At 58.4% G+C, this 41,040-nt stretch carries 27 protein-coding genes and 1 pseudogene (1 of these 28 cut by a window edge); 10 read left to right on the forward strand and 18 right to left on the reverse strand.

Going from position 1 to position 41,040, the window contains the following annotated elements:
- From ACM6IQ_RS29175 to ACM6IQ_RS29190, 4 genes are all read right to left on the reverse strand, one after another.
- Window positions 1–1,323, reverse strand: partial view of an HlyD family type I secretion periplasmic adaptor subunit gene (locus ACM6IQ_RS29175; RefSeq protein WP_414880490.1) — the 5' portion only. 12 nt of this gene lie to the left of the window's left edge; the window shows 1,323 of its 1,335 coding nt (coding positions 1–1,323); its start codon is at window positions 1,321–1,323; its stop codon lies off the left edge, out of view.
- A complete protein-coding gene (locus tag ACM6IQ_RS29180; protein ID WP_414880491.1) occupies window positions 1,320–3,086 on the reverse strand; it encodes a type I secretion system permease/ATPase in 1,767 nt (588 codons plus the stop codon). Before ACM6IQ_RS29180 ends, ACM6IQ_RS29175 begins: the two co-directional genes overlap by 4 nt.
- Window positions 3,087–3,166: 80 nt before the next feature.
- Window positions 3,167–3,553, reverse strand: coding sequence for an AprI/Inh family metalloprotease inhibitor (locus ACM6IQ_RS29185; protein ID WP_017338767.1), 387 nt, complete (start codon window positions 3,551–3,553; stop codon window positions 3,167–3,169).
- Window positions 3,554–3,628: 75 nt separating this feature from the next.
- The gene (locus ACM6IQ_RS29190; RefSeq protein WP_017338766.1) at window positions 3,629–5,086 is read right to left on the reverse strand and encodes a serralysin family metalloprotease; all 1,458 of its coding nucleotides are present in this window, start codon (window positions 5,084–5,086) and stop codon (window positions 3,629–3,631) included.
- Window positions 5,087–5,499: 413 nt separating this feature from the next.
- On the opposite strand from ACM6IQ_RS29190, the gene ACM6IQ_RS29195 reads away from it, so the two are divergent.
- Complete coding sequence (locus ACM6IQ_RS29195; protein WP_017338765.1) at window positions 5,500–6,156, forward strand: MliC family protein; 657 nt, start codon at window positions 5,500–5,502, stop codon at window positions 6,154–6,156.
- A 44-nt stretch (window positions 6,157–6,200) separates the two neighbouring features.
- On the opposite strand, the gene ACM6IQ_RS29200 is transcribed toward ACM6IQ_RS29195, so the two are convergent.
- Genes ACM6IQ_RS29200 through ACM6IQ_RS29215 form a run of 4 tightly spaced genes read right to left on the reverse strand, consistent with a single transcriptional unit; the run spans window position 6,201 to window position 9,976 of the window.
- Window positions 6,201–7,286, reverse strand: a complete 1,086-nt coding sequence (locus tag ACM6IQ_RS29200; protein WP_414880492.1) for a polyamine ABC transporter substrate-binding protein — start codon at window positions 7,284–7,286, stop codon at window positions 6,201–6,203.
- Window positions 7,287–7,333: 47 nt separating this feature from the next.
- Entirely contained in the window at window positions 7,334–7,675 is a 342-nt protein-coding gene (locus ACM6IQ_RS29205) for a cupin domain-containing protein (RefSeq protein WP_017338763.1), read from the reverse strand.
- A 28-nt stretch (window positions 7,676–7,703) separates the two neighbouring features.
- Window positions 7,704–9,110 (reverse strand): NAD(P)/FAD-dependent oxidoreductase, encoded by a 1,407-nt coding sequence (locus tag ACM6IQ_RS29210; RefSeq protein ID WP_414880493.1) that lies wholly within the window; start codon window positions 9,108–9,110, stop codon window positions 7,704–7,706.
- Window positions 9,111–9,160: 50 nt separating this feature from the next.
- Window positions 9,161–9,976: an AraC family transcriptional regulator gene (locus tag ACM6IQ_RS29215; RefSeq protein WP_017338761.1), complete on the reverse strand. Its 816-nt coding sequence runs from the start codon at window positions 9,974–9,976 to the stop codon at window positions 9,161–9,163.
- 262 nt (window positions 9,977–10,238) lie between these two features.
- On the opposite strand from ACM6IQ_RS29215, the gene ACM6IQ_RS29220 reads away from it, so the two are divergent.
- Entirely contained in the window at window positions 10,239–10,511 is a 273-nt protein-coding gene (locus ACM6IQ_RS29220) for a DUF1652 domain-containing protein (protein WP_031318908.1), read from the forward strand.
- A 56-nt stretch (window positions 10,512–10,567) separates the two neighbouring features.
- Here the strand turns inward: ACM6IQ_RS29220 and ACM6IQ_RS29225 are convergent, their stop codons facing one another.
- On the reverse strand, window positions 10,568–13,039 hold the full coding sequence (locus tag ACM6IQ_RS29225; RefSeq protein WP_414880494.1) for a UvrD-helicase domain-containing protein: 2,472 nt from the start codon (window positions 13,037–13,039) through the stop codon (window positions 10,568–10,570).
- A gap of 238 nt (window positions 13,040–13,277) precedes the next feature.
- On the opposite strand from ACM6IQ_RS29225, the gene ACM6IQ_RS29230 reads away from it, so the two are divergent.
- On the forward strand, window positions 13,278–13,973 hold the full coding sequence (locus tag ACM6IQ_RS29230) for a pirin family protein (RefSeq protein WP_031318906.1): 696 nt from the start codon (window positions 13,278–13,280) through the stop codon (window positions 13,971–13,973).
- Window positions 13,974–14,076: 103 nt separating this feature from the next.
- Here ACM6IQ_RS29230 and pgm read toward each other — a convergent pair whose 3' ends face one another.
- From pgm to ACM6IQ_RS29250, 4 genes are all read right to left on the reverse strand, one after another.
- The gene (gene pgm / locus ACM6IQ_RS29235; protein ID WP_017338757.1) at window positions 14,077–15,723 is read right to left on the reverse strand and encodes a phosphoglucomutase (alpha-D-glucose-1,6-bisphosphate-dependent); all 1,647 of its coding nucleotides are present in this window, start codon (window positions 15,721–15,723) and stop codon (window positions 14,077–14,079) included.
- Between the two features lie 110 nt (window positions 15,724–15,833).
- Window positions 15,834–17,234, reverse strand: coding sequence for a PLP-dependent aminotransferase family protein (locus ACM6IQ_RS29240; RefSeq protein ID WP_414880511.1), 1,401 nt, complete (start codon window positions 17,232–17,234; stop codon window positions 15,834–15,836).
- A complete protein-coding gene (locus ACM6IQ_RS29245; RefSeq protein ID WP_414880495.1) occupies window positions 17,231–18,721 on the reverse strand; it encodes a hypothetical protein in 1,491 nt (496 codons plus the stop codon). Before ACM6IQ_RS29245 ends, ACM6IQ_RS29240 begins: the two co-directional genes overlap by 4 nt.
- Before the next feature lie 555 nt (window positions 18,722–19,276).
- The gene (locus ACM6IQ_RS29250) at window positions 19,277–20,299 is read right to left on the reverse strand and encodes a zinc-dependent alcohol dehydrogenase family protein (RefSeq protein ID WP_017338754.1); all 1,023 of its coding nucleotides are present in this window, start codon (window positions 20,297–20,299) and stop codon (window positions 19,277–19,279) included.
- Window positions 20,300–20,568: 269 nt separating this feature from the next.
- On the opposite strand from ACM6IQ_RS29250, the gene ACM6IQ_RS29255 reads away from it, so the two are divergent.
- From ACM6IQ_RS29255 to ACM6IQ_RS29270, 4 genes are all read left to right on the forward strand, one after another.
- The gene (locus ACM6IQ_RS29255; RefSeq protein ID WP_017338753.1) at window positions 20,569–21,486 is read left to right on the forward strand and encodes a LysR family transcriptional regulator; all 918 of its coding nucleotides are present in this window, start codon (window positions 20,569–20,571) and stop codon (window positions 21,484–21,486) included.
- A gap of 311 nt (window positions 21,487–21,797) precedes the next feature.
- A complete protein-coding gene (mexE, locus tag ACM6IQ_RS29260) occupies window positions 21,798–23,051 on the forward strand; it encodes a multidrug efflux RND transporter periplasmic adaptor subunit MexE (RefSeq protein WP_414880496.1) in 1,254 nt (417 codons plus the stop codon).
- A gap of 15 nt (window positions 23,052–23,066) precedes the next feature.
- Window positions 23,067–26,249 carry an efflux RND transporter permease subunit gene (locus ACM6IQ_RS29265; protein ID WP_017338750.1) on the forward strand — a complete coding sequence of 1,061 codons (3,183 nt, stop codon included), beginning with the start codon at window positions 23,067–23,069 and terminating at the stop codon, window positions 26,247–26,249.
- On the forward strand, window positions 26,246–27,667 hold the full coding sequence (locus ACM6IQ_RS29270; RefSeq protein WP_017338749.1) for an efflux transporter outer membrane subunit: 1,422 nt from the start codon (window positions 26,246–26,248) through the stop codon (window positions 27,665–27,667). The genes ACM6IQ_RS29265 and ACM6IQ_RS29270 overlap by 4 nt, the downstream gene beginning before the upstream one ends.
- A 140-nt stretch (window positions 27,668–27,807) precedes the next feature.
- On the opposite strand, the gene ACM6IQ_RS29275 is transcribed toward ACM6IQ_RS29270, so the two are convergent.
- From ACM6IQ_RS29275 to ACM6IQ_RS29290, 4 genes are all read right to left on the reverse strand, one after another.
- Complete coding sequence (locus ACM6IQ_RS29275; protein ID WP_414880497.1) at window positions 27,808–28,773, reverse strand: biotin/lipoyl-binding protein; 966 nt, start codon at window positions 28,771–28,773, stop codon at window positions 27,808–27,810.
- A 4-nt stretch (window positions 28,774–28,777) separates the two neighbouring features.
- On the reverse strand, window positions 28,778–28,978 hold the full coding sequence (locus ACM6IQ_RS29280; RefSeq protein WP_031318903.1) for a DUF1656 domain-containing protein: 201 nt from the start codon (window positions 28,976–28,978) through the stop codon (window positions 28,778–28,780).
- Window positions 28,968–31,118 (reverse strand): FUSC family protein, encoded by a 2,151-nt coding sequence (locus ACM6IQ_RS29285; protein ID WP_414880498.1) that lies wholly within the window; start codon window positions 31,116–31,118, stop codon window positions 28,968–28,970. Before ACM6IQ_RS29285 ends, ACM6IQ_RS29280 begins: the two co-directional genes overlap by 11 nt.
- Before the next feature lie 96 nt (window positions 31,119–31,214).
- Window positions 31,215–35,555, reverse strand: coding sequence for a hypothetical protein (locus ACM6IQ_RS29290; RefSeq protein ID WP_414880499.1), 4,341 nt, complete (start codon window positions 35,553–35,555; stop codon window positions 31,215–31,217).
- A 191-nt stretch (window positions 35,556–35,746) separates the two neighbouring features.
- Here ACM6IQ_RS29290 and ACM6IQ_RS29295 point away from each other — a divergent pair, with 191 nt between their 5' ends.
- The 3 genes from ACM6IQ_RS29295 (at window position 35,747) to ACM6IQ_RS29305 (ending at window position 40,158) form a co-directional block, all read left to right on the forward strand.
- On the forward strand, window positions 35,747–36,802 hold the full coding sequence (locus ACM6IQ_RS29295) for a tetratricopeptide repeat protein (RefSeq protein WP_414880500.1): 1,056 nt from the start codon (window positions 35,747–35,749) through the stop codon (window positions 36,800–36,802).
- A gap of 177 nt (window positions 36,803–36,979) precedes the next feature.
- Window positions 36,980–38,482, forward strand: a complete 1,503-nt coding sequence (locus ACM6IQ_RS29300) for an ATPase domain-containing protein (RefSeq protein WP_414880501.1) — start codon at window positions 36,980–36,982, stop codon at window positions 38,480–38,482.
- On the forward strand, window positions 38,482–40,158 hold the full coding sequence (locus ACM6IQ_RS29305) for a response regulator (RefSeq protein WP_414880512.1): 1,677 nt from the start codon (window positions 38,482–38,484) through the stop codon (window positions 40,156–40,158). The genes ACM6IQ_RS29300 and ACM6IQ_RS29305 overlap by 1 nt, the downstream gene beginning before the upstream one ends.
- Window positions 40,159–40,201: 43 nt before the next feature.
- Here the strand turns inward: ACM6IQ_RS29305 and ACM6IQ_RS29310 are convergent.
- Window positions 40,202–41,040 (reverse strand): annotated as a pseudogene (locus ACM6IQ_RS29310) (RHS repeat-associated core domain-containing protein); the annotation flags it as partial.

The following is a 41,040-nucleotide window of genomic DNA, read 5'->3' on the forward strand; positions in this document are numbered from 1 at the left end:
TAACGCGGAACCTGCGCGGTCGAGCAGCGGTTTGAACAGATAGTTGAGGAGTGAACGCTCGCCGGTGCGCACGAACATTTCCGCAGGCATGCCGGGTTTGATCACCATCCCGTTGAGTTTTTCCATGGCCTGATCGCTGACACTGCTGCGCAGCACGTAATACGGCACACCGGTTTTCTCATCGACCATCTGGTCGGCGGAAATCAGGCTGACTTCGCCGGGTACACGCGGTGTGCGGCTCTGGTTGAACGCGGTGAACAGAATGTCCACCGGCAGGTGCGTGCCGACCTTGTCGATCAGGTTGATCGGCAGGTGCCCTTCGACTTCCAGGTGGGTGCCTTGCGGGACGATCTCCAGCAGGGTTTCGCCCTGACGCACTACGGCGCCTTCGGTGTGCACCCCGAGGTTGACCGCAATGCCGTCCGCTGTGGCAATGATCTCGCTGTGTTGCAGGTCGAATCCGGCAGAGGTCAGTTGCTCTTCAAGGGTCACGCTTTTGAGCTGCGCATCGGCCAGTTGAGTGCGGACTTCTTTTTGGTATTCCTCGATATGTTGTTGCAGCTTCAGGCGCGATTCGAGGATTCCCTGCTCTACCCGACCGCTTTCACCGGTGTTTTCTGCCAATTGTTGTTGAACTTGCGATAACTGGCGCTGGTACTCCATCAGCCGGTTGCGCGGGATGTAGCCGTTGTCCGCCAGCGGCTGCAGATTGCCCAGTTGTTGTTGCAGCGAGCTGGCCTGGGCCGACAGGTCCGAACGGGCGCGGCGCATGCCGGCCAGTTGCGCCCCGGCGCCCTCGATGCTGGCGCGCAAGGCGGCCTGTTCGCGGGAAAACGCTTCGCGGCGACTGCTGAACAGCTGCCGTTGGCCTTCCAGCACCAATGCCAGGCGCGGGTCAGGATCGCTGCTCAGCGCTACGGGAAAACTCACATGCTTGAGGTTGTCCCGCTCACTTTGCCAGCGAGCCAGGCTGGCCCAGGCCATGCGGTATTGTGCGCGCAGGGATTGCACGTCGGCGACGACTTGCGTGCGGTCGAGCTGGAACAACGGCTGGCCCTGCTTCACCGCCTCGCCTTCGCGGACCAGAATCTGGCTGACCACGCCGCTGCTCATCGATTGCACGGCTTTGCGTTTACCGGAGACCACGACCGTGCCTTGCACGGGAATGCCTTGGTCGAGCGGCGCGAGGCTGGCCCACGTAAAGAAACTGCCTGCACCGACAATCGCCAGTATCCAGCCCACGCGGGCGAAATAGCGCGCATCGCGTTCAGGGCGCTCGGCGATGTAATCGTGTTCCAGGGTGGCTTCGCTGTTGTTGCTCATACGCCCGAATTCCTTGTCGAGGACGGATACTGCCGGCTCATGCTCAGCCCGGCCGGTGCCTGCGCGGGCTTTTGTTCCTGAGCGCCGGCTAGCGCCTTGAGCACGTCCTGGCTCGGGCCGAACGCCTGCAAACGTCCATCATTGAGGACCAGCAATTTGTCCGCCTGGGCCAGCGCCGAAGAACGGTGAGTCACCAGAATCACGCTGGTGCCCTGGGCTTTCATTTGCGCAATCGCGCCGGCCAATGCGGCTTCGCCGACGGTGTCGAGGTTGGAGTTCGGTTCATCCAGCACCACCAGGCTCGGTTTTCCGTACAGCGCTCGCGCGAGCGCCACGCGCTGTTTTTGACCGCCGGACAACCCGCAGCCATCCTCGCCAAGCGCCGTGTCGTAGCCTTGAGGCAGGCGCAGGATCAAGTCATGGACGCCCGCCTGATGGGCCGCTTCTACGACTTTTTGCGGATCGGCCTCACGGAACCGGGCGATGTTTTGCGCGATGCTGCCGCTGAACAATTCGATGTCCTGCGGCAAGTAACCGATGTAGGGGCCGAGTTCGTCGCGATTCCAGCGATGGATGTCGGCGCCGTCGAGCCGCACGGTGCCACCGAGGGTCGGCCACACGCCGACCAGCACTCGGGCCAGCGTCGACTTGCCGGAACCGGAGGCACCCAGCACGCCCAGCACTTCACCGCTGCCGAGCTGGAAACTGACCAGGTGCAACGTCGCGCCCCGTTGTCCGGGAGGACCGGCACTGACCTGTTCGAAGGTGATCTGCCCTTTCGGCGCCGGCAACGCCATGGCGTCGTCGCTTGGTGGAAAGGCTTGAAGCAGCGCGTCGAGACGCCGATAGGCGAGTTTCGCGCCGCTCCATTGTTTCCATACGGCGATCAACTGGTCGATGGGGCTCAGCACCCGTCCCATCAGGATCGAGCCGGCGATCATCATCCCGGCCGTCATGTCGCCCTTGATCACCAGCAATGCGCCAAGTCCCAGCACGAGGGATTGCAGGCACAGGCGCAAGGTTTTGCTCAGGGAGCTGATGACCGCGCCGGTATCACTGGCCTGATTCTGCAGGCCGAGGAACCGCGAGTGCACCTGGAACCAGCGATGGCGCAAGGCGCCGAGCATGCCCATCGCTTGAATGGTTTCCGCGTTGTGCAAGTGACTGGTGGCCATCTGGCTGGACTTCTGGGAAAAAACCGCCGCCTCACCGAGCGGCTTTTTGGTCATCGCCTCGTTGAGACACGCCAGCCCGATCAGCAACACCGCGCCCGCCGTGGCAAACACGCCGAGCCAGACGTTGAACAGGTAAATCACGAACAGGTACACCGGAAACCAAGGCGCATCGAAGAAGGCAAACAGCGCCGGGCCGGTAACGAACTGACGAATATGCGTCAGATCCCCCAGCGACTGCCCGGCGTTGCCCTCGCCCCGGAACAGGTTGCGCTCGAAAGCCGCCTGATACACCCGCAGGTTGAAGCGTCGCTCCAGTTGGCTGCCGATACGAATCACGATGAAACTGCGGATAATCTCCAGCAAACCGATAAACACAAAGAACCCGACGACCATGAGCGACAACATGGCCAGCGTGGTTTCATTGTGTGAAGACAATACCCGGTCATAAACCTGAAGCATGTAGATAGAGGGCACTAACATCAGAATGTTGATCAGCGCCGTAAAACAGCCGACGCTGATCAGAATGCTCTTGTAGTCGCCCAGCGCCATAATTAACGGTGCGGTGACCGGATTCTTAGCCATCTTCATGCGCTCTTCCTGAGGTGTTATCCCTCGCCTGCCTGGCGAGGTTGTTACTTACACTTTAATAACAACTTGGAGGGTTTCGATTAATGCAGCGGGTGCTCAAGTTCAATGACCAGTCCGGTCTTCGAAGTGCCTCGATACAGTCCGTCACGCTGACGACTGAAAAACACAAGCTTCGACCCTTCCTTACCGGTGAGCGCGATGCCGTCGGGCTCGGGAAACCAACCGATCGGCTGCTCTCCCAGCCATCCAGCGAGGCACTCGGTGCCGTCGCCCAAGGTCTGGTTAGCTTTGAATTCCAGGGGGCAAACGTTCGATGGGTTGCCCTGCTGCGTCACCCGCCATTTACCCGCCAGTTCCGACGGGTCTGCCAACTTCAGGCTGCTTGCCATGGCTACATCTCCAAAAAACATCATGAGCGTCGCGAAAAGCCACGCGGTTGCTTTGCAGGTCAAAGCGTCTGGGATCATAAGGCGTTTTACTCAGGGTTGCGGCTCAAGGGACAAAGAGCGGCGCTTTCGGCGCCGCCCTCCTTTTGCCTTGAATCAGGCCACGATGTCCGAGAATGCTGCCTGGCCAACGGTACTGACCAGGAAGTCAGCCACGCCATGCCCGGAGAAGTCCACCGACAACAGGCTGTTGCCACCGGAGGTGGTCAGCACTGCATCGCCCGCCGCCCCCGTGAAGGCGCTCACAAAATGCAGGCCTGCGCCGTTGGTGATACCGCTCAGGTCGATCTTGTCGAGACCGCTGACAAAATCGAGGATCTGATCGACCGCACCCGGCTTGGAGTCGCTGCTGGCCGCGAACACGAAGGTGTCCGAACCGGCGCCGCCCCACAACGTGTCTGCACCGCCCGCGCCGTAAAGGATGTCGTTGCCGGCACCGCCCTTCAGCTCGTTGGATACACCGTTACCGATCAGCAAATCATTGCCCGAACCGCCGATGGCGTTTTCGACGGTAACGCCCTTGGCAATGGACACATTGCCCACCAGGCCGCCAACGTCGGAGAACGAGGCTTCATTGAGGTTGATCTTCTGGTTTTGGGTAAACCCGGAAAAATCCAGGGTGTCCTTGCCGCCCGCATCCCACACCGAAAACACGACCTTGTCCGACGACGAAGACGCGCTCAGGAAATCGCGACCGGCGTTGGAGTTGAAACCGTAGGTGGTATCGCCGGTCCGGGTGGTCGTATTGGCGCCGTAGAGCTTCTGGATGGCTGCGATATCGTCCATCAGCGGGCCCGACGAATAGGCTTCGACACCGCCCTTGCTGAAGTTCTGGCTGGTGTTGCTTTCACTCCAGTAGCTCATGACGCTGTAGCCGCGGGTGTCTTGCCCGTAGGACGCGTCGTTGTAGGTCGGTGCGCCTTCACCGGCGTTGTAGTCGCCGGGATGGGCCAGGCCCAGGGTATGACCGATTTCGTGGGTCAGGGTTTGCCGGCCGTAGTTGTTCAGCTCCGGGGTCTTGTTGGGCGTGTAGCTGCTGTTGGTCAGGTACCAGGAGGTCCCGTCGTAACCTGCGCCCGTACCGGGCAAGTAGGCGAATGCCGCCGCGCCGTCCTGACCGCCGCTGTAGTTGCCAAAGGTCATGTGACCGTCGCCGCCGGTGGCCTTGTCCGTGAACGTCACCTTGGCCACGTCGGCCCAGGATTGCATGGCGAGCACGGCCTGGGCTTTCTGTTGAGCGCTGAATTGGCTGAACCCGGTAATCCCGTGTTTGTTCATGGTGCTCGACGAGGCCGAGGTCAGGAACGTGTAGGTCAGTTCGATTTTGCCGCTGCCGTCCTTGTCCTGGTAGGCCGCACCGTCGCGCAGTAACTGGGTGGCAGCCTGGTCGACGGAGAACGACGGTTTGCCGTTGACCGTAAGGTTGCCGCCACGGTCGTACTGATGGCTGAAACCATTGATCTGATTGAACGCGGAACTAGAGGCAGCCAATACTTGCAAGGGCTGAAAGGCCAGCCCGGCACTCTCGATAGCGTTACTTTTTACTTTCGACATAAACACACTTCCTTGTATTGCCATGGAACAGTTTTAGTCAGATAGCGACAATCTCTGGCGAGATCGTCCTATCACTCGCCCAATGAAGGCGAAAGAAAACTGACACAATTGGAAATCAAACGTCCACTCCTTTTTTGACGTCAAGTTTGAGTGATCGGGAAAGTGCCCGGAAACAATAGGCATGCTGATCAAACATTGAATGTAAAATAATGAGCCGGCGTTATTGTCGGACAATCGATAATTTAATTATTAAATAAGGGTAAGTTGTTCAGGGCGCAATCGTCCGACTATTCATCTTGTGTTTCGTACACTTCGATCAGTGAAAAATTAGACTTTTCGAGGAATGTGACCACACTGAAATACCGAGTTATCGTTCTTCACGGGGCTCACGAAATGATCCGGGTGAAGCCTGCATGAAAATGCTCACGCCCTTTTTGGCCGCCCTCCTCGCCGCCAGCGCGTGCGCGGCGACGAACCTTTGTGCCATGGCCGGGACTTCTACGGTCCTGGCGACCAGCTTCGATTGCGCCAGGGCCACCGCCGCCGTGGAGAAGCTTATCTGTCGCGACCCCCAACTGAAGCAGATGGATATTGAACTGACGCGCCTTTATCGCCTGGCGCTCACGGACGTTCATTCGGTGCCGAGTCCTGAAAAAGTCGAGATCGAACAGCGGTTCTGGGCTGACGCCCGCAATCAGTGTGGCGCCGGGGCAGAGCCCAAGGCCTGCACGATCCGACGTTATGCCGAACGTGCGCATCAGCTTCGCCAGGGCTCGGCGATTGCGCGAACCAGGGATCCGAGCAGACTCACCGATGGCCCCATAGCCTTGCGTTGCGCAGGGCTCAGCGCGTTGATTGGCGCCACTTTCTTCAATGTCGAGCCGCGTGTCGTTTACCTGAAATGGGCAAATACCTCGGTCACGCTTATCCAGGTGCCGGATGATGCCGCGACCCGATACAACGCCAAGGACAATCGGGGGAACTACAGCTTCTGGCAAGACGGCAACGATGCTTTTTTCCAGATGCCGGGCTCGGGACGAATGAGTTGCACGGTCGAGCCCACTGGCTGATCGTGCAACGGGACGTCCTGTCCCGATGGTCTCGATCCAGCCTGTCAGCTTCCGGTGCGAATCTTGTTCCATACCCGCGTGCGGATCCGGTCAATATTCAGCGGCATCGCTTCCAGTGCAAACAATTTCCCCATCATTTCCGGGCTCGGGTAGACCTTGGTGTCGTTCTTGATCGCCGGGTCGATCAGACTGTCAGCCTGTTCGTTGCCATTGGCGTAATGCACGTAGTTGCTGATGCTGGCCATGACGTCCGGGCGCAGCAGGTAGTTCATGAAGGCGTAACCGGCTTTTTCGTCCGGGGCATCGACGGGCATGGCGACCATGTCGAACCAGATGGCGGCGCCTTCCTTGGGAATCGCATAGCCGATGTCCACACCGTTCCTGGCTTCCTTCGCACGGTTTTCGGCTTGCAGGATGTCACCGGAGAAACCGACGGCCACGCAGATGTCACCGTTGGCGAGGTCGCTGGTGTACTTGGACGAGTGGAAATAGCTGACGTAAGGCCGGACTTTCATCAGCAGCGCTTCAGCCTTTTTGTAGTCTTCCGGGTTCTTGCTGTGATGCGGCAGGCCCAGGTAGTTGAGGGCTGCCGGGAGCAATTCCGGACCATTGTCGAGGATCGCCACGCCGCACTTCTGCAGCTTCGCCATGTTTTCGGGCTTGAAGATCAGGTCCCAGGAATCCACGGGGGCGTTATCGCCCAACACCGCTTTGACCTTGGCGATGTTGTAGCCGATGCCGGTGCTGCCCCATAGATATGGAAAGCCGTGCTCGTTGCCCGGGTCGTTGGTCTGCAAGGCCGTGAGCAAGACCGGATTCAGGTTCTTCCAGTTCGGCAACTGGCTCTTGTCGAGCTTCTTCAGCGCCCCGCCCTGAATCTGCCGGGCCATGAAGTGGTTGGAGGGGAACACCACGTCGTAGCCGGATTTACCGGTCATCAACTTGCCGTCGAGGGTTTCGTTGCTGTCATAAACGTCGTAGCTGAAGCCGATGCCGGTCGCTGTCTGGAAGTTTTTCGTGGTGTCCGGTGCGATGTAGTCCGACCAGTTGTAGATCTTGACGGTCTCGGCTGCGTGGCTGAGGGACACGACGAGCGCCAGTGGGGCCAGTGCCAGGGTCTTTCGGATCATGAGTGGATTCCTGTGTAGGTTTTTTTTGTTGGCAGGCAATCAGAGGATCAAAAAATCAAAACGTAGGTCTTGCGCACGGTTTCCTGGATGTCCCAGATACCGAGGCTGTTGGCTGGCAACATCAGTGCATCGCCGGCTTCTATGGAGAGGGTTTCACCGTCGTCCGGGGTGAAAGTGCAGCGTCCCTGGATGAAATGACAGAATTCCTGGGCCACGATCTGCCGACGCCAGCGACCGGGGGTGCATTCCCAGACGCCGGTTTCGACGCCATCGTCGCGTTCGACACTGGTGGTGGACGCCACCGCCACGGGGGTGCCCAGCGGCACGGCGACCGGGTTTGATTCCTCCAGCTTCAGGGTGGCGGTGTTCTTGAATTGCGTGATGCTCATGGGAATACCTTTCGATGTAGAGAGCGCTTTACTGCATGAAACCTTCCATGAACCCGGCAACCCCACTGGCCAGTTTGCGCCGCCAGGGCGCGGTAGCCGGGTTGGCCAGGGTCTGGTCTTCATGGACGAAGCTGCGGATGATCGCGTTGTAGCCGAGCCAGCGGCATGGCTCCGGCTCCCAGGCTTTGAGCACGTCGAGACCGCCTTGAGGGATGACCCACGGCTGATGAACCAGGTCGGTATCGCGCTGCAGGATCAGATCGGCCAGGGTTCGCCCGCCCAGGTTGCTGGCGCCGACGCCCTCCCCGCCATAACCGCCAGAAATCGCAATGCCGCTCGCTTGATCGCACAACATGTGCGGCTTGAACCGCCGGGACATGCCCAGGTTGCCGCCCCAGCCGTGAGTGATGCGTACGTGCTTTAGTTGCGGGAATAGCTCGCCGAACAGGTAACGGCGCAGTTCTACTTCGCTGGTAGTCAGGTCGAAGTCATGACGCAGTTTGCCGGCAAACTGATAGCCGCCCCTCGCACCGAACACCAGACGGTTATCCGCCGTACGCTGGCCGTAAGTGACCTGGCGGCTGCTTTCGCCAAACGCCTGGCCGCGACTCAGGCCGATTTCGTCCCAGGTGGCAGCGGACAGCGGCTCAGTTGCCACAATCAAGCTTTGCACCGGCAACTGGTAACGGCCCAACGGTGGCAAGGTAGCCGCGTAACCTTCTACCGCCGGAACGATCCAGCGACTGCGCACGGTCGCTTTTGCCGTGCGCAGGCTGCCCGATTGCCAATGGGTGACCGGGCTGTTTTCGTAAATCCTGACGCCCATGCGCTCCACCGTCCGAGCCAGTCCTCGTACCAGTTTTGCCGGGTGAAGGGTCGCGACGTGCGGTGCATAGATACCGCCATATGGCTTGGCAATTCTGATTTGCTGCGCCAACTGCTCCGGGCTGAGCCAGCGGTAATCACTTTCGCTCAGGCCTTGTTGGTAGAGCTTGTCGAGATAGTGCCGCAGGCTGGCTTCCTGTTCCGGATAGCGCGCGGCGCAATACAGCGCCCCGCCTTTGCGAAAATCGCAGTCGATGCCTTCACGTTCGAGGACAATCTCCACTTCATCCGGAATGCTGTGCAGCAGATCATAAGAGGCGCGGCGCTGTTCGGCCGATAGATCGGCCAGCAAGCGGTCTTCGCCAAGGATATTGCCCATCAGCCAGCCGCCGTTGCGGCCCGAGGCACCAAAACCGGCGGTCTGCGCTTCAATGATGGCGATGTCCAGGCCCGGCGCCAGACGTTTGAGGTAGTAGGCGGTCCAGAGGCCGGTGTACCCCGCGCCAATGATGGCGACGTCGACGTCCAGATCCTGTTCCAGCGCCGGACGCGCCAACAATGGCTCGTCGAGCTGGTCCATCCACAAACTGATAGTGCGCCACGCCGGCATGCAAGACTCCGCCACTCAAGTTTCGATGGCGTTGATCCTAGTGCGTGGGCTCAGAGGCTGTCTTGCGCGCGTGCACGCAAAGAAATTTGTTTAGCGTAGGCCTTCGGCGACAGGCCGGTGTGCTGACGGAAACAGCTATAGAACGCCGACAGCGAATTGAAGCCGGCGGCAAACGCCAGTTCATCGATCCGCAGCGGCGGCGTGGCGGTGTCCAGTGTGGCGAGCAGATGCTGTAACCGGGCCTGGTTAACGTAGCGATAGAAACTCTGGCCCAGCACCTGATTCAGCAGATAGGAAATCTGATTGCGACTGTAGCCGCACTCCTTCGCCACCCGTTGCAGGTCGAGCTCGGGGTCCAGATAGGGCTGCTGACGCTGGAAATACTGTTGCAGGTCTTGCGCCATGAAACTCAGCTGACGCGGCGACAACCCGAGCCGACTGGCGGCCGGACGCTGATTGTTGGCGGTTTTGCTGACGGGGCGCTCATGCATCAGCGAGGCGTACTCATTGACCCGCCAGATCAGCCCGTCGCGCACGGTAATCGCCTCACTGGCACGAAAGGACACCAACCCTTCGCCACCGCGCAGGGTAATGCGGTACTGAATGAATGCCGTGTTGCCGTCCAGTCGAATGCGGTCCGAGTGCTCCAGCGCTTCATCGGGATCGCGTGGCATGCTGCTGCGCACATACTCGCGCAACTCGTCGAGACCCATCACACGGTTCTGGAAAAAGTCGTTGTACTGAACATCCGGGTGATAAAGCGCCATGACCCCGTCCAGGTCCCGGTGTTTCCAGCGCAAGTGATAGCGCATGACCGTCTCGCTCGTGGCCTGGGTTTGCAGCGGACCATCATCATCGGCGGGCATAAAGGTCTCGATGAGAAAAAAGCGAGCTTGCCGAAATTCAGCCCCGGCTTCAACGTCGATTCGATAATGGCTTTTTGCCTATCATTGTGGCGCTGTGATCTGAATCAAAAAAAACTGAACCAATCGCTAAACGGCCTGAAAAATCCACATTATTTTCACATCCGGATGCTACTTTTAAATGCAGTCACCGGTTGAGCCAATGAAGGCTCTTCCCTCCTACCATGAGCTAACGGAAGCGCTCGATGAAGAAGGCGGGCAACATATGAATAAAGGGTTCAGTAAAGTCACCTTTCCAAACGCCTGCCAGCTGATGCGCTGGCATTTTCATCCCATGGGTTTTGAGGCGAGCATGGATGCACCGGGCAGCATGATCGCCCGTCTGTTTGACCGCGCCAGTGGCGAGACCATGATCGCCATCGCTGGTATACCCTGCGCAACAGTCATGAATGCCGCGGATGTGGAACGCATAATCGAAGCGGTGGAGGATGAACTTGAGTCTTTCATTCCACCGGCAGCCCTCAGGAGTTATGCCTGAAGGCTCAGTCAGCCGTAAAAAAGCCCACGTCAGGTGGGCTTTTTATTGTCCGCTGATTAACCAGCCTTGCCCGCGCGGTGATCGGCAAAGAATGGTTTGCCCTTGCCGATCTTATCGGAAGCCTTCGGCATGTTCGCCGCCTGAGTGTCCTGACCATCGACGTACCAGTAGCAATGACTCACCGCACGCGTGATGCCGACATAGGCCAGTCGCAGAATCTCGTCTTTTTGTGCGTTATCGTAAGCTTCTCTGTCGCCAGCCTTGCCCAGACCTGCCATGCGGTAGACCTGATTCTTGTAAGGCGAACTGGTCAGGTGCTGACAATCTCCCAGCAGAAACACCGCATCGGCCTGAAGGCCCTTGGCGCTGTGATAGGTCAATTGCTTCAATCGACGCGACTCGTACGGCAAGCTAGAATCTACATTAACTACAGACTGAATATGCTCTTCTATCAATGACTTATCGCTACTTTTTCGATAAAGCATCAAGATTGAGTCACCCTTTCTGTAGTGCTCCATCAGCCGCATGGCCATGCCCTTATCGTCGCGATCCAGCACATTCACTGGAAGCAACGACCTGGCCTCGCCACTGGCCCTGGCCTTTTTCCCGGCAATGGCGGGCGCGGCGCGCACGATATGTTCGGCGGCATCGATGATGTGCTGATGGCTGCGATAATTGTCACTGAGCATGACCTTGGTGGTGCTCGGCGACGGGAATTCCTTGTTGAACTCCATGAAGTACGTGGGTGAACTGCCGCGCCATCCATAAATGGACTGCCAGTCATCACCCACGCAGAGCAGCGACGAACGCTGCGCGCCGCGACCGACGTGCATGGCCGGGCCACGACTGCGAATTTCCGCCAGACTGGCACGAATCCAGGAAACGATCTGCGGCGATACATCCTGAAATTCGTCGATCATCAGGTGCGACAGCGGTCGCAGCAATTCGTCACTCAGCAGCTTCTGATTTTCCGGGGAGTGCTCGCTGAACAAGGCAAACATGCGGTTGTAGGTCATCACCGGTGGTTTTTGATCCAGCAGATGATCTTCCAGCGCACGCCAGTAAAGACTCAAGGCTTCGAAGAAAAAACGGTCCGGGTCGTCCTTGGCGAAACTCATCTGGCCAACCGCGCCCGGAACATCCAGGCCCAGGTTCTCGATAAATCCAGCCGCTGCGACAAAACAGTCGAGCAACGGCGCGGAACCGAGTTCGCCCTTGACCTTGTAATCGAACCCCGGCCCGGCGCTGGCATCCCCTGCGAGCGAAGCCAAAACACGTTTTGAAGATTCGTAACTATCCAGCCATATCAAAGGCTTACGACAGAAAGCTTGAAACAGTGTTCGCTTTACAGCCCACTCGGCACGAACGCTGAGCTTGGCATTCGGGCGGCTGACCTGCGGGTTTTCCCGCGGATCGAACCCCAGCACCACCCAGGCGTCCAGGCTTGGAATGTAGCCATGGCAGTGAAACGTCGAGCCGTTGATATCGAACGACTGACGATTGGGCTCGATGCCCTTGATCGGCCAGGCACCGGCGCGGAACCACAAGTCCTCGATGAAATCGCACAACTCTTCATCTCGCTTCGCGGCCAGTTCGGTCACGGCCATGCGCTTTTGCACGTCCGGGTGATCGCGCTCCAATTCCTTGAGCTGCAAGGCATGGCGGGATAACGGCGTGATCAGATTGCGAAAACGTTCATCGCGGGTGTGCAGGTTGTGATAACAGGCGTTGAGCTGCTGACGCTGGGCGTCATTGATGCGAAGGTCGAACGGATTGCTGTCGGCCTCCTCATCGCTATTTTGAGAGCGGTGGCTGAGGTTTTCGAAGGCTTGTAGCCGTTCGAAGCCCGGCAGACTGCGCACCATCGGCAGGATTCGCGAATGGAAGGTCCGCACCAGATCCCGTGCTTGTTTGAAGCTCAGCTCTCGGCCCCAGAGCGCAAACAGCTCGATCAGCTTATTGATGAAGTCCTTGCGCGACTCACGCGTAAACGTCACCACGGTCATCGAGTCAAGTTCGAAACCCAGGTAGTGAGTCAGCAGCAAGATACGCAGCACCAGCGTGGTGGACTTGCCCGCCCCCGCGCCGGCGATCACCGATGTTGATGGCGTGTCGCTGAAAATCATCTTCCACTGTGCAGCGCTGGGCTGGGCATGGGCTGGCAGAAACCGGGCGACGTCAGCCTTCATGCGCTTTTTCAAGTCAGCACTCAGCGGTAGGCGCCAATCATCGAACAGGTTGTCGTCGACGCTGGGTGGGCGGTGTTCGGTCGAACGCGAATCTCGGATCAGCAACACCTGCCGACCTTCCTCCAACCCTTCGAGCTTGCCTTCCTTATAGCCATAATCCACCCCCGCGATGTGGCCACTGCGGAAGCCATCCGCCTGGCCATGCAACCATGACGCGCGGTGTTGCGCGCGCAGCCGGGTCAGGCCATGGCCGAAGAACCGGGCCGCAAGACGCTTGAGCAGCGGCATCTCGGCCAAGGGACGAAGTTCAGGAGGAAGATCGGGGGTGTGTTGCGGCACGCGGACTGACTCCAGGGTGTGAGGCTGTTGAAGACTATGGTGTCTGCATTTGCCGTTGAGTTCTAGTGAAATGCTTACAGGTCATCGGCTTATGCGATGAAGTGAAGGCCGGGTGAGAATGTTTCGAGGCTATTTCACATCAATTTATCCGATGATACTGAGGCATTTTTTACGCTTTTTATCGATCAGTCCCTGACGGATGATGCTCGCCATCAAAAACCCATTTCAGGAGACGATCATGCTCGAACTCAGACCTTTCAACTCCCTGGGCGGCGCCCACCACGGCTGGCTGGATGCTCATCACCATTTTTCGTTCGCCGAGTACCACGACCCAAAACGTATGAACTGGGGCAACTTGCGGGTGTGGAACGATGACGTGATCGCCTCCGGCACCGGCTTCCCGAAACACCCCCACCGGGACATGGAAATCATCACTTACGTTCGTGAAGGCGCGATTACCCACGAAGACAACCTCGGCAACAAAGGCCGCACCGAAGCGGGCGACGTTCAGGTCATGAGTGCCGGCACCGGGATCGCACACAGCGAGTACAACCTGGAAGCCACCGAAACCAGAATCTTCCAGATCTGGATCATCCCGAACGAAACCGGCCTGGCACCGTCTTGGGGCGCCAAGCCGTTCCCGAAAGGCCAGCGCGAAGGTTTCGTGACGCTGGCCAGCGGCAAGAGCGGCGACGACCAAAGCCTGCGGATTCGTGCGGATGCGCGGCTGGTGGCCGCGAACCTGAAGGCTGGCGAGTCTGCCGAGTATCGGCTGGACAGCGGCCGTCGTGCTTACCTCGTGCCAGCCACGGGAGTGATTGAAGTCAATGGGTTGCGCGCACAAGCTCGAGACGGTGTTGCAGTGGCCGATGAGCAGGTGTTGCGGGTAACGGCCATTGAGGACAGTGAGATTGTGTTGGTGGACCTGGCTTGATGGGGTAAATGCAGGGCAAAAAAATGGGCGACCAGAAATGGCCGCCCATTTTTTATAAGCCATTGTGGCCAGGAAGCTTGCTCCCCCACCACAGGGCACTCGATCACTTCGCGGAAATAGCGCCATCCACCAATGTTTGCGCTTCAGCCACCAACTGCTTCAGGTGTTCGTCACTGACGAAACTTTCGGCGTAGATCTTGTAGATGTCCTCCGTACCCGATGGACGCGCCGCGAACCACCCGTTTTCGGTCATGACTTTCAGACCGCCGATGGCCTGGTCGTTGCCCGGCGCATGGCTGAGGATGCTCTGGATCGCTTCGCCCGCCAACTGGGTCGAGGTGACCTGTTCCGGCGACAACTTGCTCAGCAGGGCTTTCTGCTCCGGATTGGCCTTGGCGTCGACTCGCACCGAGAACGGTTCGCCCAGTTCGTCAGTCAACGCGCGATAAGCCTGGCTTGGGTCACGACCGGTACGAGCGGTCATTTCTGCTGCCAACAGCGCCGGGATCAAACCGTCCTTGTCTGTACTCCAGACACCGCCGTCCTTGCGCAGGAACGACGCGCCGGCACTTTCCTCTCCGCCAAACCCCAGCGAGCCGTCGAACAGCCCGTCCGCAAACCATTTGAAACCGACCGGTACTTCGTACAGGCGACGGCCCAGACGCTTGGCCACGCGATCGATCAGACCGCTGCTGACCACGGTTTTGCCCACGGCCGCATCAGCGCGCCATTGCGGACGGTTCTGGAACAGGTAGTCGATCGATACCGCCAGGTAACTGTTCGGCGCCAGCAAACCACCCGACGGGGTCACGATGCCGTGGCGGTCGTGATCCGGATCGCAGGCGAACGCCACGTCGAAGCGTTCTTTCAAGCCGATCAGGCCTTGCATCGCGTGGCTGGATGACGGGTCCATGCGGATCTGGCCATCCCAGTCGACCGTCATGAAACGGAATGTCGGATCGACCTGCTTGTTCACCACGTCCAGGTCCAGCTTGTAATGTTCGGCAATCGCCGACCAGTAGCGAACCCCTGCTCCGCCCAGCGGATCAACGCCCAGATGCAGCTTGGCACCGCGAATGGCATCGAAGTCGATCACGTTGATCAGGTCGGCCACATAGGTGTTGAGGTAATCATGACGATGGGTGGTGCTGGCCTTCAGCGCCTGTTCATAGCTGATGCGTTTGACACCAGCGAGCTTGTTGCCCAGCAGCTCGTTGGCCTTGGCTTCGATCCATTTGGTGATGTGGGTGTCGGCCGGGCCACCGTTGGTAGGGTTGTATTTGTAGCCACCGCTTTGCGGCGGGTTATGGGACGGCGTGATGACGATGCCGTCCGCGAGCCCCGAGGTGCGGCCGCGGTTGTAGCAGAGGATCGCGTGGGAAATCGCCGGTGTCGGGGTGTATTCATCACCCTCGGCAATCATCACGGTCACGCCATTGGCCGCCAATACTTCGAGGGCGCTGGCGCCGGCCGGGGTGGACAGCGCGTGGGTATCGATGCCGACGAACAGTGGCCCGTCGATGCCCTGGGCTTCGCGGTACAGGCAGATCGCCTGGCTGATTGCCAGGACGTGCCATTCATTGAAACTCAGGTCGAACGAGCTGCCCCGGTGCCCGGACGTGCCGAAGGCGACGCGTTGGGTGGAGATGGCGGCATCGGGCTGGCCAGTGTAATAGGCCGTGACCAGTCGCGGGATGTCGACCAACGATTCTGCCGGTGCCGGTTTGCCCGCAAAAGGACTGAGTGTCATGCAAAACCTCTGAAATAGAGTGGTTCAGGAATAGGACAGCAGTTTACTGGCAGTTTGACCGCAACGCGATGGGATCGATCCATGGGCACAAACGATGTTTACGGCCGTGTTCAGTCCACCGACTCCAGTCGCAAGGCATCTCCCAGCAGGCTCAATGCAGCACCGATGTCATGATCTCCGCCGAACGCATGACTCAAGCGCAAATGCTGCGTATGCAGCCCCTGCAGACTGAAGAGTTCGCCCGGCGCAATCACCACATGATGCTTGAGCAAGCGCTGGAACACGCGACGCATATCGACCTGACGCAGTGAGCGTGCCCAGATCGTCGCCCCGCCCTGAGGATCGACGACATGCAGGGCGTCGCCCAGACGCTCCTGCAATAGCTGCGTCATGTGCACCTTGCGATCCTTGAGCAACCTGCGCAGCACCTGAAGGTGCTGATCGATCCGGCCATTGCCGTACAAACGGGCAATGGCTTTCTGGCGAATCGGCGACAGGCGAAATGAGCGCAGCAGGAAGTGCCGCTGCAATTGCTCGCTGAAATGTCGCGACAGCAGATAGCCGTACGGCGCTTCCGAACCGATGATTTTCTCGAACGTGGAGAACACGATCAGCCGGCCGGGGTCGAGCAGGTCGCGGAATCGCGAGCCGCCTGGCTCGAATTCGAGGTCGCCGTAACAGTCGTTTTCCAGCACCCAACTGCCATGCTGTTCCAGCAACTGCGCAATGGCCAGTCGATTGTCGTCGGGCGGCAGACTGCCCCGCGGCGCACTCAACCCCGACGACAGCATCACCAGCTGCACCGGCCGGGTTTCCAGCAGTTCCTTGAGTCGCTCGACGTCCAGGCTGCCATTGGCTTGCACTGGCCATTCGATCACTTGAACATCCGCGGCCTGAAGCAAGCGCAGGATCGTCCAGTCACACGGCGACTCGACGACCACCGCGGCGTCCTTGAGACCCAGCACAGCGATCAATATTTCCAGGACTCCGCGCAAGTCTGCGCCAACATAAACGTCATCGGCATGCCAGCAACGCACTGGCGACGTGGTGTAACGCGCCGCAAGAGCGGTGCGCAGTTCGAGCTCGCCGCAAGGTTGTGAAGGTGGTTGTGGCAGACGCGGGTATTGGCGCAGCAGTTCGCGCTCCAGCAGCAACAACGGACTGTCGAGAGGCTGCAGCAGCGCCGGCTCATCGGCACTGAAGACCAGCATGCCCGGGCGCCTGGCACTGACATAGACGGTTTCGAGGAGGTCGTTGCCACTGCCCGGCATATTGATCGAGGACACCGGCAACGCGTAGTAGCCGGACTTGGCCACCGAATAGACACGCCCTTCTTTTTCCAGCAGCGAATAAGCGTACTGGATAGTCGAGATCGACACGCCCAGTCGATTCGCCAACTGGCGTAACGACGGCAAGCGAACATTCGTGTCGCTGACCGGCTCGTTGATCAGGTGGGTCAAGTATCGGTACACCGCCTGATAGGCAAAGTCAGTCTCGCGAGGTCCTTTCAATGTCCCGCTGACCATTCACCCGCCACCGCAGCATCATGGTCATGACTGGCGGCTTCGGATTGCCCGTGCGCGTCGGCCGGCTCCCCGTCGGTCACCCTGCCCTCGACGTCAGGCGTCGGCCCCATGCGGTACAGCTTGCCGATCAGGCTGACAGGCAGCCCGCTGACGTCGACCATCCAGTGCACAATCTGTTCCGGCACCGGGTTGCCCTGCATCGCCCGGTGCAAGTCAGGCATTGCCACCAGCATGCCAGGGTGGCACTGACGCAGGAAACGCTCAAGCCCGGCACCGTTTTCGACAAAAGGCGCGAAGAGCAGGCACACCAGCTGCGCCTCGTTCAACCCAAGGCTTTTCTGCGCCTCGGCCGCAGCCAGTGCACGCTGATCGGACAGCCTCGCCGGGTTGCCAAAGGTCTCCACGGCTTGCTCGCACAGACGCTCCGGCAACCGCTTGCGACGCATCATCACCAAGGCTCGCTGCAAGTAGTCGGCGACGCCGGATTCATAGCTGTCACCGTGCATGAAACACGCCTGCAAACCCCGGACATGGGCAGAGATAGAGGGACTGACGTAGTCGTTGTCACTGAGCTGTGCCGTGAGTTCGTCAGACTGAAAACCCAGAAATTCGGTGAGCAGCGGCCATCGGTCTTCCCGGTTGCCGACCAGCAGGTCGTGAATGTCGATGAACGTGGTGCGACGGCAGGCTTCAAACTGTTCGGCCGGACGCCATTGCGCCTGGCCCTCTCCGTCATAAAACGTGCGGTAACAATCGCTGCCGAGTTCGTCGAGCACTGCAAACAGCATGTCAAAACCGGTTCCAGAATGACTGGACGTCGTGAGCCCGGCCTTCGCCGCCGCCCGCTTCAAGCCCTCGATAAACAGTTTCTGCTGACGCGGTGAGTCGCTGCTGATCAACGCATCGACGCCGTTGTTCCACCGGGCAATTTGCCCAACGAATTCGCCAGTGGCCAGATACCCGTCGTCCCATAGATCGACCGGTCCGTCGAGGGACCGACGATGTCCCACCATCAGCAGATTGAGTCGATTGCCTTCGCGCCCCGCGTCCGAAATTGGAGACAAGTGCCTGAACGGCAAAACCTCCCGATTATCGGCCATCAATACTTCGACCCTGGGATCATCGTAGAGGAACAAGGCGCTGCAGCTGCGATGGATGTTGTCTTGAACCGTCGAACTGATGCCGTTCATGCGCAATGAAGCCACACGCAGCTGGAAGGTAGAAGGTGCCCTGCCGGCAATACTGAGCTGCGCGGCGCGTAGCAGTGCCAGGGTGTAGCAACTGTCCCGGGACCCGGACTGGATGGCCAGCACCTTGTAATCACCAATGCGATCCATGCCACCGGCGGTGACCACTAATCGCTGAATCATCAACTGCAACGCTGTGCGTTCGGCCCGGGAAAAGAAACTCAGCAAGCGTTGCAGCACTTGCTGATAGACATAACTCATCGCCTGGTCATGGATAAGGGTCATCTTTATCTACCTGATACTCATAAGTTCAACCGTGAGCAAACAACGATATGCACGGCGTAAATCGATTAGCTGCCACGATTGAAGTGCTGGACGTTGTTCCCAAATGCTAACACTTAAGCTTCTGTAATTATTTGAAATGCCTGCTCGGTGCGGTTGTCCCGGCAACAGACAGGCCGCCGCAAAGCCCCGTAATACCGGCGCTCCTGGGCTGGAAGGGAGATCCTAGGAAATGTCCGACAACATCCCACAGACATTTAGCACAAGAAATAAAGAAAGAAGTCGCAGATGATTGTTTGGCAACTGCACAACGATCAACGGTTTGTCGGAAATATATTAACGATGTGCATTTAAAAGTATCAAACCGATACCCAGACATGACTCTTTCCTTGAGATGAAAGTAATCATTCAATTATCAGGGCTTAGATGACGATTAGAAGATACAGATCAAGAGCAAAAACCAGTTCAGTTGCTGAACCGACCTGATCGACAGGGACGTTTCATTTTCCCGTACGCATAAAAAAAGTCCGTGCGGGGCACGGACTTTTCAGAGGGGTGTTACGCAGGTTCGACTTGCAGGGCGACCCGTTCGCGGCATGGGCATTCGTCCATGTAGCGGTGTGCTTCGACAAACTCGGAAAACGGGAAGACCCGGGTCTTGAGTGGCAGTAGAACGCGATCGGCGGTCATCTGGTTGATGTCGCGCAAGGCACGTTGCAGTGCGGCCTGATCCTGAATGATGCCCAGTTCCGGCTTGCCGGTGAAGTTGCCGATGCAGTGCACAAAGAACTGAATGTTCTTCTGGAACGCTGCGCAGGCCGGGAATGGCGTCTGGTTGCCCCCTTGCAGGCCGTACAACACCAGGCTGCCGCGAGGTGCGAGCACATCGCCGAGCAGAGACATCTGAGGGCCACCCAAACCATCGAACACCACATCGACACCGCGGTTATCGGTAATCTTGTTGATCCGCATGAGCAGATCTTCTTCCTCGGTGACGATGACCTTCTCGGCACCCAGCGACAGCAAGTATTCACGCTCTTCGGCCGTCTTCGTGGCGGCAATCACCCGTACGCCCAGGGCTTTACCCAATTGGACGAAAGAAGGTCCGGCACAGTGACTGGCGTCGGTGACCAGGGCGAACTGCCCTGGCTTGACCCGTGCCAGATCGACATAAGCGAAGTAGGCAATCAACAGAGGCGTGTAATGCACCGCCGCTTCGATCGGGTTGAGCACGTCCGGATAGCGGGTCAGCGCCGAGCGTGGCAAAACGATCTGCTCGCCATAGACCGGGTAGTCGTTCGGGCTTTCAGCCGGGAAACTGGCGACCTTGTCACCGACCGCCAGGTCATCGACGCCCTCGCCGACCGCCGTCACGACGCCGGACATTTCATGGCCGAGGCCTGAAGGCAAACGAGCGTGGGACGAGGCCAGGTTCTGGCGCCAGAGAATGTCGTACCAGCTGATGCCAATCGCCTCGACGCGCACCTGCACTTCGCCCGGCGCAGGGAGAGCGGCCGCATGCTCTTCGCATTTGAGCACCTCGGCTGGACCAAACTTGTGAAAACGGATCGTGCGGGACATCGCAAACCTCGTCAAAGAAACCTCTAATGCCCTGAACTCTATCTGGGCTTTCTACCCAAGACTATCAGTGGCTATTAATAGTCGACATGCCTGTCATTGATTCCGCAGCGACGGCGACATCTTCAAATGTCGTAAGAAACCGAAGCAGCCTTTGTAGGAAAACTGAATTACTCGGTGCAGAGTAGCAGCCTTTCCCCGTAATATTCATGCCGGCCATTGTTCTCATATGGCCGCTCTCGTCAAGCTTGATGACTCTGCCAGGACTCCAGATGAATCGTAATGACCTGCGTCGTGTCGACCTGAACCTGTTGATCGTATTCGAAACATTGATGCACGAACGCAGTGTGACCCGCGCTGCGGAGAAATTGTTCCTCGGCCAGCCCGCCATTAGTGCGGCGCTCTCGCGCCTGCGCGGGCTGTTCGATGACCCGTTGTTCGTGCGCACCGGCCGCAGCATGGAACCGTCCGCCCGGGCGGTGGAGATCTTCGCCCTGCTTTCGCCGGCCCTGGACTCGATTTCCACCGCCGTCAGCCGTGCGGCGGAATTCGACCCGGCGACCAGCACTGCGGTGTTCCGCATCGGCCTGTCGGACGATGTCGAATTCGCGTTGCTGCCGATGCTGCTCAAACGCCTGCGCGCCGAATCACCGGGGATTGTGCTGGTGGTGCGTCGTGCCAACTACATTCTGATGCCGAGCCTGCTGGCTTCGGGCGAGATTTCAATCGGCGTCAGCTACACCGCCGACTTGCCGGCCAACGCCAAGCGCAAAGTGCTGCGTCGCAGCCTGCCCAAGCTGTTACGTGCCGATACGGTGCCGGGGCCGTTGAGCCTGGACGACTTCTGCGAACGCCCCCACGCGCTGGTGTCTTTCGCTGGCGACCTCAGCGGCTTTATCGATGAAGAACTGGAAAAACTCGGACGCAAACGGCATGTCGTGCTCGCGGTGCCCCAGTTCAACGGGTTGAGCACGCTGATCAGCGGCACTGACATTGTCGCCACCGTGCCGGATTACACGGCGGAAGCATTGACGGCAGCCGGTGGTGTGCGGGCGGAAGATCCGCCGTTGCCGGTGCGCAGCTTTGAATTGCACATGGCATGGCGTGGGTCGCAGGACAATGATCCAGGAGAACGCTGGCTGAGGTCGCGGATTCAGATGTTTTTCGGGGATCCGGACAGCCTGTCCTGAGCCTGGCATTTTGTTGGGGTATACGCCCCCTTCGCGGGCAATCCTCGCGCCTACAGGAGTATGCAATTGACTGTAGGCGCGCGGCTTGCCCGCGAGTGAAGCGACTCGGTCTTACGCCGATTACTTGCATTCCCGGCAACACAGAATTGCCGTCAAGCACATTGATCGCCCTCGTACGGCAGGCGCATGCTAGAGGGCTTGCTTCGACCTTATATCATTCCGAATGATAGTTACCTTCGCTTCATTCGATTCGTGCCATACCACCTCGCCGAGCATCATCCGCCCATCTCAATACATTGGCGGATGCATCCATGGAACAGTCACTCAAACATTTGCGCTTCCCCTTGGCCATGTTGGCCGTGCTGGTGATGAGCGCTTGCGGCAAGGCTCCGGAGTCTGCCGCGACCATGCCTGCGGCGAAAGTCAGTGTCGCCAAGGTGCTGGAACAACCGGTCAACGAGTGGGACGAATTCACCGGGCGCCTTGAAGCGCCGGAAACGGTAGAGATTCGCCCAAGGGTCTCCGGCCAGATCGATGATGTGGCCTTTACCGAAGGCGCACTGGTCAAGAAAGGTGACCTGCTGTTCCAGATCGACCCACGCCCGTTCCAGGCTGAGGTCCGCCGCCTCGAAGCGCTGGTTGCCCAATCCCGCGCCAATGCCACCCGCAGTGAAAATGAAGCCCAGCGCGGTGAACGTCTGCGCACCAGCAACGCGATTTCCGCCGAATTGGCCGATTCGCGCACAAGTGCAGCACAAGAAGCCCGCGCCGCAGTGGGTGCCCTTCAAGCGCAACTGGATCTGGCGAAACTTAACCTGAGCTTCACCCGCGTCACCGCGCCAATCAGCGGCCGCGTCAGCCGCGCGGAAATCACCGCTGGCAACCTGGTCACCGCCGATACCACCGCGCTGACCAGCGTTGTGTCCACCGACAAGGTTTACGCCTACTTCGACGCCGACGAGCGTGTGTTCCTCAAATACACCCAGCTCGCTCGCCAGGGCAAACGCGGCGCCACCACCCCGGTGTACCTGGGCCTTTCCAATGAGGACGGCAACCCGCACCAGGGCGTGATGAACTTCGTCGACAACCAGGTCAACCCGAAAACCGGCACCATCCGCGGTCGCGCAGTGTTCGACAACACCGACGGCATTTACACCCCTGGCCTGTACGCCCGCCTGAAACTGGTTGGCAGCGGCACCTACTCCGCCGTGCTGATCAACGATGAAGCCGTCGGCACCGACCTGGGTAAAAAGTTCGTGTTGGTGATGGATGCCGACAACAAAACCGCCTACCGCGCGGTCGAGCTGGGTCCGAAAATCGAAGGTCTGCGCATCGTGCGCAACGGCCTGAACAAGGACGACACGATCATCGTCAAGGGCCTGCAACGGGTACGTCCCGGTTCGCCAGTCACCCCTGAAGTGATCCCGATGGCCAGCGAACAAACCCTCGCGGCACTCGCACAACAACGACAAGCGCTGGAAGCCAGCAACCTGCCCCAAGTCGCGCCTGCCAAGGCCGCGCCGGGTTCGGTTGTGAAACTGGCTGCTGCGACTCCACGCGGTTAAGGGACAACAACTCCGATGAATTTTTCCCAATTCTTCATTTCACGGCCGATCTTTGCAGCGGTTCTGTCGCTGCTGATCCTGATCGCCGGCGCCATCTCGCTATTCCAGTTGCCGATCAGCGAATACCCGGAAGTCGTGCCGCCGACCGTTGTGGTCCGTGCCAACTTCCCGGGCGCCAACCCAAAAGTCATCGGTGAAACCGTGGCCGCTCCACTGGAGCAAGCCATCACCGGCGTCGAGAACATGCTGTACATGTCCTCGCAGTCCACCGCTGACGGCAAGATCACCCTGACCATCACCTTTGCGCTGGGCACTGACCTGGACAACGCACAGGTGCAGGTGCAGAACCGCGTGACCCGGACCGAACCGAAGCTTCCAGAAGAAGTGACGCGTATCGGTATCACCGTGGACAAGGCTTCGCCCGACCTGACCATGGTTGTGCACTTGACCTCGCCGGACAAACGCTACGACATGCTCTACCTGTCCAACTACGCCTTGCTCAATATCAAGGATGAGCTGGCGCGCCTGGGCGGTGTTGGTGATGTGCAACTGTTCGGTATGGGCGACTACTCCCTGCGAGTGTGGCTCGACCCGAACAAGACCGCTTCGCGCAACCTGACCGCCACCGATGTGGTCACCGCGATTCGTGAGCAGAACCGTCAAGTGGCTGCCGGTGCCTTGGGCGCCCCGCCTGCACCGAATGCCACTGCGTTCCAGTTGTCGGTCAACACCCAAGGTCGCCTGGTTTCTGAAGAAGAGTTCGAGAACATCATCATTCGCTCCGGCGACGACGGTGAAATCACACGTCTGAAAGACATCGCACGCGTTGAGCTGGGTTCCAGCCAATACGCCCTGCGCTCCTTGCTGAACAACCAACCGGCGGTGGCGATCCCGATCTTCCAGCGTCCGGGTTCCAACGCGATCGAAATCTCCAACGAAGTGCGCGACAAGATGGCGGAGCTGAAGAAGAGCTTCCCGGAAGGCATGGACTTCAGCATCGTCTATGACCCTACGATCTTCGTGCGCGGTTCCATCGAAGCAGTGGTTCACACCCTCTTCGAAGCACTGATCCTCGTGGTTCTGGTGGTGATCCTGTTCCTGCAAACCTGGCGTGCCTCGATCATTCCGTTGGTGGCGGTGCCGGTTTCGCTGATCGGTACGTTTGCGGTCATGCACCTGTTCGGCTTCTCGCTGAACGCCTTGTCATTGTTCGGATTGGTATTGGCCATCGGTATCGTGGTGGACGACGCCATCGTGGTGGTGGAGAACGTGGAAAGGCACATCGAGCTGGGAGAAACGCCCGTAGAAGCCACCAAGAAAGCCATGCGAGAGGTGACCGGACCGATCATCGCGACGGCGCTGGTGCTGTGTGCGGTATTTATCCCGGCGGCGTTCATTTCCGGACTCACCGGCCAGTTCTACAAACAATTTGCCCTGACCATTGCCATCTCGACCGTGATCTCGGCGTTCAACTCGCTGACACTGTCCCCTGCCCTGGCCGCCGTGCTTCTCAAGAGCCACCATGCGCCGAAAGATCGCTTTACCAAAGTGCTTGATAAGCTTTTGGGCGGCTGGCTGTTCCGTCCGTTCAACCGGTTCTTCGAACGCGCCAGCCATGGCTATGTCGGCACCGTAGCCCGGGTTATCCGCAGCAGCGGTATTGCCCTGCTGTTGTACGCAGGCCTGATGGTGCTGACCTTCTTCGGTTTCGCTCACACCCCGACCGGTTTCGTACCCGGCCAGGACAAGCAATACCTGGTGGCGTTCGCGCAACTGCCGGACGCTTCGAGCCTGGACCGCACCGAAGACGTGATCAAACGCATGTCCGACCTGGCCTTGAAACAGCCTGGTGTGGAAAGCGCTGTAGCGTTCCCGGGCCTGTCGATCAACGGTTTCACCAACAGCCCGAACGCCGGCATTGTGTTCGTGACCCTGAAACCGTTCGACGAGCGTAAAGACCCGAGCATGTCCGCCGGTGCGATTGCCGGTGCCTTGAACGGTCAGTTCGCCGGGATTCAGGAAGCCTACATGGCGATCTTCCCGCCACCGCCGGTACAAGGCCTTGGCACCATCGGTGGTTTCCGCCTGCAGATCGAAGACCGGGGCAACCTGGGCTACGACGAGCTGTACAAAGAAACCATGAACATCATCACCAAGAGCCACAACGTGCCGGAACTGGCCGCGCTGTTCACCAGTTACACCGTGAACGTGCCGCAGGTCGATGCCGCTATCGACCGGGAAAAAGCCAAGACCCATGGCGTGGCTGTCAGCGATATCTTCGACACCCTGCAGATCTACCTGGGTTCGCTGTATGCCAACGACTTCAACCGCTTCGGTCGCACCTATCAGGTCAACGTTCAGGCTGAGCAACAGTTCCGCCTCGAGCCGGACCAGATCGGTCAGCTGAAAGTGCGTAACAACAAAGGCGAGATGATCCCGCTGGCGACCTTTATCAAGGTCAGCGACACCTCGGGCCCGGACCGCGTGATGCACTACAACGGCTTCATCACCGCTGAAATCAACGGTGCAGCAGCCCCAGGCTACAGCTCCGGCCAGGCTCAGGCGGCCATCGAGAAACTGCTCAAGGAAGAACTTCCGAACGGCATGACCTACGAGTGGACCGACCTGACCTACCAGCAGATTCTGTCCGGCAACACCGCGCTGTTCGTGTTCCCGCTCTGCGTATTGCTGGCGTTCCTGGTACTCGCGGCCCAGTACGAAAGCTGGAGCCTGCCACTGGCAGTGATCCTGATCGTACCGATGACCCTGCTGTCGGCCATCACGGGTGTGATTGCTTCGGGAGGCGACAACAACATCTTCACCCAGATCGGCTTGATCGTACTGGTGGGACTTGCGTGCAAGAACGCGATTCTGATCGTCGAGTTCGCCAAGGATAAACAGCAGGACGAAGGCATGACCCCGCTGGCTGCGGTGCTCGAAGCCTGCCGCCTGCGTCTGCGGCCGATCCTGATGACCTCCTTCGCGTTCATCATGGGTGTGGTGCCACTGGTGTTCTCCAGCGGTGCCGGTGCTGAAATGCGTCACGCCATGGGTGTGGCGGTGTTCTCCGGGATGCTCGGGGTGACCTTCTTCGGTCTGTTGCTGACACCGGTGTTCTACGTATTGATTCGTAACTTTGTGGAGCGCGGTGAGAAACGCAAAGCGGCCAAGGCCCTGAAACTGGAGGCGCAACAATGAGCCTGAAAGCCTTCCTGCCGAGCCTGCTGGTACTGGCCCTGAGTGCCTGTGCCGTCGGCCCGGACTACAAGACCCCAGCCACTGAACCGGCCAACATCACCACCGCCACCGATGGCGCTGCCGGCCAGAAGAACTTCGACCGCTCGCGTTTCGAAGGTATCTGGTGGCAGCAGTTCGAAGACCCGACTCTCAACCAGTTGGTGACGCAATCGCTGCAGGGCAACCGTGATTTGCGCGTAGCCTTCGCGCGCTGGAAAGCGGCCCGGGCGATTCGCGATGACGCCAGCAATGACGCCATGCCGACCATCACCAGCCGCGTCAGCAGTGATCTGGGCAAAGGTCAGATTCCGGGCCAGACCACCAAACGGGTCAACAGCGAACGCTATGACCTGGGTCTGGACATGGCCTGGGAACTGGACCTGTTCGGTCGCATCCAGCGCAACCTGGAATCCAGCGACGCCGAACAGCAAGCGGCCGAAGCCGACCTGTACCAACTGCAAGTCAGCATGATTGCCGAATTGGTGGATGCTTACGGTCAACTGCGCGGCGCACAACTGCGGGAAAAGATTGCCCTGGCCAACCTGAACAACCAGCAGGAGTCGCGCAAGATCACCGAAAGCCTGCGTGATGCCGGCGTCGGCGATCAGCTCGATGTGGTCCGCGCCGATGCTCGCCTGGCGGCCGTCGAAGCCAGCGTGCCGCAGTTGCAGGCTGAACAGGTTCGGCAGAAAAACCGCATCGCCACGTTGCTGGGTGAGCGCCCGGACAAGCTGACGGTGGACCTGAGTCCGAAAGAATTGCCAGCGATTGCCAAGGCGCTGCCGATCGGTGATCCCGGCGAACTGCTGCAGCGTCGTCCGGATATTCTCAGTGCCGAACGCAAACTGGCTTCGGCCACGGCACGTATCGGTGTGGCCAAGGCGGATCTGTTCCCACGGGTCAGTCTCAGTGGTTTCCTCGGCTTTACCGCCGGGCGTGGTTCGCAGATCGGTTCCTCGGCGGCCAACGCCTGGGCACTGGGCCCAAGCATCACCTGGGCAGCGTTTGACCTGGGCAGTGTTCGAGCTCGCTTGCGCGGTGCCGACGCAGAGGCCGAAGGCGCTCTGGCGACCTACGAGCAGCAAGTGCTGCTGGCGCTGGAAGAATCGGAAAACGCCTTCAGCGATTACGGCAAACGCCAGCAACGCCTGATTTCTCTGATTCGTCAGAGTGAATCCAGCCGCGCAGCCGCCGACCTGGCAGAAATTCGCTACCGCGAAGGGTCGTCGGACTTCCTCGTCCTGCTTGATGCCCAACGCGAACGTCTGGCGGCGGAAGATACCCAGGCCCAGGCTGAAGTCGATCTGTATCGCGGCATTGTCGCGATCTACAAGGCCCTTGGCGGCGGCTGGCAACCAGAGACGGTCGCCAGCCAGTAACAGAGCTCTTTTGGTTGGCCGCAACCAACCCTTTTTTTGCCCCGCGGCTCATTCGGTCGCGGGGCTTTTTTTTGTCTGCAGTTATGTTGCATTCCCCTGTGGGAGCGAGACCGGCAAGCCAGTCTCGCTCCCACAGGGGATTAGCGGTGATCTTGAGCATTGTGGCTTTCCTGGATGGTCACTGTCGCCGTCGTCCCCGCCCGCAGTTTGTCCTTGTCGGCATAGTCGGCGTCGATCTTGATCCGCACCGGCACCCGCTGTGCCAGTTTGACCCAGGTGTAACTGGGATTGATGTTGGCCAGCAAACGGCCGCCGGGCAGGTTTTCCCGGTCGGCAATGGCGAAAGCGATGCTTTGCACCGTGCCGCCAAAACGTTCGCCACTCATCAATTCAATGTCGACCCGGTCGCCCTCCCCGATTCGCGGCAGTTTGGTTTCTTCAAAATAGCCGCTGATGTAAAAGGAATCGCTGTCCACCAGCGCCACCAACGGACCACCCGCGGTCGCATAGTCGCCCTGTCGGGTCAGCAGATTGGTGACGTAGCCACTGACCGGCGATTCGACCCGCGTGCGCTCCAGGTCGTGCTCAGCCTCGGCCAATGCGGCGATGGCCAGATGCACATTGGCCTGGGCAAAACCCAGGTTGGCCTGGTTGCGCATCAAATCGGCCTGGGCCACCGAGACATCGGTGCTGGATTTTTCCCACTCTTCACCGGAAATCGCCGCGCGCTCCTTGAGTGTACGGCGACGGCGTTCCTCACTCTGACGCTGCTTGAGCAGCGCCTGGCTGGCCACGATGGTCGCTTCGGATTGCCCCAGCGCGGCCTTCGCCACTTCCACCGACCGCTTCGCATGCTCCACGGCCAGGATGTAGCGCGAGGGATCGATTTCCAGCAGCAACTGGCCCTTCTCCACATGCTGGTTATCCTGCACGCCAAGGTTGACGATGCGCCCCGCGACATCGGCGGACAAGGTCACCACATCGGCACGCACCCGGGCATCCCGGGTCCAGGGGGCACGGGTGTAATGTTCCCAGGCGAACCAGCCAAGCACAAAGGCCAGCACTACCACGGCCACTGTCGTGAGTCGGGCGAGGATTTTCTTCACTGCATCAGGCTCCCATCAGCAGAATCAACGTGGCACACACGCAGGCGTACAGCGCGCCCTCGAACAAGGCTTCATGCCACACGAACTGCAACACGCCGAGGCGCCGCAAAATCCAGTCCAGCAACAGATAAATCGGCAAGCCCAGCAGCAGCGCCTGAGCAATCGGCGGCAGGTAGACACCGCCTATTTCCATATCAATCGGCAAGGACAGGTACTCCTGCTGTGGGCGTTGCGGGTTCAAAGTGGCCACGGTGACGCTCCAGGAACGACACCACGATCAATAACGCCACGCGCATGCGAAACACCGACCACAGATGCTCATGGACGCCGGAATGCAGCGCATCCAGTTCATCGCCCAGGGCATGCAGGCTATCGAGCACGCGATCCACTTCAGCGTCGGCCCGGCCGGCGACCAGTCGCCCGGTTTCCCTAACCGTAGCGAACAGCCGGTTTTGCACTTCCGGGCTCAGTAACGCGTTGTCCTGCCCCTGTTGCCTGAGCTGGTTCAACGCAATGCCCAGCGCCATGCAACCGAGGCTGACATCGAACAAGTCACGCGCTGGCTTGTCCTGGATGGACGGCAACAGCCCCAGCATCATGGTCAGGCGGTCGACCATGCGACTCTCGAAGGCAAACTGGTTTTGATCCGTGGGCGGAATTTTCAGCAAGGCGTAGACCTGCTCGCAATTCTCCTGGTGCAGCCGGCGAATGCGCAGTACAGGCCTGAACGGAAAGATCAAGGTATACACACTCAACGCCAACGCGGCGGCGCAGACATACGAGCCGGCAAATTCGAACCACTGGGTCGCGGTGTTTTGCCCCAGCCCCGTGTTCTGCGGGCCCAGTAACAGAAAGGTCGACAACCCGAGCCCAATCCCCGTCCCCGTGGTGGCCGGGCTGGACAATCCCACCGCGACGGCATACAGCAAGGGCGCCAGTAACAGCGCCAACAGCTCGAAACTGCTGATCATCGGCACCAGCGAAAATTGCAGAAATGCCGACACCACCAGCGCCAGTCCCAGGCCCCGGGCAAAACTCTGGGCGGCCAGCAACGGACGCGGAAACGTGGCCATCAGCGAGCAGAGAATCCCGGCAACGATCATGCCGCCCCGTGCGCCGTCCCAACCGGTTTCGATCCAGATCAGACCGGCCACCATCAATGCGCAAAAGGCGCGGATCGCGTTCGTCGCCGCCAGGGTGTAGTCCATGTGCAGCGGGTTCTTCTGCCCGCGATAGAGGCTGCTGGCTTTGCGCCCGCTCTGGATTGCATCGCTCAGTTCCAGAATCGTTTCAAACTGCTGTAACAGACGCGCCTGTTCCCAGCGCAATGACCACGACAGCGAACGCAAGGTCGCCGAAAACGGCTCGATGAGTTGCTCCGAACGGTAGGCCAGATCATCGAAGCGCTTCTGCAACGCTGCGAATTGGCGCCGTTGCTCATTAGGCATCGCGCGCCCCAACTGCGCCAGTTGATCGAGGAACAACACTTCTTCGGCGAGCAAACGCTGAACCTCCTGGGGAATCTCGCCTTCCAGACGCTCGAGCAATAACTGCCTCTGATGGCGCAACGCGGTGAGCCGAGCGGTCAGCAGCACCAATTGGTTGCCGAGCAATTGCACCAGGTCATCGGCACTGCGCAAACGCGGCGCATCGTAATACAGATGCCGCCGTACCCCTTCCAGTGCGCTGATCTGACCGAGCAGCTGCATTTGCCGAAGATGGAAATCGGCCTCGCTTTCCTCGGTACGAATAGCAGCGCTGGCATGGGTCGCCAGCAGTTTGATCACCTGATCGATCCTGGCAAAGTAATCCTTGGCCACGGCCTCCGGGCGCGCAGTCAGAAGGCTGACGACACACACGCAGGCCACCGCGAGCAACGTTTCGGTCACGCGGGTCACGGCGAGCAGGAAGGTGCCGTCCTGATCAGGGACCGCCAGGAGTCCCACCACCACCGCGGTATAACCGCTGAGTACAAAGGCCTGGGAACTGGTGTAGCGCAACAAGGTGCCACCGGCGGTACACAGCGCCAGCCACAGGGACAGCGTAATGAGAAAAGGCAGCGGCGCCTGGGGGAAGATCCCCATGATCACCACGGCCACCATCGCGCCCAGGGTCGTGCCGATGACCTGGCCGAAGCTGCGGGCCAACGCCATCCCGGCCAATGGCTGGCTGACGATGACCACGGCCATGATCGACCACTTGGGCTGGTCGAGGTCGAACAGAAACGCCAGGTACAGCGTCAACAGCCCGGCCGCGATGGTTCTCAAGGCAAACAGCACTACCCCCGGACCAGGGTTGAGTATTGCCTTGAAGTATTGAAGCAGCGGTTGCATGGGAGTGCTCATCGAGTCATCTCCTGCAAGCGTAGTCACTGGATGGGCGGGCCGGATGAGTTTGCGCGCTGCACAATCCAATCAACAGTGAGAATGCGCAGCACCCGGTCAGCTTTGAGCTGTACTGTTTTGTTTAACTTCTTTTTCCATGTGTGGGGAGTTGATCTGTGCAGGTTTGGAGTTGTTATCTTGAACAGGTTTTTTGATCGGAAAAGGAACCGACTCCGCAAAGGGATTGGGTATGCTTTTTAAGATGGCGCGATCCAGCGCGCTCGGATTGGGTATGAATTTTCCAGCACGATCGTAGGCACCTAGTATCTTCGATCCCGGAATATTATTCTCATAAGTGACTTGATACGGATTTGAACCCAACCGTGATTGAGAGCCAGCTTTCCAATTATCATTTCTTACAACATCACTCCCACTCTTGGTTCTGCCATCAATCAGATAGGTATACCCCCCTTGCTTTCCTCCCTGGTGATAGGCACCCATACCATTGCTGTCGTAATACCCTGATGTTTTCACCCCTGAATTGTTTCCACTCTTGAAGCCTTTGGCAAATACCTCGTGGGGCGACCGCATGTCTCCACGCATGGTAAATCCTCTATACACATAGCCTTCTTTAGGGCCGGCAAAATACAAGACACGCGAACGGTCCATCAGTCTTTGTGCAACCTCAGGTCCTTTGCCCAACGACTTCAATCGCCCTACGACCACATTACTGGTTAACTTTCGATTTACCTTGTCCTGAATAATCCACGGATTCCTGACTCTGGGAGCAATCCATTTTTCTATTTTTTTAGCATTGGCCGAGAGCGGTGAAGACGGGTGCCCATATTTTGGAAAGTACCTGGAAAGCTCTTTAGGGAAAACCTTGTCAAACTTCAAGCGCTCACCAATTTTCCCAGCAATACGGGAGTCCACCACCCTGGAGAATATTTTCCCCAGTACTTTACCGATATACGGTCCAGCGACTTGGCCAATCATTCCCTTTATTGCATTGGCTTTATGTCGACTTGCTTCCAGAGGGTCATCATTTACCGCCCCCCGCACGTATTGAGCCCCAGAGGCGCTAGCACCCATCATAAAGGCAATACCTGCGACCGGAGCTCCTGGCATCGCCAATATGATGGTAAAACCAGCCAATGCATCCGCCAAAATACCCAGCAATTTATCGACTGTCCGCTCTTCCAATGTTGAAGTCATCGTATCCATATCAGATTTGGCTTTATCAACCACTTCCTTGAACAATTCTTTAAAGGCATCGTGTTCGTCCTCATAACGGGTGGCGCCGTCCTTTCGGCCAAATATAATTGGCGTATAAGGCCATTTATAATCGCTGTACATATTCAAGGGATTCCACCCCCAGACAAATCGCCCTTGACTGTGCTGAAAATCATCATCATCACGGGACAACAAGTTTTTCAGGGGGATTCGTTTTGACAGTTCACTTCTTAACTCCGGAAATTCCTCTATTGATTTTCCGTCCTTTTCAAACAGTTCAGCAGGACTCTCGATCACCGTTTCATTCCCACTCAGGAAAACAAACAATCCCTCTGGGCCTCTCCCCTTGGACAAAAAAACAGCGTTCGAAACAGGAAGCATATCGCTGTATTTACCGTGCTTTATAGCGATGGGCCTTATCGGAATTTCTCCGCGCATATACTGATTGGCGACTTCTTTACCTTGCACTGAGATGTGCGCACCTTCGAGACAGTCGCTGACGACCTGCTGCAACTTGTATTTAAGATTCGCCTTCCATAACTCGAAAGACTTTGGCTGAGACAAAACTTTTTCCGAACGGCTTTTATAGTCTTCCCAGAGGTTACTTTCCCTCACGGCATTTTTGAAACCTTCTGTAAATCCAGAAGGCCAATTAATTTTCATCTCTTCGCGTGATTGCGCTTCTTTCTCGTGTCGCCCCATCATCAATTCGGCCAAGCTGAACATCTTATATCTGCTGGCTACTTTTTGATAATAGTTACCCTTGCTCGCCAGCGGACGTGGCGTGTCGTAGTCAACTCTGAACTTTGTTTGTTGATTTACTTTCGATTTCAAATCAGGAGGCAAATCCGAGTCGACGACGACCTGCTGTACAGATGACAAAATAAACAAAGACGGGTCCAATACTAACTGCAGTTCGACATAATCCTTGATAAATAAATCTGCCGCCTGACTGATCGTGACACCGGGTGCGATTTCCTCACCCGGCTTTATGGCAATCTCGGCGTCTAATGCGCGCTGTCCCGCCTGAATGAGCCAGTGTGCAGACGCATGCGCAGTTACGCCGCTTTCTGAGGTCTGCATTTCGGAACTCATCCCCAAACTGCGTCTCTTACGAACATTTATCGGCATATCGCCCATTAATGGAGCGGCATCAGCAGTAACGGCGGCCTCGGTCGTTGATCCATTATCCGGATCGGCCTCAAACTCAACATTTGCATCTAATGCCGCCAACACAGTGACTTCATTGAGGTAATCCTGATAGGTCACATTTTGGTTGCCAGGTACAGGCCGCTGCAAAAGTGCCTCAAGGTTCTCGACCAGTTGTGGATCGTCGGCGGGATCAGGGTAGTCGGACTCGCTGATCCATTTTTTTACTTCATTTGCGAATTCCGGCAGATCCCCAAATAGATCCTCTACACCTTCGACAACATATTCATCAAACACCGCTTCTTCATTCGGCACAGCACCCGGATCGAGTTCAACCCCCTGTAAAGGATCAATCGCCTGTTCTGGTTCAGGTAGTGACCAACTTGCGTAGAAGTTACTGATCGCCACGTATGCAGCAAACACGCCCGTAGCCCGACCTGGATTTCGCTCTATCAAGTCACCCGTTTGACCGAGAACCGCAACTCCCGTGCTGATTAAACTGCTGCTCATTCGGCCGAGCCAGCTCGCCATTTGCCCCCCGACAACTTGCATTTCGGACAAGAAGGGGCCGGGCGAACCCGCGGGCTGATCATTCAAGGTTTCGGTTGTAGGCTGGTAAACCCGGAGAGGTTCAAGCATGGCTTCCATCTCGATCTGTTCATCGGCATAAGCACTGCCCCAAGGCATTGCTTTTCGGGCGAACTGATCCAGAATTTCGTCCACTTGTGCCGCTAGCTGTCCGAGCTGCGCGATGGCCGGCGGGCGTTCCGGACCTGGCTCGAGCGGCGATCTGGAAAAGTCGGACGCGCCATTTTTCCAGGCACCACTGTCTGGCTTCGCAGCGGGCCGATCTGTTACAGGGGTACTGCCCAACTTCACGGCGTCAAAGGTGGGCCGGCTGGTTGAAATATGGCTACTGTCCAGTCTTAAAGCGTTAAAGATGTCCAGCGCATTGCAGACATATAAAAGTTTGCCGACCAAGCTGTCGGGAACACGCGGGCCGTTTCCGGTGACGCTGGAGTAGAAGTCTGCGCTGCGCTCAAAGCTCTGCAGGCTCTTCAGCAACCCATCCGAGCCGTCATTAGACAAGGGAGGCGTTACCGACGTGTGTGTTGAGTTCATCAACGCTGAAAACGAAATCGGGCGTCCGAACACACCTTCCAACCAACTGGGGCCGACCAGCCACTCCAGCCAGGTCAGCTCTGCATCATCGCCGGGTTTGACTTGATCGCGCAGGGCTTTGACCTCTGTCACATAGTGCTCCGTCCAACGTATTCGCTTTACATCCCCCTTTTCGAGATGGCGGATAAACGCTTCCAGCTGAGCATGTACATCCCGTGGAGGAGGCCGCAGGTCTGACGCGTCTTCCAGCATCATCAGCGCACTGTCGAGTGCGCCATCGCTTGAGCGAATGTACTGCCGGCCCTGTGCCGTGAGATTTTTCAGGGTTTCCCAGTGAACATCCGCAAGCATCTCTTCGTTCGCAATCCGCTCGTCCCGCAGTTCACTCGAGCGATCCAGCTGTGACTGGATGAATCCCGTCTCTCCTACGGTTTTCTGTCCACTCGGAAACCTTACGTTTTCGCCAAAAGCGGCCTGCCATTTGTCGGGTGGCAAGTGGCACAGCACGTCGATAATTTCTTTCAGTCGCACGTCATCCAGCGAACCAAGTGGCCGGACCGAACGCAACATCGCGTCAGCAAACAGTCCGGCAATGGCTTTGCCAGTTTCTGTTTGCAAGATCCCGCTGCTCAGGACCGCCAATGCTTCCTGCTCGGAAAGCGTTTTCGTCATCAGCTGGTTTTTGAGTAAGGACCACTGGCACTCAAGATCGATCTGATCAAGAAAAGCCCCCGCAGATGAACTGAATGTACCGCGCGCGAGTACCGGTGGCGGAATATCTGCGTTCGATGCAGTGGGCGCTGCCGAAGAGAAACTGAGGTTGTCCATGACCCGAGAACTATTCCCGGCTAGCAGAAGCGCGGTGGAGATTGGTGTTTTCACCGTTGCGTCATTGGCAGATGGAAATTTCGGCGACGCAGAACTGACTTGTGTTGCATTGCGCAGGTGAGGCATGAACGATTTTCCGTCTCGACTGGATCAGACGCAAAGCATGTATAGCCGCCCCGAAAACATCTTGTAAAAAAAGCCCGTATGTGTGCGAGGTCAGAACATTTGTTAAGTCGTTTAACCGTCCAAGGTTTGACTCCCGTCCCAGACTGATCAAAGCTGACACTCATTTGCTAGTGCCTCAGCCTCGGATTTCCATGCCCAAGTCCCGCCGTTATTTGTTTATCAGCCTCTGCGTACTGATTGCCATCGGCCTTGCGTGGGGCTTCCTGCGCAGTACGACCCCTGTGGTGCCTGAAGCGATCAGGCGTGGTTACAGCGAAGCACTGACGCAAGCCAGGGCTGGTCAACCGGGCGCCGCGCGCGTGCTTTATCAGCAACTGGGGCGTCCTGACATTTCCCCCAAACGCCGCGTATGGCTGCATGCCGAGCTGCCCAACTACCCCAGTTCCGTGGCCCTGAAACTGGCGGACGCTGACCTGCAGCATCCCTCGGCCGATGTGCGCATCGCCGCCATCAGAAGCATCAGTGGGCTGGTCCCCAACGGTCAGCGCAGCCTGCTGTTGGGCCCGTTGCTCGATGACAGCGAACCACGTGTCCGGTTTGCTGCGGTGAACGCGCTGCTGGGGTTGTCGCCGGACGACCTCGGTTTGTATTTCGGACCGTTGCAGCAAGCCATCGATGCGTGGGAACAGGCGCTCACCCAAGCGCCTGAAAGCGCCGACAACCAGTATCAGCTGGCCCGGTTGCACCTGCACAATGCTGAATTCAAAGCGGCGCAACAGGCGCTTGAAAACACCTTGCGCCTGGCCCCCGACAATCTGCCCGCACTGGTGATGCAGATCGAAGTGCTGGACCGGCAAGGACAAAGCGAAGCCGCCCGGCTGCTATTGGCCAAACAGTTGAAAGCCCAGCCCGAGTCAGCCTACCTGCAACATGCCCTGGGGATGTGGTTGCTGCACCACGGTCAGAGTGAGTTCGCCCTGCTCGGCTTGTCCAAGGCGGTGGAACTCGAGCCGGACAACAAGGATTATCGCTACGACCTGGCGACGACGCTGCATGACGAGCAAGAGCTTGAAGCGGCGCAGAAACAATTGCAGGAAATCGTCCAGCGCCACCCCGCCGACCGCAAGGCCCGGGTCTTGTTGATCAACTACTGGAAAGAAAGCGGGCAGCTGCAAAACGTGCAGATCCTGTTGGCCCAACTTGAACAACTCAACCCCGACGACCCGGCACTGCAACAAGGTCTTTAATAGATCGCAGCCTGCGGATGAACGCATCCGCCGCAGGCTGCGATCTTTTGCTTTTGCACAATCCCCGCCCCAAAAAGTGTTGAACGCTCTTCGCGGCCAATGGTCAAGTGATCAGGCAGTCCATTCAGGCACTTCAGGCCTGCTGCCTCGCTTCCCCTAGTCATGAGAGGGCATTTTTTGTCTACATCTAACGAGTTGTTCAGTGCAAAAGCCGCCACCGGCATCGAAGGTCTGGATGACATCCTGGCCGGTGGATTGTCCCGCGGTCACGTGTTTTTGCTGGAGGGCGAGCCCGGAACCGGCAAAACCACCGTCGCTTTGCATTTTCTGTTGGCCGGCGCCAGAGCCGGAGAGCGCTCGTTGTACATCACCCTGTCCGAAACCGAACGCGAACTGCGTCAAGGGGCGTTGTCCCATGGCTGGGAGCTGGATAAAAACATCCACATCTTCGAGCTGACGCCGCCGGAAAGCCTGCTCAATGCCGAGCATCAGCAGAGCCTTTTGTATTCCTCGGACCTTGAGCTGGGTGAAGCCACCAAGCAGATTTTCGAAGTGGTCGAGCGGGTCAAGCCGACTCGCGTCGTGCTCGACAGCCTTTCTGAAATCCGGCTGCTGGCACAAAGCTCCCTGCGCTACCGTCGCCAGATCCTCGCGATCAAACACTATTTCGTGCGCTATGACGCCACGGTGGTGTTGCTGGACGACCTGACCACCGAGTCCCTCGACAAGACCGTGCACAGTGTCGCGCACGGCGTGATTCGCCTGGAAGAATTGACCCCCAACTATGGCGCCGAGCGCCGGCGCATCCGCGTGGTGAAGTATCGCGGCCAGAAATACCGCGGCGGCTTCCATGACTTCACCATCATGGGCGACGGCGTACATGTGTTCCCGCGTCTGGTGGCCGCCGAACACCGTGGAGGGTATATCCGCCAGCAGTTGACCAGCGGCATCAAGGAGATGGACGCCCTGCTCGGCGGCGGTATAGAAACCGGTTCGAGCACATTGATCCTTGGCCCCGCCGGCACCGGCAAATCACTGATCTCGATGATCTTCGCCGCCGCCGCCGTGGCCCGGGGCGAGAAAGCCGCACTGTTCATTTTCGATGAAGAGCTGGGCCTGCTGTTCGAGCGCATGAAAAACATGGGGATCGACCTCAAGGCCCTGCAAGACACCGGCAACCTGCATATAGAACAAGTCGATGCCGCCGAGCTGTCCCCTGGCGAGCTTTCCTACCGGGTTCGTCGGTGCGTCGATGAGCGCGATATCAAAACCGTGGTGATCGACAGCATCAATGGCTATCAAGCCGCAATGCCCGAAGAGAACGCTCTGGTGCTGCACATGCACGAGTTGTTGCTGTACCTCAATCGCCGGGGCGCCGCGACCTTCATGACCGTAGCCCAACATGGGCTGGTCGGTGACATGCAAGCGCCCGTGGACATTACCTACCTCGCCGATACGGTCATTTTGTTGCGCTATTTCGAAGCGCTGGGCAAGGTCCGCCGGGCGATCTCGATCATCAAGAAACGCACCGGCAGCCATGAATCGACCATTCGCGAATACCGCATCAGCTCCAAGGGCATGACCATCGGCGAACCGCTGGACGCGTTCCAGGGTGTATTGCGCGGCGTCCCGACTTATCTGGGTGCGAGCAATCCTTTGCTCGGGGATGAAATCCCGTGATGGTCCAGGAAGCGACGTCCGAACGCGCGATCATCCTCGCGCCACTGGGACGTGACAGCCAGATTGCCCTGATGATGCTCAATGAAGCGGGTTATGCCGGGGTCATCACCCGTGACCTGGTCGGCCTTTGCGCCGAACTGGAGCATGGCGCCGGATTGTTGCTGATCTCCTCCGAGGCGTTGCTGGGCAGTGATGTCGAACCGTTGTTCGCATTGATCGAGCAACAGCCCGCATGGTCGGACCTGCCCATCGTGCTGATGACCTACCATGGCGGCCCCGAACAGAACCCCGCCTCACGCTTCGGCCCGCAACTGGGCAACGTCACCTTCCTTGAACGCCCATTTCATCCGGTGACGCTGATCAGTCTGGTGACCACCGCGTTGCGCGGTCGCCGACGACAGTATGAAGCCAGGGATCGGCTGATCGATCTGAGTCAAAGTGAACTGCGCCTGCAAACCACCCTCGAAACCCTGGAACAGCAGGTCGAGGAGCGCACCGCACAGTTGCGCCACAACGAAGAAGCCCTGCGCCAATCGCAGAAAATGGAAGCGGTCGGTCAACTCACCGGCGGCATAGCCCACGACTTCAACAACATGTTGACCGGGATCATCGGCAGTCTGGAACTGCTGCGCCGACGCCTGGCACGCGGACGCACCGAGGATCTGGACAGCCTGATCGACCTGGGCGTGACCTCCGCCAACCGCGCGGCAGGCCTGACTCACCGCTTGCTGGCGTTCTCCCGTCGTCAGTCGCTGGACTCCAAACCCGTGGCGATGAACACCCTGGTGGTGTCCATGGGCGAGTTGCTGCAGCGCAGTATCAATGAAAGCATTCACCTGGACATGCAGCTCAGCGAGCCATTGTGGGTGGCAGAGGCCGACCCCAATCAACTGGAAAGCGCCCTGCTCAACCTGGTGATCAATGCACGGGATGCCATGCCCGACGGTGGAAATCTGGTGGTCAGCACCGGCAATCGGTATCTGGACAGCGATTTCACCGAAGCCCACAGCAACCTGGAACCCGGCGATTACGTGGTGCTCAGCGTGACAGACAGCGGCTGCGGAATGCCGCAAAGCACGATCAACCGCGCTTTCGATCCGTTTTTCACGACCAAGCCGATCGGCCAGGGCACCGGGCTTGGCTTGTCGATGATCTACGGTTTCAGCAAACAATCACGCGGCCACGTCGCCATTCACAGTGAAGTGGGCGAAGGCACTACGGTGAGTCTGTTTCTGCCGCGTTTCAGTGGTGACCTGCCCCAGGATTGTCCGTCAGACGTGCAGCACGCGCTGTTCGCGCAGAACGGCGAAACAGTGCTGATCGTCGAGGATGATCCGGCCGTGCGGGTGCTGGTCAGTACAGTGCTGAGTGACCTGGGTTATGCTTTCGTCGAGGCCGGCGATGCCGACAGCGCGGTGCCGATTCTGGATTCCGGACAGCGTATCGACCTGATGATCAGCGACGTCGGGCTACCCGGCATGAACGGTCGGCAACTGGCAGAAATCGGTCGGCAGTACCGGCCCGATCTCAAGGTATTGTTCATCACCGGCTATGCAGAACACGCGGCGGTGCGCGGCGGGTTCCTCGATCCTGGCATGCAGATGATCACCAAGCCGTTTACCTTCGACCTGTTGACGGCGAAGGTGCGGGAGATGATTTGCCATGATCTGCCATGATCTGCCATGAACTGATTTAGCGGGTCACCATCCAAACTGAATGCTAGACCACTGCCTTGAATTTCCGGTTTCGTGGCACTTCGGCAACGGTTTGTTGACTGTATCCGCCCCTGACACGCTGTCCTATCAGGGGATCCAGTTCGGCTATCGGATTGATCGTATGCAAAATGCTATCCGTGACTGGATACGACTGCGCAAAACTTTCATGGCCATTGCCCTCAATGCCAATGACTATCCACTCCATTGAATTCGAGTAAGTAATATCCATAAAAGTAGCGTGTGCAAAATCTCTTAATCCCACATCTATTTCATCCCAGTCTGGAAGACTAAATTCGCTGCTCGGAGTGTAACTGGCATCTACGTTACCCAAACTGCGAATAGTGGCGCCCGTAAGCTGCTTAAGCGCTCCGTTGATAAACCCTTTTAAAACAGGGTGGAGTCCCGACAGGCTTGGAAGATAGGCGCCTTCAGCAATGCCAGATGCGAGATTCGCCCCCCCCTCAAACACCACCGACCAGCCCCCGGATGGAGTGGTGTACTGAATCGATGCCCCCACCCCGGAAGTCATGCGAGACATCCCCGACTCGATGGTACGACTGGCGATGTTCGCCAGGTCTCCCAAAGGGGTTGGGCTGAGATAGCCCACTGTCGCGCCCACACCGGCACCTCCGACGAAACCCGCGAATCTTATGGGGATGGTCGCAAACCGACTCCTGAATCGATGAACTCTTATGTAGCTTTCCGCCAAACCACCGCCAGCGTAACCATGTGCTACCGCGCTAACCACTGCATTCGCACCGCGTACTGTCGAACCCGCTGTCGTCTCCAACAGCGTTGTGATTCCTAACCTAGCGAGTTCGCCCGTTGAAGTGGCTAATCCCC

Source organism: Pseudomonas sp. IT-P100, from assembly GCF_949767185.1.
Lineage (GTDB): Bacteria > Pseudomonadota > Gammaproteobacteria > Pseudomonadales > Pseudomonadaceae > Aquipseudomonas > Aquipseudomonas fluorescens_B.

Coding starts and splice junctions, on each gene's coding strand:
- ACM6IQ_RS29185 (WP_017338767.1), bottom strand. CDS start 3,553: ATGATCCCAGACGCTTTGACCTGCAAAGCAACCGCGTGGCTTTTCGCG.
- ACM6IQ_RS29195 (WP_017338765.1), top strand. CDS start 5,500: ATGAAAATGCTCACGCCCTTTTTGGCCGCCCTCCTCGCCGCCAGCGCG.
- ACM6IQ_RS29295 (WP_414880500.1), top strand. CDS start 35,747: ATGCCCAAGTCCCGCCGTTATTTGTTTATCAGCCTCTGCGTACTGATT.
- ACM6IQ_RS29290 (WP_414880499.1), bottom strand. CDS start 35,555: ATGCCTCACCTGCGCAATGCAACACAAGTCAGTTCTGCGTCGCCGAAA.
- ACM6IQ_RS29250 (WP_017338754.1), bottom strand. CDS start 20,299: ATGTCCCGCACGATCCGTTTTCACAAGTTTGGTCCAGCCGAGGTGCTC.
- mexE (WP_414880496.1), top strand. CDS start 21,798: ATGGAACAGTCACTCAAACATTTGCGCTTCCCCTTGGCCATGTTGGCC.
- pgm (WP_017338757.1), bottom strand. CDS start 15,723: ATGACACTCAGTCCTTTTGCGGGCAAACCGGCACCGGCAGAATCGTTG.
- ACM6IQ_RS29305 (WP_414880512.1), top strand. CDS start 38,482: ATGGTCCAGGAAGCGACGTCCGAACGCGCGATCATCCTCGCGCCACTG.
- ACM6IQ_RS29200 (WP_414880492.1), bottom strand. CDS start 7,286: ATGATCCGAAAGACCCTGGCACTGGCCCCACTGGCGCTCGTCGTGTCC.
- ACM6IQ_RS29215 (WP_017338761.1), bottom strand. CDS start 9,976: ATGCCCGCCGATGATGATGGTCCGCTGCAAACCCAGGCCACGAGCGAG.
- ACM6IQ_RS29220 (WP_031318908.1), top strand. CDS start 10,239: ATGAATAAAGGGTTCAGTAAAGTCACCTTTCCAAACGCCTGCCAGCTG.
- ACM6IQ_RS29190 (WP_017338766.1), bottom strand. CDS start 5,086: ATGTCGAAAGTAAAAAGTAACGCTATCGAGAGTGCCGGGCTGGCCTTT.
- ACM6IQ_RS29205 (WP_017338763.1), bottom strand. CDS start 7,675: ATGAGCATCACGCAATTCAAGAACACCGCCACCCTGAAGCTGGAGGAA.
- ACM6IQ_RS29255 (WP_017338753.1), top strand. CDS start 20,569: ATGAATCGTAATGACCTGCGTCGTGTCGACCTGAACCTGTTGATCGTA.
- ACM6IQ_RS29230 (WP_031318906.1), top strand. CDS start 13,278: ATGCTCGAACTCAGACCTTTCAACTCCCTGGGCGGCGCCCACCACGGC.
- ACM6IQ_RS29285 (WP_414880498.1), bottom strand. CDS start 31,118: ATGAGCACTCCCATGCAACCGCTGCTTCAATACTTCAAGGCAATACTC.
- ACM6IQ_RS29265 (WP_017338750.1), top strand. CDS start 23,067: ATGAATTTTTCCCAATTCTTCATTTCACGGCCGATCTTTGCAGCGGTT.
- ACM6IQ_RS29270 (WP_017338749.1), top strand. CDS start 26,246: ATGAGCCTGAAAGCCTTCCTGCCGAGCCTGCTGGTACTGGCCCTGAGT.
- ACM6IQ_RS29245 (WP_414880495.1), bottom strand. CDS start 18,721: ATGACCCTTATCCATGACCAGGCGATGAGTTATGTCTATCAGCAAGTG.
- ACM6IQ_RS29180 (WP_414880491.1), bottom strand. CDS start 3,086: ATGAAGATGGCTAAGAATCCGGTCACCGCACCGTTAATTATGGCGCTG.
- ACM6IQ_RS29210 (WP_414880493.1), bottom strand. CDS start 9,110: ATGCCGGCGTGGCGCACTATCAGTTTGTGGATGGACCAGCTCGACGAG.